Annotated in this window: 48 protein-coding genes and 5 tRNA genes (2 of these 53 running past the window's edge); 23 read left to right on the top strand and 30 right to left on the bottom strand. The window is 67.2% G+C overall.

What is annotated here, in order from left to right; translation table 11 throughout:
- The 4 genes from Q344_RS0106350 to Q344_RS0106365 form a co-directional block, all read left to right on the top strand.
- Nucleotides 1–160, top strand: partial view of a corrinoid protein gene (locus tag Q344_RS0106350; RefSeq protein ID WP_028285960.1) — the 3' end only. The gene continues 545 nt to the left of window position 1, outside the view; 160 of the gene's 705 nt are visible here — the last part of the coding sequence; its start codon lies off the left edge, out of view; its stop codon occupies nucleotides 158–160.
- A 111-nt stretch (nucleotides 161–271) separates the two neighbouring features.
- Entirely contained in the window at nucleotides 272–547 is a 276-nt protein-coding gene (locus Q344_RS0106355) for a hypothetical protein (protein WP_028285961.1), read from the top strand.
- A 206-nt stretch (nucleotides 548–753) separates the two neighbouring features.
- A complete protein-coding gene (locus Q344_RS0106360; RefSeq protein ID WP_028285962.1) occupies nucleotides 754–1,392 on the top strand; it encodes a DUF1638 domain-containing protein in 639 nt (212 codons plus the stop codon).
- Nucleotides 1,389–1,898, top strand: a complete 510-nt coding sequence (locus tag Q344_RS0106365) for a hypothetical protein (RefSeq protein ID WP_028285963.1) — start codon at nucleotides 1,389–1,391, stop codon at nucleotides 1,896–1,898. The genes Q344_RS0106360 and Q344_RS0106365 overlap by 4 nt, the downstream gene beginning before the upstream one ends.
- 86 nt (nucleotides 1,899–1,984) lie before the next feature.
- Here Q344_RS0106365 and Q344_RS0106370 read toward each other — a convergent pair whose 3' ends face one another.
- The 10 genes from Q344_RS0106370 to Q344_RS0106415 form a co-directional block, all read right to left on the bottom strand.
- Nucleotides 1,985–4,339 carry a TRAP transporter large permease gene (locus tag Q344_RS0106370; protein ID WP_028285964.1) on the bottom strand — a complete coding sequence of 785 codons (2,355 nt, stop codon included), beginning with the start codon at nucleotides 4,337–4,339 and terminating at the stop codon, nucleotides 1,985–1,987.
- Between the two features lie 14 nt (nucleotides 4,340–4,353).
- On the bottom strand, nucleotides 4,354–5,247 hold the full coding sequence (locus Q344_RS0106375) for a TRAP transporter small permease subunit (RefSeq protein ID WP_028285965.1): 894 nt from the start codon (nucleotides 5,245–5,247) through the stop codon (nucleotides 4,354–4,356).
- A 75-nt stretch (nucleotides 5,248–5,322) separates the two neighbouring features.
- Nucleotides 5,323–6,405: a TRAP transporter substrate-binding protein gene (locus Q344_RS0106380; protein WP_028285966.1), complete on the bottom strand. Its 1,083-nt coding sequence runs from the start codon at nucleotides 6,403–6,405 to the stop codon at nucleotides 5,323–5,325.
- Nucleotides 6,406–6,632: 227 nt separating this feature from the next.
- On the bottom strand, nucleotides 6,633–7,370 hold the full coding sequence (locus tag Q344_RS0106385) for a FadR/GntR family transcriptional regulator (RefSeq protein WP_036538394.1): 738 nt from the start codon (nucleotides 7,368–7,370) through the stop codon (nucleotides 6,633–6,635).
- 157 nt (nucleotides 7,371–7,527) lie between these two features.
- Nucleotides 7,528–8,520, bottom strand: a complete 993-nt coding sequence (locus tag Q344_RS0106390; RefSeq protein ID WP_028285968.1) for an ABC transporter substrate-binding protein — start codon at nucleotides 8,518–8,520, stop codon at nucleotides 7,528–7,530.
- A 28-nt stretch (nucleotides 8,521–8,548) separates the two neighbouring features.
- Nucleotides 8,549–9,394 carry an ABC transporter permease gene (locus Q344_RS0106395; RefSeq protein ID WP_028285969.1) on the bottom strand — a complete coding sequence of 282 codons (846 nt, stop codon included), beginning with the start codon at nucleotides 9,392–9,394 and terminating at the stop codon, nucleotides 8,549–8,551.
- Entirely contained in the window at nucleotides 9,391–10,308 is a 918-nt protein-coding gene (locus Q344_RS0106400) for an ABC transporter permease (RefSeq protein WP_028285970.1), read from the bottom strand. The genes Q344_RS0106395 and Q344_RS0106400 overlap by 4 nt, the downstream gene beginning before the upstream one ends.
- Before the next feature lie 27 nt (nucleotides 10,309–10,335).
- Nucleotides 10,336–11,118, bottom strand: a complete 783-nt coding sequence (locus Q344_RS0106405) for an ABC transporter ATP-binding protein (RefSeq protein WP_229669141.1) — start codon at nucleotides 11,116–11,118, stop codon at nucleotides 10,336–10,338.
- Between the two features lie 5 nt (nucleotides 11,119–11,123).
- Nucleotides 11,124–12,584, bottom strand: a complete 1,461-nt coding sequence (hydA, locus tag Q344_RS0106410) for a dihydropyrimidinase (protein ID WP_028285972.1) — start codon at nucleotides 12,582–12,584, stop codon at nucleotides 11,124–11,126.
- Between the two features lie 90 nt (nucleotides 12,585–12,674).
- Nucleotides 12,675–13,925: a Zn-dependent hydrolase gene (locus Q344_RS0106415; RefSeq protein WP_028285973.1), complete on the bottom strand. Its 1,251-nt coding sequence runs from the start codon at nucleotides 13,923–13,925 to the stop codon at nucleotides 12,675–12,677.
- Between the two features lie 219 nt (nucleotides 13,926–14,144).
- On the opposite strand from Q344_RS0106415, the gene Q344_RS0106420 reads away from it, so the two are divergent.
- A complete protein-coding gene (locus Q344_RS0106420) occupies nucleotides 14,145–14,762 on the top strand; it encodes a TetR family transcriptional regulator C-terminal domain-containing protein (protein WP_028285974.1) in 618 nt (205 codons plus the stop codon).
- 162 nt (nucleotides 14,763–14,924) lie between these two features.
- Here the strand turns inward: Q344_RS0106420 and preA are convergent, their stop codons facing one another.
- From preA to Q344_RS0106435, 3 genes are all read right to left on the bottom strand, one after another.
- On the bottom strand, nucleotides 14,925–16,229 hold the full coding sequence (preA, locus tag Q344_RS0106425) for an NAD-dependent dihydropyrimidine dehydrogenase subunit PreA (RefSeq protein WP_028285975.1): 1,305 nt from the start codon (nucleotides 16,227–16,229) through the stop codon (nucleotides 14,925–14,927).
- A 76-nt stretch (nucleotides 16,230–16,305) separates the two neighbouring features.
- Nucleotides 16,306–17,142, bottom strand: a complete 837-nt coding sequence (locus Q344_RS0106430; protein WP_028285976.1) for a class I SAM-dependent methyltransferase — start codon at nucleotides 17,140–17,142, stop codon at nucleotides 16,306–16,308.
- A gap of 95 nt (nucleotides 17,143–17,237) precedes the next feature.
- Nucleotides 17,238–18,575 (bottom strand): NAD(P)-dependent oxidoreductase, encoded by a 1,338-nt coding sequence (locus Q344_RS0106435; RefSeq protein WP_028285977.1) that lies wholly within the window; start codon nucleotides 18,573–18,575, stop codon nucleotides 17,238–17,240.
- A gap of 443 nt (nucleotides 18,576–19,018) precedes the next feature.
- On the opposite strand from Q344_RS0106435, the gene Q344_RS0106440 reads away from it, so the two are divergent.
- Nucleotides 19,019–20,773: an acetolactate synthase 3 large subunit gene (locus Q344_RS0106440; RefSeq protein WP_028285978.1), complete on the top strand. Its 1,755-nt coding sequence runs from the start codon at nucleotides 19,019–19,021 to the stop codon at nucleotides 20,771–20,773.
- 122 nt (nucleotides 20,774–20,895) lie between these two features.
- Nucleotides 20,896–21,459, top strand: a complete 564-nt coding sequence (ilvN, locus tag Q344_RS0106445) for an acetolactate synthase small subunit (RefSeq protein WP_028285979.1) — start codon at nucleotides 20,896–20,898, stop codon at nucleotides 21,457–21,459.
- A 12-nt stretch (nucleotides 21,460–21,471) separates the two neighbouring features.
- On the opposite strand, the gene Q344_RS25010 is transcribed toward ilvN, so the two are convergent.
- Entirely contained in the window at nucleotides 21,472–21,888 is a 417-nt protein-coding gene (locus tag Q344_RS25010) for a hypothetical protein (RefSeq protein ID WP_051630320.1), read from the bottom strand.
- A 234-nt stretch (nucleotides 21,889–22,122) separates the two neighbouring features.
- On the opposite strand from Q344_RS25010, the gene Q344_RS0106455 reads away from it, so the two are divergent.
- On the top strand, nucleotides 22,123–22,944 hold the full coding sequence (locus Q344_RS0106455) for a helix-turn-helix domain-containing protein (protein WP_051630322.1): 822 nt from the start codon (nucleotides 22,123–22,125) through the stop codon (nucleotides 22,942–22,944).
- 282 nt (nucleotides 22,945–23,226) lie between these two features.
- On the opposite strand, the gene Q344_RS0106460 is transcribed toward Q344_RS0106455, so the two are convergent.
- Nucleotides 23,227–24,384, bottom strand: a complete 1,158-nt coding sequence (locus tag Q344_RS0106460) for a pyridoxal phosphate-dependent aminotransferase (protein ID WP_028285981.1) — start codon at nucleotides 24,382–24,384, stop codon at nucleotides 23,227–23,229.
- 211 nt (nucleotides 24,385–24,595) lie between these two features.
- On the opposite strand from Q344_RS0106460, the gene Q344_RS0106465 reads away from it, so the two are divergent.
- Complete coding sequence (locus tag Q344_RS0106465) at nucleotides 24,596–25,354, top strand: DsbA family protein (RefSeq protein WP_028285982.1); 759 nt, start codon at nucleotides 24,596–24,598, stop codon at nucleotides 25,352–25,354.
- A gap of 55 nt (nucleotides 25,355–25,409) precedes the next feature.
- Nucleotides 25,410–25,784 carry a cupin domain-containing protein gene (locus Q344_RS0106470; RefSeq protein ID WP_028285983.1) on the top strand — a complete coding sequence of 125 codons (375 nt, stop codon included), beginning with the start codon at nucleotides 25,410–25,412 and terminating at the stop codon, nucleotides 25,782–25,784.
- Between the two features lie 134 nt (nucleotides 25,785–25,918).
- On the opposite strand, the gene ispG is transcribed toward Q344_RS0106470, so the two are convergent.
- From ispG to hemA, 3 genes are all read right to left on the bottom strand, one after another.
- Nucleotides 25,919–27,052, bottom strand: a complete 1,134-nt coding sequence (gene ispG / locus Q344_RS0106475) for a flavodoxin-dependent (E)-4-hydroxy-3-methylbut-2-enyl-diphosphate synthase (RefSeq protein WP_028285984.1) — start codon at nucleotides 27,050–27,052, stop codon at nucleotides 25,919–25,921.
- A 102-nt stretch (nucleotides 27,053–27,154) separates the two neighbouring features.
- A complete protein-coding gene (locus Q344_RS0106480; RefSeq protein ID WP_028285985.1) occupies nucleotides 27,155–28,420 on the bottom strand; it encodes a helix-turn-helix domain-containing protein in 1,266 nt (421 codons plus the stop codon).
- A gap of 116 nt (nucleotides 28,421–28,536) precedes the next feature.
- The gene (hemA, locus tag Q344_RS0106485) at nucleotides 28,537–29,760 is read right to left on the bottom strand and encodes a 5-aminolevulinate synthase (protein ID WP_028285986.1); all 1,224 of its coding nucleotides are present in this window, start codon (nucleotides 29,758–29,760) and stop codon (nucleotides 28,537–28,539) included.
- Nucleotides 29,761–30,117: 357 nt separating this feature from the next.
- On the opposite strand from hemA, the gene Q344_RS0106490 reads away from it, so the two are divergent.
- Nucleotides 30,118–31,494, top strand: a complete 1,377-nt coding sequence (locus tag Q344_RS0106490) for a M20/M25/M40 family metallo-hydrolase (protein WP_028285987.1) — start codon at nucleotides 30,118–30,120, stop codon at nucleotides 31,492–31,494.
- A 27-nt stretch (nucleotides 31,495–31,521) separates the two neighbouring features.
- Nucleotides 31,522–31,929 carry a hypothetical protein gene (locus tag Q344_RS0106495; protein WP_028285988.1) on the top strand — a complete coding sequence of 136 codons (408 nt, stop codon included), beginning with the start codon at nucleotides 31,522–31,524 and terminating at the stop codon, nucleotides 31,927–31,929.
- Between the two features lie 2 nt (nucleotides 31,930–31,931).
- Here the strand turns inward: Q344_RS0106495 and Q344_RS0106500 are convergent, their stop codons facing one another.
- Nucleotides 31,932–32,633, bottom strand: coding sequence for a hypothetical protein (locus Q344_RS0106500; protein WP_028285989.1), 702 nt, complete (start codon nucleotides 32,631–32,633; stop codon nucleotides 31,932–31,934).
- Nucleotides 32,630–33,508 (bottom strand): glycosyltransferase family 2 protein, encoded by an 879-nt coding sequence (locus Q344_RS0106505; protein ID WP_028285990.1) that lies wholly within the window; start codon nucleotides 33,506–33,508, stop codon nucleotides 32,630–32,632. Before Q344_RS0106505 ends, Q344_RS0106500 begins: the two co-directional genes overlap by 4 nt.
- 86 nt (nucleotides 33,509–33,594) lie before the next feature.
- On the opposite strand from Q344_RS0106505, the gene Q344_RS0106510 reads away from it, so the two are divergent.
- A complete protein-coding gene (locus Q344_RS0106510; protein ID WP_229669142.1) occupies nucleotides 33,595–34,389 on the top strand; it encodes a hypothetical protein in 795 nt (264 codons plus the stop codon).
- Between the two features lie 49 nt (nucleotides 34,390–34,438).
- Here the strand turns inward: Q344_RS0106510 and Q344_RS0106515 are convergent, their stop codons facing one another.
- The 5 genes from Q344_RS0106515 to Q344_RS0106535 form a co-directional block, all read right to left on the bottom strand.
- Entirely contained in the window at nucleotides 34,439–35,578 is a 1,140-nt protein-coding gene (locus Q344_RS0106515; protein WP_028285992.1) for a sensor histidine kinase, read from the bottom strand.
- Nucleotides 35,579–35,781: 203 nt separating this feature from the next.
- A tRNA-Asp gene (locus Q344_RS0106520) sits at nucleotides 35,782–35,858 on the bottom strand.
- A 30-nt stretch (nucleotides 35,859–35,888) separates the two neighbouring features.
- A tRNA-Asp gene (locus tag Q344_RS0106525) sits at nucleotides 35,889–35,965 on the bottom strand.
- A gap of 93 nt (nucleotides 35,966–36,058) precedes the next feature.
- Nucleotides 36,059–36,196: a hypothetical protein gene (locus tag Q344_RS26040; protein ID WP_156954632.1), complete on the bottom strand. Its 138-nt coding sequence runs from the start codon at nucleotides 36,194–36,196 to the stop codon at nucleotides 36,059–36,061.
- An 84-nt stretch (nucleotides 36,197–36,280) separates the two neighbouring features.
- The gene (locus tag Q344_RS0106535) at nucleotides 36,281–38,695 is read right to left on the bottom strand and encodes an ATP-dependent helicase (protein ID WP_028285993.1); all 2,415 of its coding nucleotides are present in this window, start codon (nucleotides 38,693–38,695) and stop codon (nucleotides 36,281–36,283) included.
- 108 nt (nucleotides 38,696–38,803) lie between these two features.
- Between Q344_RS0106535 and Q344_RS0106540 the strand changes: the two genes are divergently transcribed.
- From Q344_RS0106540 to Q344_RS23250, 8 genes are all read left to right on the top strand, one after another.
- Nucleotides 38,804–39,943 carry an alpha-hydroxy acid oxidase gene (locus Q344_RS0106540; protein WP_028285994.1) on the top strand — a complete coding sequence of 380 codons (1,140 nt, stop codon included), beginning with the start codon at nucleotides 38,804–38,806 and terminating at the stop codon, nucleotides 39,941–39,943.
- 264 nt (nucleotides 39,944–40,207) lie between these two features.
- Nucleotides 40,208–43,651 (top strand): pyruvate carboxylase, encoded by a 3,444-nt coding sequence (locus tag Q344_RS0106545; RefSeq protein ID WP_028285995.1) that lies wholly within the window; start codon nucleotides 40,208–40,210, stop codon nucleotides 43,649–43,651.
- A gap of 105 nt (nucleotides 43,652–43,756) precedes the next feature.
- Nucleotides 43,757–44,491 (top strand): TerC family protein, encoded by a 735-nt coding sequence (locus tag Q344_RS0106550; RefSeq protein WP_028285996.1) that lies wholly within the window; start codon nucleotides 43,757–43,759, stop codon nucleotides 44,489–44,491.
- A gap of 639 nt (nucleotides 44,492–45,130) precedes the next feature.
- A tRNA-Gly gene (locus Q344_RS0106555) sits at nucleotides 45,131–45,205 on the top strand.
- Nucleotides 45,206–45,243: 38 nt separating this feature from the next.
- A tRNA-Gly gene (locus tag Q344_RS0106560) sits at nucleotides 45,244–45,318 on the top strand.
- Between the two features lie 261 nt (nucleotides 45,319–45,579).
- The gene (locus Q344_RS25015) at nucleotides 45,580–46,686 is read left to right on the top strand and encodes a response regulator (RefSeq protein WP_084178316.1); all 1,107 of its coding nucleotides are present in this window, start codon (nucleotides 45,580–45,582) and stop codon (nucleotides 46,684–46,686) included.
- 25 nt (nucleotides 46,687–46,711) lie between these two features.
- Nucleotides 46,712–48,160, top strand: coding sequence for a sensor histidine kinase (locus tag Q344_RS23245; protein WP_051630324.1), 1,449 nt, complete (start codon nucleotides 46,712–46,714; stop codon nucleotides 48,158–48,160).
- 220 nt (nucleotides 48,161–48,380) lie between these two features.
- Nucleotides 48,381–49,127: an acyl-homoserine-lactone synthase gene (locus Q344_RS23250; protein ID WP_028285998.1), complete on the top strand. Its 747-nt coding sequence runs from the start codon at nucleotides 48,381–48,383 to the stop codon at nucleotides 49,125–49,127.
- 263 nt (nucleotides 49,128–49,390) lie between these two features.
- Here the strand turns inward: Q344_RS23250 and Q344_RS0106580 are convergent, their stop codons facing one another.
- From Q344_RS0106580 to Q344_RS0106590, 3 genes are all read right to left on the bottom strand, one after another.
- The gene (locus Q344_RS0106580; RefSeq protein WP_084178317.1) at nucleotides 49,391–50,083 is read right to left on the bottom strand and encodes an FkbM family methyltransferase; all 693 of its coding nucleotides are present in this window, start codon (nucleotides 50,081–50,083) and stop codon (nucleotides 49,391–49,393) included.
- Nucleotides 50,084–50,310: 227 nt separating this feature from the next.
- A tRNA-Thr gene (locus Q344_RS0106585) sits at nucleotides 50,311–50,386 on the bottom strand.
- Nucleotides 50,387–50,430: 44 nt separating this feature from the next.
- Nucleotides 50,431–52,104, bottom strand: coding sequence for an ABC transporter permease (locus tag Q344_RS0106590; RefSeq protein WP_036538402.1), 1,674 nt, complete (start codon nucleotides 52,102–52,104; stop codon nucleotides 50,431–50,433).
- Nucleotides 52,105–52,195: 91 nt separating this feature from the next.
- Here Q344_RS0106590 and Q344_RS0106595 point away from each other — a divergent pair, with 91 nt between their 5' ends.
- Both Q344_RS0106595 and Q344_RS0106600 read left to right on the top strand, forming a co-directional pair.
- Nucleotides 52,196–53,071 carry a hypothetical protein gene (locus Q344_RS0106595; RefSeq protein WP_028286001.1) on the top strand — a complete coding sequence of 292 codons (876 nt, stop codon included), beginning with the start codon at nucleotides 52,196–52,198 and terminating at the stop codon, nucleotides 53,069–53,071.
- Nucleotides 53,049–54,179, top strand: a complete 1,131-nt coding sequence (locus tag Q344_RS0106600) for a THUMP domain-containing class I SAM-dependent RNA methyltransferase (RefSeq protein WP_051630326.1) — start codon at nucleotides 53,049–53,051, stop codon at nucleotides 54,177–54,179. Before Q344_RS0106595 ends, Q344_RS0106600 begins: the two co-directional genes overlap by 23 nt.
- 137 nt (nucleotides 54,180–54,316) lie before the next feature.
- On the opposite strand, the gene Q344_RS0106605 is transcribed toward Q344_RS0106600, so the two are convergent.
- Together Q344_RS0106605 and Q344_RS0106610 are read right to left on the bottom strand one after the other, a co-directional pair.
- Complete coding sequence (locus Q344_RS0106605) at nucleotides 54,317–55,708, bottom strand: pyruvate dehydrogenase complex dihydrolipoamide acetyltransferase (protein WP_028286003.1); 1,392 nt, start codon at nucleotides 55,706–55,708, stop codon at nucleotides 54,317–54,319.
- Between the two features lie 12 nt (nucleotides 55,709–55,720).
- Nucleotides 55,721–56,605, bottom strand: partial view of a pyruvate dehydrogenase complex E1 component subunit beta gene (locus Q344_RS0106610; protein ID WP_028286004.1) — the 3' portion only. It continues 513 nt past the right edge of the window; only the last 885 of its 1,398 coding nucleotides appear in the window; the start codon falls outside the window, past its right edge; it ends in the stop codon at nucleotides 55,721–55,723.

Raw genomic sequence — 56,605 nt, forward strand, 5'->3', positions numbered from 1 at the left:
AATCCGCGACGATTACATCGTCCTTGTCGGCGGTGCCCCCCTGAACGAGGAATTCGGCCGCGCCATCGGCGCCGACGCCTATTGCCGCGACGCAGCCGTGGCGGTCGAGACGGCGAAGCAGTTCGTCGCCCGCAAGCACAACCAGGGCGTCGCCCGCTGAGACCCCGGGGCGCGGCGGGCCCCGGCCCCGCCGCGCCACCCCGGACTTTCGCGCGCCGCCCGGCTTTACGGACGGGCGCGCCGCCTTACGTCTGCGGGCAAGGAGATCGCCATGCCCCCGCAGGACCACACCCCGCACGACACCCGGAACAGCCCCACCACCGCCCCGGACCGGACCGAACCACCGGCCCGGCCGGACAGCGCGTCCCGCGTGCCGGGACCGAAGAAGAGCCACCGCGGCACCGTGATCCTGGCTGCGGTGCTGATCGGCGCCCTGGGTCTCTCCGCGCTCGCCGCGGGCGCGGCCCTGCTCGCGGTCGGCATCGGCGCCGTGGCGGTGGCCGCGCTTGCGATCTACCTCGTCTGGACCACACGCCGCGGGACCTGAGGCCGGAGCGATCCGGCAAGGCGCAGGAACCGCGGTGACAGCCGCCGCCGCACTCGACCGCGGCCAGCGCCCGCCCCATCGACAAGCCCGGGCGAGGCGCGCCTGACCGGGCTCGCCGATCACCGCCGTGCCCCCCGGCGCTCCGTGCCGCCCGGCCGCGCGACAGCCCCCTTGACCGGTTCCCCCGCGACTGTCACATCGCGGATATGGAGCTGCCGGACGACCATGCCCTGACGCGGGACGGGATGCCCGCCACCGGCCGGGGCCGTGTGCTCCTGCTCGCCTGCGGGGCGCTGGCGCGCGAGGTGCTGGCGCTGATCCGCCTGAACGGCTGGAGCCGGTTCGACCTCCAGTGCCTGCCCGCGATCCTGCACAACCACCCCGAGCGGATCACCGGCGCCGTCGAGGCGGCGGTCGCCCGCCATGGCGCCGACTACGAGAGGGTCTTCGTCCTCTATGCCGATTGCGGCACCGGGGGGAGCCTCGCCGCCGCCTGCGCGAGGCTCGGGATCGGCATGCTCGCAGGCCCCCATTGCTACAGCTTCTTCGAGGGCAACGCGGCCTTCGAGGCACGCGGCGAGGTCACCGCCTTCTACCTCACCGATTTCCTCACCCGGCAGTTCGACGCCTTCTGCTGGCGCCCCCTCGGCCTCGACCGCCATCCCGAGCTGCGCGAGATGTATTTCGGCAATTACGAACGCCTCGTCTACCTCGCCCAGACCGAGGATCCCGCGCTCACCGCACGGGCCGAGGAGGCCGCCGCCCGCCTCGGTCTGCCGTTCGAACGTCGCTTCACCGGCTACGGCGATCTCGCCGCGGAGCTCGAAGCGCTGGCGGCCGGATGAGCCGCCCTGCCCTCAGCGCCGATTGCAGCGCCTGCGCCGCGCTCTGCTGCCTCGCCCTCGCGCTCGACCGCGGCGAGAGCTTCGCCATCGACAAGCCGGCGGGCACCCCCTGCCCCAACCTCGCGGGCCACGCCTGCGCGATCCATGCCGATCTGGCGAAGAAGGGCTTCCCCGGCTGCACCCGCTACAGCTGCCACGGCGCCGGCCAGCGCGTGGTGCAGGAGGTCTTCGCGGGCCGCTCGTGGCAGGACGACCCGGCCCTCACCGGCCCGATGATCGCGGCCTTCGGCGACATGCGCGCGGTGCAGTCCCGGCTCGAGCTTCTCGTGGCGGCCGAGGCGCTGCCGCTGGCGAAGGGCGATGCGGCGCGCCGCGACGCGCTCGAACGCGCGCTCTGGCCCGAGGCGCTCGACACCGCCCGGCTCGACGGCTTCGCCACCTCCCCCCTTTCGCGCGAGATCGACACCTTCGTCGCCTCCCTCCGCCGCTACGTGCCCGCGCCTTGACCCGCCCCCGGCGGGGCAAGGCCATGAAAGAGGCAAAGCCGCGCCCGGAGGCGCGGCTTTTCCTTTGGATCAGGCCCCCTCCCCGGTCAGTTGGGCATCAGGTCCGGCACGATGGTCACGATGGAGGGCACGAACCACAGGAGCGCGAGGCCGAGGACCTGGATCAGCACGAAAGGAATGATCCCGCGGTAGATGTGCCCCGTCGTCACCGAGGGCGGCGCGACCCCGCGCAGATAGAAGAGCGCGAAGCCGAAGGGCGGCGTCAGGAACGAGGTCTGCAGGTTCACCGCGATCATGATCGTCACCCATTTCGGATCGAAGGTGCCGCCGTAGATGACCGGCCCGACGATCGGGATCACGATATAGATGATCTCGAGGAAATCGAGCACGAAGCCCAGGATGAAGAGCACCAGCATCACGATCAGGAAGACCTGGAACTCGCTGTCGAAGCTGCGCAGGAACTCCTGGATGTAATGCTCGCCCCCGAAGGAGATCACCACGAGGTTCAAGAGCTGCGATCCGATCAGGATGGTGAAGACCATCGAGGTGACCTTGGCCGTCTCCCGCACGATCGGCGTCAGCACGCCCACCCTGTAGAGCGCCCAGCCCGCCGCAACGAGCCCGAAGGCCGCGAAGAGGAAGGCGCCATAGGCCACGAAGAAGGCGATCCACGTCTGGAAGCCCACATTCTCCTGCGTGATCCTGAGGTCGAAATTCGCCCCCACGAGGATCATCACCACGACCGCGAGCGTCGCGTTGATGATGATCCAGCCGGAATGCCCCCGCTCGCGCAGCTTGCGATAGCCGGCCAGCATGATCGCCCCCGCCGCACCGAGCGCGGCGGCCGGCGTCGGGTTGGTGATCCCGCCGAGGATCGAGCCCAGCACCGCCACGATCAGCATCAGCGGCGGGAAGACCACGCGGATCAGCTCGTTCTCGGCCAGCCGCGCGGCGGCATGGCGCGAGGCCCAGAGCGCCACCAGCAGCGGCAGGGCGATGACCAGCAGCGTGACCAGCGGCGTGGTGGTCGGATGGATGAAGAACACGTCCGCCATCAGCATGGTCACGGCGCCGGCGGCCCCGATGATGAGGGGCTCGGCCCCGGCCGAGGGTTTCACCCCGCGCGCGATCGCGAAGAGCAGCAGCAGGAGCACGCCCATGGTGGCGATGCCCGATCCGATCGGCGCGGCCGCGGCGATCTTCAGGCCGCGCAGCTCCTCGATCTCTTCGGGCGAGAGCCGCACGCTGTCCTGCCCGCCGCCCGACTCCGCGATGGCCTCGGTCTGGCGGACGGCAAGGTCCCACATCGGCTGGCCGTGCAGCGCGATCATCGCCTCCCGGCACTCGGGGCTGACGTTCGTGCGCAGGATCGCCCCCTCGCTCGCCTCCGAGAAGGCATCGACGCCGGTGTCCTGCGATCCGATCAGCCCGGTCTCGACCATCGCGAAGGTGCCCGCCAGGATCAGCGCCGGCACGGCGAGGAACCAGGTCAGCCCCGTGCCGCGGGTGATCGTCTCCCTGCTGTCGCGCTCGACGTGGACAGAGGGCGCCTTGGACGGGCGGAAGAGCGCGAAGCCGAAGGCGTAGGCCGCGTAGAGGAAGGCCAAGAGGATCCCCGGCAGCATCGCCGCCTGAAAGAGCGTGCCGACCGAGACCACCGCCGGCCGGCCGAGCAGCGTCAGCGCGTCGGAGCAGCCGACCGCCTGCGCACGGCTCTCCTGCGCGGCCGAATAGAGATCGCCCGCCAGCGTGCCCAGCAGGACGATGACGATCGAGGGCGGGATGATCTGCCCCAGGGTCCCGCTCGCCGCGATCACCCCGGTGGAGAGCTCGGGCGAATAGCCGTTCCTGAGCATCGTGGGCAGCGACAGCAGGCCCATGGTCACCACGGTCGCGCCGACGATGCCGGTCGAGGCGGCAAGGAAGGCGCCCACCACGACGACCGAGACGGCCAGGCCGCCGGGCAGCGGACCGAAGATCCGCGCCATGGTGGTCAAGAGGTCGTTGGCGATCTTGGAGCGCTCGAGCGTGATGCCCATCATCACGAACATCAGCACCGCCAGCAGCGTCTCGATCGACTGGCCCGCGAAGACACGTTCGTTCATCCGGTTCACGATGAACGACAGGTTCCGGTCGACGGCGACCTCCCAGCCCCGGTCGAAGAGCGGCACGGCGACGGTCGGCAGATCCGGGTATCGGAAGGTCGATATCGTGTCGGGCTTCACCCCCGTGGCCAGCAGGTCCCGGAAGGCCTGTGTCGAGGTGTCGATCACGTTGTGTACGAGGATGCCCTGGGCATCGAGATAGGCGATGATCGCGAAGGCGAAGATCCCGGCGCCCGAGATCGCGAAGGCGACCGGGAAGCCCGAGAGGATCCCCGCGAAGAGACACAGGAAGACGATGATCAGCCCGATCTCGACGCCATCAAGTCCGAATAGCATGACCCATTAACCCCTTAATGCGTGCCTTCGTAGGCTTCTTCGCCCTCGCCGAGGGAATCCCGGTCGAGGTATTTGTCCGCGGAGGCCTCGCCCTCGACGAATTCGAGATAGGAGCGGTAGAAGAAGGCCACGGCCTGCAGCAGCACCATGGCCACGAAGCAGAGCATCAGTATCTTGAACAGGAAGTAGCCGTTGAACCCGTCGGGGCTGAACCCGATGGTTTCCACGTTCCACTTCACGATGGAGGATTTGCGCAGCATCAGCTCCAGCTGATCCGAGGCCGAGACCTTGGGGGTGATCAGGTGCCGCCAGAGGAAGAACCAGGCGTACATCCATGTCAGCACCATCGGCGGGATCATCAGGAAGAGCGCGCCGAACATGTCGACCGCGCGCTTGGCCCGGTGCCTGAGCGGCGCATAGATCAGGTCGACCCGCACGTGTCCGCCCTGCACGAAGGTGTAAGAGACGCAGAGCGCGATCACCACGGCGTTCCAGAACTTCAGCCCCTCGGACCACCAGCCGACCGATTGCGTGATGCCCAGGCCAAGCGGCGCGATGGTGAATTCGCCCAGGCGGAAGATCGACTGGAGGAAGACCACCAGCGTCTGCTGGGCGACCATGATCAGGCCCGCCCAGGCCGCGGTGCGCCCGACGGCGTTTGCAAAGCCCTCAAGCCCCCGCACGCAGGCCCACATGAAGGGCCGGAAGATCAGCCCGATCAGCGTGACGACCAGGAAGATGTCGAAGACGACGAAGAAGAATTCGACCGATGCGCCGTAATAGACGAAGCGCATCAGGGCTTCCTTGTCGGACCAGTCGAGCCAGAGGCTCGGATGGGTCACGGCGAAGAAGAGATTGTAGAACCCCAGACCGATCTGCGTCACGAGCCAGCTCAGAGCGTCGAGCATTGCCTGTCCCCCCGTATAGGCGGACTGCGCACCGGCCGGTGCGCAGTCCTGTCGTTCAATGGACCCGCAGGGGGATCAGCCGTTCACGCGGGAGCGCTGGCGCACGTAGGTCGCGTCGGAGACCGAGACCCAGCCCGCCGTGTTCGCCATCGAGGCTTCCATCGACTCGCGGGTTCTGGCGAAGATCTCGTCGTCCATGAAGCCGTCGAGCACCTTCTTGGAGGCTGCGCCGAAAGCGTCCCAGATGTCGTCCGAGAATTCCTCGACCTGGGTGCCGCCGTCGCGCAGGCGCTTCAGCGCCGGGCCGTTGTTGGCGATGAAGAGCGCGTAGTTGTGCTGGTGCGTCTCGGCCGCGGCATGGCGGATGATGGCCTGATGCTCGCTCGAGAGCCCGTCGAAGACCGAGAGGTTCACGCCGACCGAGAGGGCCGCGCCCGGCTCGTGGAAGCCGGCGGGGTAGTAGTACTTGCAGACCTCCTGCAGGCCCAGCTTCTCGTCCGACCAGGGCCCGATCCATTCGGTCGCGTCCAGCGCGCCGGTGGACAGCGCCTGGTAGATCTCGCCGCCGGGGATGTTCTGGACCGAGGCGCCGAGTTCCGCCAGCGCCTGGCCGCCGAGGCCGGGCATGCGGAACTTGAGGCCCTTGAAATCGTCGGCCGATTTGACCGGGTTCCGGAACCAGCCGCCGCCCTGCGCCGCGGTCTGCCCGGCGATGAACGGCTTGATGCCGAAGACTTCGCCCAGCTCGTGGTGCAGGTCCATGCCGTCCTGGGCATAGTACCAGACCATCATCTCGGGCGCCGTCATGCCGAAGGGCACGGCGGTGAAATAGGCCCATGCCGGGTGCTGCCCGACCCAGTAGTAATCCGCACCGTGGTAGATGTCGGCCTGCCCGGAGGTGACGGCGTCGAAGCTCTCCAGCGCTCCGACAAGCTCACCCGCGCCCTTGGCGTCGATGGTCAGCGTGCCGCCCGACATGTCGGCCACGTTGTTCACGAAGCGCTCGACCGAGTCCCAGACACCGGCCAGACCGCGCGGCCAGGTCGTGACCATGGTCAGCGTGGTGCCGCCCTGCGCGACGGCCGGAGCGGCCAGCGAGGTCGCCGCCGCCGCGCCGCCGCCGATTGCCGACGTCTTCAGAAAAGAACGACGATCCATATTATTTCCTCCCAGAATGTTATTGCGCGGCGGCCGTTACCTGCCGCCGCGCGGATCGTTGCGAGTGCCTGGAAAGGTATCGGCTAATTCCGACTGGCGAAACAAATTTATTGCATATGTAGGGCCCCGAGCGTGGAAATTTTCGGCACCGCGGCCGAAATTATGCTTTACGTTCCGATACTTCGTAGGGTTTCGTTACAATGCACACGCATAGGTAGAGGGCTTGACTAGGGGCTGAGGAATCGGTTCAGCACCCGGGCCTCCTGGCCCTCCATCAGGCTCGCGGCGGTGGCCATGTGGTCCGCCATCACCTGCCGCGCCCGCTCCGCGTCGCCGCCGCGCAGCGCCTCGATCAGCTGCATCTGGTAGGCCCGGCCCCGGGCCCAGAGCTCCACGTTGGGCGGCTCGTAGAGCTTCCGGTAGATCGTCAGGTCCGACAGGATCTGGGCCATGAAGCCGATCAGGAAACCCAGGAGCTCGTTCTCGGCGAATTCCGACAGCAGCTGGTGGAACCGAAGCGAGGCGACATGCTGGGCGCGCTCCTCCTCGACCGACGCCGCCGGGTGATCGTAGGTCGCCACCACCGCGTCGAGCCGCGCCAGCTGCTCCGCATCGAGCCGGCCGGCCAGCGACGCGGCCAGTTCCGGCTCCAGCAGGCGGCGCAGCTGGTAGATGTCGTGCAGGGTCAGGTCGCGGAAGTAGAAGTAGTTCCCCAGAAGCGCCCGCGCCCGCTCCGCCGAGACCTCGTGCACGAAGGACCCGCCCCCCGGGCCGGTGCGGGTCCGCACCAGACCCTGCGCCTCGAGGATGCGCATCGCCTCGCGGATGGTGCCCTTGGCCATGCCGAAGCGCGCCATGAGCTCCGCCTCGCCCGGCAGACGGTCGCCCTTGCGCAGGCCCTCCGTTACGACGAAGTCCTTGATCGCCTCGGCCACGCGCTGCGGGCGCGACCGTCGCGGGGTCATGGCGGGCGTCTCGTCGGTCAGGGCAACCTCCTCCGGTAGGGCCCGGTCCGGGGCCGAAGGTATTTTTCATGATGAATAGGCGCCGTGCAAGCCGGAGCCATGAAAAAGGCCGGGACGCAACCGCGCCCCGGCCTGAGATTCATTCGGGAAGCGATTGTTATTTCAGCGCTTCGTCGGTGATGTCATGGGTCCAGGCGCCTTCCGGCTCCTTGGTGATCGCCGGGTTCTCGGCCGAGACGGCGCTGAGCAGGGTCTTCACGGTCTGCTCGTAATCCGCCGGGTCGAGCGTGCCGTCGGAGCCCTCGGTGAGCTTGGCCACCTCGCCCATCATGTATTCCTGGTGCTCCAGCGTCTGCGCGCCGGTCTCGTCGTTGTCGAGCACGATCTGCGCGGCTTCGGCCGGATTCTCCTCGGCGTATTTCCAGCCCTTCATCGAGGCGCGCACGAAGCGGACCATCTTGTCCCTGAACTCCGGATCCTCGAGGTTCTCCTCGAGCACGTAGAGCCCGTCCTCGAGCATGCCGAAGCCCATCTCGAGGTAGTTGAATGTGACCAGCTCGTCCTCGGTGATGCCCGCATCCAGAACCTGGCCGTATTCGTTGTAGGTCATCGTCGAGATGCAATCCGCCTGCCCCTGGATCAGGGGATCGGCGCTGAAGGCCTGCTTGATGACGCTGACGCCGTTCTCGTCCGCGCCGTCCGTCTCGATCCCGAGCGAGGCCATCCAGGCGTAGAACGGGTATTCGTTGCCGTAGAACCAGACGCCCATGATGTGGCCCGGGAAGTCCTCGGGCGTCTCGATGCCCGCCGACTTGAGGCAGTTGACCTGAAGCCCGCCGGTCTTGAAGGGCTGGGCGATGTTCACCAGCGGCACGCCGCGTTCGCGCGCGGCAAGGCCCGCGGCCATCCACGTCGTGATGACGTCGGCGCCACCGGCCGCGATCACCTGCTCGGGCGCGATATCGGGGCCGCCCGGCTTGATCGTGACGTCGAGGTTCTCTTCCTCGTAGAAGCCCTTGTCCTTGGCCACGTAATAGCCCGCGAACTGGGCCTGCGTGACCCATTTCAGCTGCAGCGTCACCTCGTCCTGCGCCTGCGCGGCGCCGGCGAGCGAGAGGGCCGCGACGGCCCCTGCGATCCATGTCTTCATTCTCATTACTCCCTTGTTGGTCTTGTCGTTACCGCCTTTGCGACGGATGCCAGAACGTGAGCCGTCTTTCGATCAGGGCCACGACACCGTAGAAGGCGGACCCGGCCAGGGCGGCCACGACGATCTCGGCCCAGACCATGTCGAGCGCGAGCTGCCCCACGGATGTTGAGATGCGAAAGCCCATCCCGACAATGGGAGAGCCGAAGAATTCCGCCACGATCGCGCCGATCATCGCCAGCGTCGATGAAATTTTCAGCCCGTTGAAGATGAACGGCATCGCGGCCGGGAGGCGGAGCTTGAACAAGCCCTGCCAGTAACTTGCGGCATAGGTCTTCATCAGGTCCCGCTGCATCTGCGTCGTGTCCTGAAGCCCCGCCACGATGTTCACGAGCATCGGGAAGAAGACCATCAGGACGACCACCGCGGCCTTGGAATGCCAGTCGAACCCGTACCACATGACGAGGATCGGCGCGGTCCCCACGATGGGCAGCGCGGCGACGAAGGAGCCCACGGGCAGGAGCCCCCGGCGCAGGAAGTCCCAGCGGTCGACGAGGATCGCGGTCAGGAAGGCGGCGGTGCAGCCGATGGCATAGCCGCCGAGCGCGCCCTTCAGGAAGGTCTGCTTGAAATCGACCCAGAGCGTCGGGCCCGATCCCGCGACACGCTCCGCGATGACGCTGGGCGCGGGCAGGATGACGATGGGCAGCTCCAGCCCCCGCACGACGAGCTCCCACATGGCGAGCAGCGTCAGGCCGAAGAGCAGCGGCACCAGCAGCCTGACCGTGGAGGTCCCGGCGCTCTCGCCGTTGGCGAGGCGGACATTGACCGTCCACATGATCGCCCAGAGGGCCAGCGCGGCGATGATCAGGATCATGTCGCGAGCCCCATCCGTTTCAGCGTCGCCCGCTCGATCCCCGCGACGATCGCCACCAGCGCGGCCGCGAGGATGGCGGTTGCGAAGAGCGCCGACCAGATCTGCACGGTCTGGCCGTAATAGCTCCCCGTCAGCAGCCGCGCGCCGAGGCCGCGGCTCGCGCCCGTGGGCAGCTCGCCCACGATGGCGCCGACGAGCGAGGCGGCGATGCCCACCTTCAGCGAGGCGAAGAGATAGGGGGCCGAGGCCGGCAGGCGCAGTTTCCAGAAGGTCTCGGAACGGCTCGCGTTATAGGTCTTCAGCAGGTCGAACTGCATCGCGTCGGGGCTCCGCAGCCCCTTCACCATCCCCACGACCACCGGGAAGAACGACAGATACGCGCTGATGATCGCCTTCGGTATCAGCCCCTGCACGCCGATGGAGTTCAGCACCACGATGATCATCGGCGCGATGGCGAGGATCGGGATCGTCTGGCTCGCGATGGCCCAGGGCATGACGCTCATGTCCATCGCCCGGGAATGCACGATCCCGATGGCGAGCAGGATGCCGAGGCCCGTGCCGATCGCAAAGCCCACGACAGTCGCCGAGAGCGTCACCCAGCCGTGGTAGACGAGGCTCTGCTTGCTCGCCGGGTGCTGCAGCGCGGTCGTCCGCCAGAGCTCCGCCACCACCTGGTGCGGCACCGGCAACCGCGGCTTGGCCTGTGTCCAGCTGTCGGTCCATTGCGCGGGGTTCCTGGCGGCAAGCGCGATGGCCCCCATGTTCCGCCGCTCGGCCCCGCTCTCGGGGGTCACCTCGGCGCCCGCGCGCTGCGCGCTGGTGACGGCGAAATGGATGTTCATCGGGATCGCCGCGAGATACCAGAAGGCGACGATGGCGGCGACGACGACGGCGACGGGGAGGATCGTCCTCATCGCATCCCCTCATGGCCTGTGGCGCGTTCAGTCATAGGCATGCCCCGCCCTGAGCCCGTCGCGCACCCTGTGAGCGATTTCAAGGAATTCCGGCGTGTCCCTGATGTCGAGCGGGCGCTCCTGCGGCAGCGTGCTCTCGATCACGTCGGTGATCCGGCCCGGCCGCGGGGACATCACGACGATCTTGGTCGAGAGATAGACCGCCTCGGGGATCGAATGGGTCACGAAGCCGATGGTCTTGCCGGTCCGGGCCCAGAGCTTGAGAAGCTCCTCGTTCAGATGGTCGCGCACGATCTCGTCCAGCGCGCCGAAGGGTTCGTCCATCAGGAGGATGTCCGCATCGAAGCTCAGCGCCCGCGCGATCGAGGCCCGCTGCTGCATCCCGCCCGAGAGCTGCCAGGGGTATTTGCCGCCAAACCCGGCCAGGTCAACGAGCTCCAGCACGCGGTTCACCCGCTCCTCCTGTTCGGCGCGGGAGAACCCCATGATCTCGAGCGGCAGCCTGATGTTCTTCGCGATGGTCCGCCACGGGTAGAGCCCCGCCGCCTGGAAGACATAGCCATAGGCCCGCGCCTTCCGCGCCTCCTCGGGGGACATGCCGTTGACGGTCAGCGACCCGCCCGTGGGCTCCTCGAGCGCCGCCACGCAGCGCAGGAAGGTGGTCTTGCCGCAGCCCGAGGGGCCGATGAAGCTGACGAATTCGCCGGCGCCGATCTGAAGCGACACATCCTTCAGCGCCGCCACCGGCCCGTCCGCGGTCTCGAATGTCAGATCGAGGTTTTTCGACTCGATCACAGGCACTTGCGTCACGAAGCTCAGATCCCCGCCGGAATGTTCATCGGGTCCCGCTTCACGCTGCGGGGCGAGTTCAGCTCTTTCCACTTCGTCAGCGCTTTATGCGCCGAGGGGAAGGCCGGCCGCGGCACGAAGCGCCCGCGCCCGGGCTGAGGCTGGGAGTTCTGGCCCCAGGCCCAGATCGTCTCGCCGCGCGAGATCGTGTAGCGGGCCTGCGCGGTGACCTCCTTGCCCTCGAAGACGTTGTAATCGAGGATCGAATGGTGGTTCGAGGCGGAGATCGTCTTGGTGATCTTCGGATCCCAGACCACGATATCGGCATCGGCCCCGGGCACCAGCGCGCCCTTTTTCGGATAGATATTCAATATCTTGGCGATGTTCGTTGACGTGGCCGCGACAAATTCCTCGGGTGTCAGGCGCCCCGTCTCCACCCCGGTCGTCCAGAGCATCGCAAGACGTTCCTCCAACCCGTTGGTTCCGTTGGGGATCTTGGTGAAGTCGCCCACCCCCATCTTCTTCTGCTCGGAGGAGAACGCGGCGTGGTCCGTCGCCACCACCTGCAGCGACCCGGCGGCCAGCCCGGCCCAGAGCCCGTCCTGGTGCTCCTTGCCCCGGAACGGCGGCGACATGACGCGCTGCGCCGAATGCAGCCAGTCCTCGGAGAGGTATTCGTCCTCGTCGAGGCAGAGGAACTGCATCAGCGGCTCGCCATAGACCCGGATCCCCTTCTGCCGCGCGCGCCGGATCGCCTCGTGCGCCTGTTCGCAGGACACGTGCACGATGTAGAGCGGCACGCCCGCCGCGTCGGCAATGGTAATCGCCCGGTTCGCGGCCTCGCCCTCGAATTCCGGCGGCCGCGAGCGCGCGTGCCATTCCGGCCCGGTCTTGCCCTCGGCGAGAAACTTCCTCTGCATCAGGTCCACGAGGTCGCCGTTCTCGGCATGCACCATCGGCAACGCGCCCAGCTCCCTGCAGCGCGAGAAGGATGCGAACATCTCGTCATCCTCGACCATCAGCGCGCCCTTGTAGGCCATGAAGTGCTTGAAGGAGTTCACGCCCGCATCAACCGCGTCCTTCATCTCGTTGAAAACGCTCTCGTTCCATCCGGTGATCGCCATGTGATAGCCGATGTCGGAACAGATCTGCGGGGCCGATTTCCGGTGCCATTCCTGGATCGCGTTCTTGATCGAGCCGTCCTCGCCCGGCAGGCAGAAGTCGATCAGCATCGTCGTCCCGCCGCAGGCCGCGGCCCAGGTGCCGGTCTCGAAGGTCTCCGCCGCCGTGGTGCCCATGAAGGGCATCTCCAGGTGGGTATGCGGGTCGATCCCGCCGGGGATCACATAGGCCCCCTCCGCGTCGACATATTCGTCGCCCTTCAGGTCGGTCCCGATCTCCCTGATCGTCTCGCCCTCGATCAGGATGTCGCCTTCGAACTGACGGTCGGCGGTGACGATCGTCCCGCCCTTGATCACCTTGCTCATCTCTAGCTCCCTGTTGTCCTTGCCCCGGCCCGGCCTTCCTCTGGTCCATGTATCCCGGGGGTCCGGGGGCAGCGCCCCCGGGGTTATCCGCTATTCCACGATCTCCGCCGTCTCGAGCACGGCATGGAACAGCACGTCCGTGCCCGCCGCCGCCCAGTCTTTCGAGATCTCCTCGGCCTCGTTGTGGCTGAGCCCGTCGACGCAGGGGCACATGACCATCGCGGTCGGCGCCACCTGGTTGATCCAGCAGGCATCGTGCCCGGCGCCCGAGATGATGTCCCGATGCGAATAGCCGAGCCGCTCGGCCGCGGCCCGCAGCGCGCCCACGCATCCCGCGTCGAACTCCACCGGGTCGAAGCCGCCCACCTTCTCGAGCTCGACCTCCAAGCCCATGTCATCGCAGATCTTTCTGGCGCCCTCGTGGAGACGCTTCACCATGTCCTCGATCACGCTCAGATCCGGCGAGCGGAAGTCGACCGTGAAGACCGCCTTGCCGGGGATCACGTTCCGGGAGTTGGGATAGATGTCGATATGCCCCGCCGCGCCGACCGCATGGGGCGCGTGGCTCAAGGCGATCTCCTCGACCAGCTCCAGCACCCGGGCCATGCCGAGCCCCGCGTTCTTCCGCATCGGCATGGGTGTGGAGCCGGTATGCGCGTCCTTGCCGGTGATCGTCACCTGCGTCCAGGAGAGCCCCTGCCCGTGGGTGACGATGCCGATATCCTTGCCCTCGGCCTCGAGGATCGGCCCCTGTTCGATATGCAGCTCGAAGAAGGCGTGCATCTTGCGGGCGCCGACGGGCTCCTCGCCCTCCCAGCCGATCCGCTTCAGCTCGTCACCGAATTTCAGCCCCTTGGCATCGACGCGGTCCTTGGCCCATTCCTCGTCATGCACGCCCGCGAAGACGCCGGAGGACAGCATCGCGGGGGCGTAGCGGGTGCCCTCCTCGTTGGTCCAGTTGGTGACGACGATGGGATGTTTCGTCCGGATCCCGAGGTCGTTCAGGGAGCGCACGATCTCCAGCCCGCCGAGCACGCCGAGCACCCCGTCGTACTTCCCGCCCGTGGGCTGGGTGTCGAGGTGGGAGCCGACATAGACCGGCAGCGCCTCGGGGTCGGTCCCCTCGCGCCGCGCGAACATGTTGCCCATCGTGTCGAGCCCCATCTCGCAGCCCGCGTCTTCGCACCATTTCCGGAACAGCGCGCGCCCCTCGGCGTCTTCGTCGGTCAGGGTCTGGCGATTGTTGCCGCCCGCGACGCCGGGGCCGATCTTGGCCATCTCCATCAGGCTGTCCCACAGGCGGTCGCCGTTGATCTTGAGGTTCTCTCCTGGGGCGGGCATCGGCACTCCTTACGTCTTCGGGCTGGGACGAGCATTGTTTGACCAAAAGGTCAAAGCCACGCTATCACGGGTCTGCGACCAGTCAAGGAATACACCGGATCGCGTGTCCGGGGGTGGTAAAACCGACTTGGGTGATCAATTTTTCATCGCGACCGGACGCAGCAGGCCATCGAGGAAACCCCAGTTTCCAAAGGACTTTTGAGAAAGGTTCCTTCAGGGATGAACAAGGCCCAGGCAACGACCCGAATCCAGAAGCGCAATGTCGCGATCATCGCCGAGGCCGCTCTCGAGGTGTTTTCCTCGCACGGGTTCCGCGGCGCGACGGTCGATCAGATCGCGAAGGAAGCGGGGCTGTCGAAGCCGAACCTGCTCTATTACTTCCCCTCGAAGGAGGCGATCCACGGCCATCTTCTGGCCACGCTGATGGACACCTGGCTCGACCCGCTGCGCGATCTCGATCCCGAGGGAGAGCCGCTGGACGAGGTGCTCGCCTACGTGCACCGCAAGATCGAGATCAGCCGCAGCCAGCCGCGCGAGAGCCGGCTCTTCGCCAACGAGATCCTGCAGGGCGCGCCGCGCATCCTGCCGATGCTGAAGGGCGAGTTGAAGGATCTGGTGGACGAGAAGGCCGAGGTGATCCGCGGCTGGATGGCGGCCGGACGCCTTGCCCCGGCCGATCCGCATCACCTGATCTTCTCGATCTGGTCGCTCACCCAGCATTACGCCGATTTCGACGTGCAGGTCCGCGCCGTCCTGGGTCCCGGCGTGGCCGATCCCCTCATCGACGCCGAGAGCTACCTGGTGACGCTTTTCACGCGGATGCTCTCGCCCGGGTGACGTCTATCGCCCGCCGCACATAGGCTTCACGCGGCAGGTGCCGACATGGCGACGGTCCTCCGGCAAGGCGCCCTGCCCGGCGGTGCGATCCGCCCGGCCCGAGACTGCGAAACGCCGGCCCCGGGGGGCCGGCGTTTGCCTTTCCCGCCCCGGACGGAGCGCCTATTCCGCCGCGGTCCGGGACGCGGGGTTGTTCGGATGGGTGGTCCAGTTCGCGTAATCGCCCACCTCGCGCCCGGTCCGCGGATCGGTCTCGCCCTTGTCGAGCTCGACCATCGTGATGCAATCCTCGACCGGGCAGACGTTGACGCAGAGGTTGCAGGCCACGCATTCCTCGTCGATCACCTCGAAGACGCGGCCCGGGTTCATCGCGATGGCCTGGTGCGAGGTGTCCTCGCAGGCCGCATAGCAGCGGCCGCACTTGATGCAGGCGTCCTGATCGATGCGGGCCTTGGTCACGTAGTTGAGGTTCAGGTACTGCCAGTCGGTGACGTTCGGCACCGCCTTCCCGACGAAATCGGACGTGGAGGCATAGCCCTTCTCGTCCATCCATTGCGACAGGCCCGAGATCATCTCCTGCACCACCTTGAAGCCATAGGTCATGGCGGCGGTGCAGACCTGCACGTTGCCCGCGCCCAGCACCATGAACTCGGCCGCGTCGCGCCACGTGGTCACGCCGCCGATGCCGCTGATCGGCATGCCGCGCGTCTCGGGGCTGCGGGCGATCTCGGAGACCATGGACAGCGCGATCGGCTTGACCGCCGGGCCGCAATAGCCGCCATGGCTGCCCTTGCCGTCGATCGTGGGCTCGGGCGCCATCAGGTCCAGATCGACATGGGTGATCGAGTTGATCGTGTTGATGAGCGAGACCGCATCGGCCCCCCCGGCCTTGGCGGCGGCGGCGGGCTTGCGGATGTCGGTGATGTTCGGCGTGAGCTTCACGATGACGGGCTTCGAGTAGTATTTCTTGCACCACTCGGTGACCATCTGGATGTATTCCGGCACCTGCCCGACGGCCGAGCCCATGCCGCGTTCGCTCATCCCGTGAGGACAGCCGAAGTTCAGCTCGATCCCGTCGGCGCCGGTCTCTTCGACCAGCGGCAGGATGGCCTTCCAGCTCTCCTCCTCGCAGGGGACCATGATCGAGACGATGATCGCGCGGTCGGGGTAGTCCGCCTTCACGCGCCTGATCTCCTCGAGGTTCCGGTGAAGGTCGCGGTCGGTGATCAGCTCGATGTTGTTGAGCCCCAGAAGCCGCCGGTCGGCGCCCCAGATCGCGCCATAGCGGGGCCCGTTCACGTTGACGACCGGCGGGCCCTCCTCGCCCAGCGTCTTCCAGACCACGCCACCCCAGCCCGCCTCGAAGGCGCGGCGGACGTTGTATTCCTTGTCGGTCGGCGGCGCGGAGGCCAGCCAGAACGGGTTGGGGCTCTTGATGCCCAGGAAATCGCTCGTCAGATCAGCCACGTGGTGGACCTCCCCTAGGGTTTCTGGCGGCCGGGGCCGCGTCGGTTTGCGTCAGGACGGCGCATCGGGCGACCCATCACCCCGCCTTCCTGAAGATCATCTCGAAGGGCGCGATGGCCCCGGCTTCGACCGCCGCCACGTAATTGGCGAGCTTGGTCGTCGCGGTGTCCCGCATCAGCAGGTGGAGGCCGAGCGGCGGCATGCCGTGGGCCTCGATGGTGCGGAAGAGCCGCGAGAAGTACTCCAGCGCGAACTGGCTGCGTTCGCGTTCGCGGACCGCCTCGAAGCCGGCGGCGCGGGCGGCGTCGCGGTAGGTGCCCGGGGTCGCCACGAAGCTGAGGTCCTCGGTCTCGGCCCAGGGCACCGGGAAGGAGATCGCGGCGTCCTTCTCCAGGGCCATGACATCGAAGAGCGCGAAGATGCCGCCGGGTTCCAGCACGCGGTGGACCTCGGTCATCAGGCGCGCCTTGTCGGCGATGTTCATGCCGACGTGAAACATCGTGGCGAGGTCGAAACTGTCCGCCGTGAAGCGCAGGTCGAGCGCCGAGGAGTGGCGGAACGCGGTCCGCTGCGCCATGCCCGCCATCCTGGAAAGCGTCTGCGCGACCTCCACGAAGGCCTCGGTCAGGTCGACGCCGGTGACATGGGCGCCGCGGGTGCGCGCGATGTGGCGCGCGGTGCCGCCCAGCCCGGCCCCGATGTCGAGCACCAGCGTGTCCACCGAGATCTCGAGCTGGTCGAGCAGGGCATCCGTGGCGACGACGCCGCCGGTGTGGAACTCGTCCACCGGCTTGAGGTCCTCGGGCCGCGGCGCCGCCGGGTTCGCCCCGGCCGCCATGAGACCCGCCCTGATGCGGGTCATCAGGTCTTCCGTCGTGTAATGGGCCGAGACCCTGTCCTCGATCGCGGACATCCAGCGCCCTCCCGGCGTCACTTCAGGTGACGCAAGGTTAACATGACGCAGGGCCTCCGGGAACGGGTCCCCGTTATGCGCCGCGGGGCAGATCATCACCGGGCCATGAGCGTGGCGTGGATGTCCTCGGCGGCATCGCGCCCCTCGGCCACGGCGGTCACGGTCAGGTCCTCGCCGCCGCTGGCGCAATCGCCGCCCGCCCAGACACCTGCGACGCTGGTGCGCCCGGCCGTGTCCACCCGGATCTTGCCGCCGTCGAGCTCGAGCCCTTCCGGCGCGCCATGCAGCGTCTGGCCGATGGCGCGGAAGACCTGGTCGGCGGGGATGCGGAAGGATTCGCCCGTGCCCGCGAGGCGGCCGTCGGTTTCGACGGTGTATTCCAGCTCGATCTCGGTCGCCGCGCCGTTGCCGTGCACGGCGACCGGCATCACGCCCGTCAGGATGCGCACGCCCTTCGAGGTCGCGAGGTCCCGTTCGAACTGCGAGGCGCCCATCCGGTCCGCCGCGCGGCGGTAGGCGATGGTGACGTTTTCGGCCCCCAGAAGCTTCGACTGCACGGCGGCGTCCACCGCCGTCATGCCGCCGCCGATCACCACCACGTTCCGGCCGACGGGCAGCGTGCCCATGTCGGCCGCCTGCCGCAGGGCCGAGATGAAGTCGACGGCATCCTCGACGCCCGCGCGCTCCGACCCTTCGGCCCGGAGCGCGTTGACACCCGCCAAACCGATCCCGAGGAAGACCGCGTCGAAGTCATCCTGCAGCGCGGCAAGGTCGAGCCCGGCGCCGAGCGCCCGGCCCGTCTCGACCGTGATGCCGCCGATGCGGAGCAGCCAGTCGACCTCCTTCTGGGCGAAATCCGCGGTGCTCTTGTAGGCGGCGATGCCGTATTCGTTCAGACCGCCGGGCTTGGGCCGGGCGTCGTAGATCACGACGTCATGCCCCTTCATCGCCAGCCGGTGCGCGCAGGAAAGCCCCGCGGGCCCCGCCCCCACGACCGCGATCCGCTTTCCGGTCGGCGCGGCACGCTCGAACGGATGCTCGTTGCGGGCCATCAGCGTGTCGGTGGCGTGGCGCTGGAGCAGGCCGATCTCGACCGGCTTGCCCTCGGCCTCCATCCGCACGCAGGCTTCCTCGCAGAGCGTCTCGGTCGGGCAGACCCGGGCGCACATGCCGCCGAGGATGTTCTGCTCGAAGATCGTGCGGGCGGCGGCCTCGGGCGTGCCGGTCGAGATCTGCCGGATGAACAGCGGGATGTCGATCTCGGTCGGGCAGGCCTCCATGCAGGGGGCATCAAAGCAGAAATAGCACCGGTCCGCCGCGACGAGGGCCTCATGGGTGTCGAGGGGCGGATGGAGATCGCCGAAATTGCCGGCAATCTCGTGGGCCGGAAGACGGCCCGGGGCGATGCCCGGGGTGGTGGACGCGTTCGTCATCGCTGGATCCCTGTCGGTTCTGGCTTCTTTTGACCGAGCCTGACACGGTTTCATTTTTTATCAAACGGTAAATTTCTGGCGGTGCGGAAATTCGGCCCCTCGCCCGCCCGACTGCCGGTTTTTTCGTCACGGCGGATCGCGCATTACCAAAATGTCGCGTGCCACCGCGGTTCGCGCAACTTTCGGAAAGATTTTTAAGCTCTCGTGACATCTTTTTCACCCAAACGCCGGTTGACGCCCCGTCCTGCCCCGCCTAATGTCCGCCCGAACGAGACCCCCGACGGGAGAGCCGAAGTGGCCGCTCTAGTAATCATCGTAGGAGACAGGCGCATGGGCCGGTAAGCACCGGTAGCCCCGTGAGGACACCCCATGCGCCCCCGGATCGACCTCCGGGGGTTTTTTCGTTTCAGAGAGCTGGCACAGCGCAGGACGGAGTAGATCAGATGACACGCCAGATGACAGGCGCCAAGATGGTGGTTCAGGCCCTCAGGGATCAGGGCGTGGACACGGTATTCGGCTATCCGGGCGGCGCCGTCCTGCCGATCTATGACGAGATCTTCCAGCAGAACGACATCCGCCACATCCTCGTGCGGCACGAACAGGGCGCGGTCCACGCGGCCGAGGGCTATGCCCGCTCCACCGGCAAGCCGGGCGTCGCGCTTGTGACCTCGGGCCCCGGGGCGACCAACGCGGTCACCGGGCTGACGGACGCGCTGCTCGACTCGATCCCGATCGTCGTGCTCTCGGGGCAGGTCCCGACCTTCATGATCGGCACCGACGGCTTCCAGGAGGCCGACACCGTCGGCATCACCCGCCCCTGCACCAAGCACAACTGGCTGGTGAAGGACACCAACGCCCTGCCCGGCATCCTGCACCAGGCCTTCCACGTCGCGAAGACAGGCCGCCCGGGCCCCGTCCTGATCGACATCCCGAAGGACGTGCAGTTCGCCTCCGGCACCTATGCGGCGCCGCCGAAGGGTTCGACCTATCGCTACAACCCGCAGGTCAAGGGCGACATGGAAGAGATCACCGAGCTGGTCGCAGCCCTCGAGACCGCCAAGCGGCCGGTGTTCTATACCGGCGGCGGGGTCATCAACTCGGGCCCCGCGGCAAGCCAGCTGCTGCGCGAGCTCGTGGAGGCGACCGGCGCGCCGATCACCTCGACCCTCATGGGGCTGGGCGCCTACCCGGCGTCGGGCAAGAACTGGCTCGGCATGCTCGGGATGCACGGTCTCTACGAGGCCAACATGGCGATGCACGACTGCGACCTGATGATCAACATCGGCGCGCGGTTCGACGACCGGATCACCGGCCGGATCGACGCCTTCTCGCCCAATTCGAAGAAGGCGCATATCGACATCGACCCCTCCTCGATCAACAAGGTCATCCCCGTCGACATCCCGATCGTGGGCGACGTGGCCCATGTGCTCGAGGACATCCTCAAGGTCTGGAAGGCGCGCGGGCGCAAGACCAACCGCGAGGCGCTCTCCAAGTGGTGGGCGAAGATCGAGGAATGGAAGAAGGTCGACTGCCTGAGCTACAAGCGCTCCGAGGGCACGATCAAGCCGCAATACGCGATGGAGCGGCTCGAGGCGCTGACCAAGGACCGCGACCGCTACATCACGACCGAGGTCGGCCAGCACCAGATGTGGGCTGCGCAATACCTGGGCTTCGAGGCGCCGAACCGCTGGATGACCTCGGGCGGCCTCGGCACCATGGGCTACGGCTTCCCGGCCTCGATCGGCGTGCAGATGGCGCACCCGGACGCGCTGGTCATCAACGTCGCGGGCGAGGCCTCGTGGCTGATGAACATGCAGGAGATGGGCACCGCGGTGCAGTTCCGCCTGCCGGTCAAGCAGTTCATCCTGAACAACGAGCGGCTCGGCATGGTCCGCCAGTGGCAGGAGCTGCTGCACGGCGAGCGCTATTCCCATTCCTGGTCCGAGGCGCTGCCCGATTTCGTGAAGCTGGCCGAGGCCTTCGGCGCAAAGGGGATCCTCTGCAAGGACCCGGCGGATCTGGACGACGCGATCATGGAGATGATCAACCACGACGGCCCGGTGATCTTCGACTGCCTCGTCGAGAAGCACGAGAACTGCTTCCCGATGATCCCGTCGGGCGAGCCGCACAACAAGATGCTGCTCGGCGATGCGAGCACCAAGGACGCGATCAAGGAAGGAGGCGCGGTGCTGGTGTGAGGCCGGTTCGCGCGGGCGTGCCGGGCCGGGGCCCGGCCTGACCCCCGCCGAAGGACATCACGGGATGCAGGCCGGCCTTTGCCCGGCAGCGCCCGACACACCACCCGCCAGAGGACAGACAGATGAACGCACTCCAGATCAAGAAGGGCTCGACCAAGCATTCGGCCTACAACCTCCGCCCGCAATTCAGCGACGTGCAGGAGACCCACACCCTCGCGGTGCTGGTCGACAACGAGGCGGGGGTCCTGGCCCGGGTCATCGGGCTTTTTTCCGGCCGTGGCTACAACATCGACAGCCTGACCGTGGCCGAGGTGGATCACACCGGCCACCTCTCCCGCATCACCGTGGTCACCCGCGGCACGCCGCAGGTGATCGAGCAGATCAAGGCGCAGCTCGGCCGGATCATCCCGGTGCACGAGGTGCACGACCTCACGACCGAAGGTCCCTCGGTCGAACGGGAACTGGCGCTCCTGAAGGTGTCGGGCGATGGCGACAAGCGGGTCGAGGCGCTGCGGCTGGCGGATATCTTCCGCGCCAACGTGGTGGATTCGACCCTGTCGAGCTTCGTCTTCGAGATCACCGGCACGCCCGAGAAGATCGACGCCTTCGCCGACCTGATGCGCCCGCTCGGTCTGGTGGAGATGGCACGCACCGGCGTGGCCGCCCTGGCGCGCGGCATCGCCTGAGACGGTCCCGCGTCAGACCGTCAGGCGCTGATCGGTGGGCGGCAGCGCGCGGGCGCGACGGCGCTGCCCGCTGACGAAGGGAATGATGACCGCGCTGGCCGGCGTCGTTTTCCCGTCACGCGCTTTCACCGTGAGCGGTGCCGCCGGTGTCCCGGCGGCCCGCGCCGCGCGGTTTCCGGCAGGCGCCCGCCCCTTCAGATCCGAGGCCAGCGTCGGGAATTGCTGTTCCGCAACGAGGCACGGGTTCCGCACGAGGCGCATCCGCCCCGCCTGGCAGAGCTCGAACCGGACGAGGTCGCCCGGCTCCAGCGCCAGGTCGACCGCACCGGGATGCTCGACCGCATCGAAATAGGCCAGCTCACCGTGGTCTTCGCACCAGATGACCGCCTTTTGTGTCGCGCAATCGCTCCAGAGAACCACTCCGAACATCGCCTACCCCGCTCGCAAGAGACAGTTAAGTCCTTGAGCCCAATGTGGTTAGACCCGTGTTCCCTGGACATTCCCCATTATGAAACGTGCATTCGAATTTTGTGTCGCCACAGGCACGAAATGGCGCTATATAACATCATTAATGACGCTGAATAACGTCAATCATTACGAAGGTTGCGCGGAACCGTATCAGCGCGCGATCCGGACGGGAAATTCATCCAGGGGACGCTTGCCATGAACCGAGTCGTCATAAATCCCGCACGAGACATGACCGATCCGGTCGAGGTTCGCGGCATCTTCGGCGCCAACCTGCGCCAGCTCAGCGGCAGATACCCCTCGATCGCCGGGCTCTGTCGTGAGCTCGGGATCAACCGGACACAATACAACCGCTATCTTTCGGGCGAGAGCTTCCCGCGCCCCGACGTGCTGCAGCGGATCTGCACCTTCTTCGACACCGATGCCCGCATCCTGCTGGAACCGGTGGACGAGCTGACGCCGATCGCGTCGGATCTGCTCAACCATCCGGCCATCGCGCCCTACATGGGCAGCGATTCCACCTCCGTCCCCGAAGAGATCATGCCGGGCGGCATCTACCGTTTCTCGCGCCGCAGCTTCATCGACGCCGATCTGGCGCTGACCGGGCTGGTCTATGTCTTCCGCGCCGACGGCTACACCTTCGTGCGCGGGTACGAGGCGAAGGACGCCATGGCGCAGCAGGGGCTCGACGCGAGCGCCGGCACCCGCGAGTTCCGGGGCATCTTCCTCAAGCAGGAGGAGGGCGTCGCCGCGCTGATCTCGCGCAAGGGGGCGATCACCTGCACCTTCAACTTCCTCAGCCGGGTGCCCGCCTTCGAGAACAACTTCTGGGTCGGCTACGTCACCCGCACGGTGGCCGAGACCATCGCCGGCCACCGGGCGACGCGGATGGTCTATGAACACCTCGGCCACGATTTCGGCACCATCCTGAAGGTGGCGCGCGCCACGGGCTTCGTGAAGCCCGACAAGCTGCCGGCCTTCCACCAGCGGCTCCTGCGGCTGGCCGAACCCTTCAACTGACCTGCCGGTGACGGCACTGGTCCCGCTGCGACACGAGGTGCCGCAGCGGGATGAGCGCACACCGCGCCCTCGCCGTGGCGCGCGGGCTGCCGAAGGGCCATGGCACCGATCCGGCCCTGCACACGCCCGAACGCCGGCGGCTCTTCGTTCCGGTATCGCCCGCCGTTCCGGTTTCGGCCGCCCGCTGCCTCACGGCGGCGCGAACAGCCGCTTCCCCCTGCACCTCGCGTCGATGTCCCTGCCGTTCCGGGCCCGGTTCGTGGCGCCCGGGCGCGAGAGCGATCAGCCCGCTGCCCGGGCCCTGTCCGCCATGTAGGCGCCGAGCCGCCGCAGCCCCTCGCGGATGTCCTCGGTGCTGGCGGCATAGGAGAACCGCAGCGTCCCCTTGCCGCGCCGCGGGTCGAAATCCATACCCGGCGTGACCGCCACGCCCGCCTCCTCGAGGATCTCGCGCGCGAAGGCGAGGCTGTCGTCGGTCAGGTGCGACACATCGGCGTAGACGTAGAAGCCCCCGTCCGGCGGCGCGATCCGGTCGAAGCCCGCGCGCGGCAGCCCCTCCAGCATCAGCCGCCGGTTCTCGGCATAGGTGGCGAGGTTGCGGTCGAGCTCCGCCTCGCAATCGAGCGCGGCCAGCGCGGCCACCTGGCTGGGATGCGACGCGCAGATGAAGAGGTGCTGGGCGATGCGCTCGACCCGGCGGACGTGATCCTCGGGCACGACCATCCAGCCGACCCGCCAGCCGGTCATCGAGAAATACTTCGAGAAGGAATTGATCACGTAGGCGTCGTCTCCCACCTCGAGCGCCGAGACCGAGGGGCGGTCGTATTCCAGCCCGTGATAGATCTCGTCCGAGATGAAGGCGGTGCCCCGCGCCCGGCAGGCGTCCATCAGCGCGGAAAGCCCGTCGCGGTCCAGCATCGTGCCGGCCGGGTTCGAGGGCGAGGCCACGAGCAGCCCGTGGAGGTCATGCGCCGCCACGTCCTCCGGCACGGGCTGGTAGCGGTTCGCGACCGAGGTCTCGATCAGCACCGGCTCGAGGTTCATCACCTGGAGGATCTGGCGGTAGGACGGATAGCCCGGCATGCCGATGCCGACCCTCTCGCCCGCGTCGAACAGCGCCGCGAAGGCCAGGGAGAACCCGCCCGAGGACCCGGGGGTGACCACCACCCGCTCCGGGTTCAGCTCGACATCGTACCATTCGCCGTAGAGCCGCGCGATCCGCGCGCGCAGGGCCGTCAGGCCGAGCGAGACCGAATAGCCGAGCGCTTCGCCCTCCATCGCCTCCGCCAGCGCCGCGCGCGCCGCGGCGGGGGCCGCCGTGCCGGGCTGGCCCACCTCCATGTGGATGATCGAGCGCCCGCGGGCCTCTGCGGCCTGGGCCGCCTTGATGACGTCCATCACAATGAAGGGATCGACCTCGCCGCGCCTTGAAACCCGCATGACCCTCTCCGAAACTGTTTCCGATACCCCAGGGTCGCGGCCCGGCGTCCCGAAGGTCAATGGCCGCACCCCGCAGGACGTGCCCCACGCCATAAAGAACCCGCCCGTGCCGGGTCAATGGTCGCCCTGCCCGGTTCCGCGGCACCGCCACGACCATTGGCTTTCGCGCCGGAATATGGTCTGTCACCCGCAACCTGATCAGGAGTTTCCCATGTCCCGCCTCGCCCCCCTCGCTGCCGCGCTGACGCTCGGCCTCGCCCTTCCGGCCCAGGCCGAAACCGGTTTCGACCCGTCGAAGATGAGCGCCGAGGAACGCGAGGCCTTCCGGCAGGAAATCCGCGACTACCTGCTCGAGAATCCGCAGGTGATCTTCGAGGCGGTGGCGGTCTTCGAGAACCAGCAGGCGCAGGACAAGGCGGACCAGGACGTCTCCCTGGTGCAGGCCAATGCCGAGGCGATCTTCGACGACGGCTATTCCTGGGTCGGCGGCAATCCGGAGGGCGACGTGACCATGGTGGAATTCATGGATTACCGCTGCGGCTATTGCCGCAAGGCCTTCGACGAGGTGAACGAGCTGCTCGAGACCGACGGCAACATCCGCTTCGTGGTCAAGGAATTCCCGATCCTTGGCGAGGCCTCGGTGCTCTCCTCGCGCTTCGCCGTGGCGACCCGGCAGGTGGCGGGCGACGAGGCCTACCACGCGGTGCATGACGCGCTGATGACCTTCACCGGCCAGCCGGACGAGGCCGCGCTGACCCGGATCGCGGAGAGCCTCGGACTCGATCCCGCGCCGATCCTCGCCGCGATGGACAGCGACGCGGTGATCGGCGAACTGGAGGAGACCCGCGCGCTGGCGCAGCGTCTGCAGATCAACGGCACGCCGACCTTCGTGATCGGCGAGACCATGCTGCGCGGCTACGCGCCGCTCGACGCGATGCGCGGCCTCGTGGAGGAGGCCCGCGCCGAGTGAGCCGCGGTTGACCCACCCCGCCGCCGCGCCTAGCGTCGCGGCGGGAGGGACGCGGATGACCAAGGACAAGCTCACCTGGCGGGACTGGAGCCGCAAGCCCGAGGCCTGGCCCGAGGTATGGCGCGGTGCGGCCGAGGGCGAAGCGCTCGGCACCAACGTGACGGTGCTCTTCTACGAGGCGGCCGAGCCGGGCGTCGGGCCGACGCTCCACGTCCATCCCTATGACGAGGTCTTCGTGATCCGCGAGGGCCGCGCGCTCTTCACCGTCGGAGACAGGAAGATCGAGGCAGAGACCGGGGACGTCGTCCTCGGCCCCGCCAATGTCCCGCACAAGTTCCACAATCTCGGCCCCGGCAGGCTGGTGACGATCGACATTCACCAGAGCCCCCGCTGGATCCAGACCGATCTCGTGGACCCGGACCTCCCCTGAGCCGCCGAGCGTGCCGCAAGCCAGGCCGCACCCTTCCTCTGGTCCATGTATCCCCGCCGGAGGCAACCGCGATCTGGCCTCCGGCCAGATCGCAAGGCATCACGTGCGGCCTGCGCCCCGCAGGCCGCTCCGCCTTACTCCGCCGCCTCGACTTCGGCCGCGTCGCGCGCTTCGATCTCCGCGGCCTTCCTCTCGACCTGTTCGACGATGTGGTCAATCATCTGCTCGTTCGACATCCGGTGCGACTGCTTGCCGGCGAGGTAGACCATCCCGTTCCCGGCACCGCCGCCGGTGAAGCCGACATCCGTCATCAGCGCCTCGCCCGGCCCGTTCACCACGCAGCCGATGATCGACAGCGACATCGGCGTCTTCACATGCTCCAGCCGCTCCTCCAGCGCCTCGACCGTCTTGATCACGTCGAACCCCTGCCGCGCGCAGGACGGGCAGGAGATGATGTTCACGCCGCGGTGCCGAAGCCCGAGCGCCTTCAGGATCTCGAAGCCCGCCTTCACCTCCTCGATCGGGTCGGCCGAGAGGCTGACCCGCAGCGTGTCGCCGATCCCCATCCAGAGCAGGTTGCCGAGGCCGATCGCGCTCTTGATCGTGCCCGACATGAGCCCGCCGGCCTCGGTGATGCCGAGGTGGATGGGCGCGTCCGTCGCCTCGGCCAGCGACTGGTAGGCCGCGGCGGCGAGGAAGACGTCCGAGGCCTTCACCGAGATCTTGAACTCGTGGAAATCGTTGTCCTGAAGGATGCGGATATGGTCGAGCCCGCTCTCCACCATCGCCTCGGGGCACGGCTCGCCGTATTTCTCCAGGAGATGCCGCTCGAGGCTTCCCGCGTTCACCCCGATCCGGATCGAGCAGCCGTGATCCTTCGCGGCCCGGATGACCTCGCGCACGCGGTCGGCCGAGCCGATGTTGCCGGGGTTGATCCGCAGGCAGGCGGCGCCCGCCTCGGCCGCCTCGATGGCGCGCTTGTAGTGGAAGTGGATGTCCGCGACGATCGGCACGGGGCTTTCGCGCACGATCTCCTTCAGCGCGCGGGTCGAGCTTTCGTCGGGCGTCGAGACCCGCACGATATCGGCGCCCGCATCCGCCGCCCGCTGGATCTGCGCCACGGTGGCGGCCACGTCCGAGGTGTCGGTGTTGGTCATCGTCTGCACCGAGATCGGCGCGCCGTCGCCCACGGGGACGTTGCCCACCATGATGCGGCGGCTCTTGCGGCGGTCGATGTTGCGCCAGGGGCGGACGGGGTTGTGCGACATGGGATCGGACTCCGGTTGCCGGGCGTTTCGGGCTGTCAGGCGGAGAGATACAGGCGCAACGTGACAGGCGCAATGCGCCCGGCGGTCACGTTGTGCAGAGGATCAGTCCTGCTGGACCTGGACCGCGGGCGTCGGCTCGGCGACCTGCGCCTCGGCCACCACGCGGGCGGCTTCGGGGTCGGCGGTCAGATCGGCGACCTGGTACTTGCCGGTCAGGTCGGTGACCGACAGGGCCACGTCCCGGATCGTGCTGGTGCCCTGCCCGGCCGGACCGTAGAGTTCACCGTTGACCCGGAAGTAGAGCGAGCCGGCCATGCCCGCGCGCAGGACCGGCGCATCCTCGGTCTGCGGCAGGTCGTAGCTTTCGCCGGCGTCGAGGATCTTCTCGAAGATGATCGAGCCGTTCGCGGCCCGGATGCGGATCCAGGCCGGGCGCACCGCGAAGACCGACACGCCCGGGGCCGCGGCCTCGACCACGCGGGGCGTGAAGGGCGTCACCTCTTCGGTGCCGGTCTCGGTTTCCGCCACCGCGCGGCGCAGCGCATCGTCGACGAGCGAGTCGGAGGTCTCTCCGCCCGGGCGCAGGTCCGAGGCGTAGGTCCCGATGCGGGCCGGGTCGAGGGTCGAGATCGGGGCGTCGCGGGCAACCATGACGGGCACGTCGAGCGCCTGCGGACGATAGAGCCGGTCCAGCGCCTCGGCCGGGGGCGAGAAGACGCCGGAGGCCTCCGCATTGGCGACATCCTCGGGCTTGGGCCGGGTCGCGCCGTCCAGCGGATCGAGATCGGTCAGCACGTCGGGCGTGTTCTCGGACGGCGCCACCTGGACGCGCTGCACCTCGTTCAGGACGGACCAGGCGCCATAGCCGAGCCCGGCGATCAGCGCGAGCAGCACGAAGGCAGAGCCGATGGCCGAGGGTTCGATCCGGGCGAGGAAGCCGTCGCGTTCGGGCACGAAGGGCGTGCCGGGCCGCATGAACGGGTCCTTCTCGGCCGGCAGGGTGCGACCGATGATCGGGTCGTCCTTGCGGCGCGAGGACGCCTGCGCGGAGACACCGTGCGGCGTCGAGAAGCCGCTCTCGGCGCAGAAGGCCGCGAAGACCTCGTCCGGGTTCATGTTCAGGTAACGCGCGTAGGAGCGGACGTATCCCGCGATGAACCCGGGGGTGTCGAAGGCGTCGGGATCGCAGTTCTCGATCGCCGAGATGTAGGAGGCCTTGATCCGAAGCTCGCGCTGCACGTCCAGGAGGGACTTGCCCATGGTCGCACGTTCGCCGCGCATGACATCGCCGAGCTTCAACTCGAAATCGTCGAAACCCCGCGGCTGCGCCTCGCGCGTGTCGATGTCTGGCTGGTATCTACGCCGCATCGTCCGGAACTGCCCCATTCTATGGTTTGCGACCCGGATAATCCCCAAGATTCGAGTCGCGCCCTTATTGAGTTAAGGCTACCACACGACAAGTCAAAAGTAAGCCAACTCTGAGGCTATCCTGCGAGCTCGGCGCGATTCAGCGCACAATGCGACCACAATTCGTCCAGAGCCTTGACCAGCGCGTCCATCTCCCGCGGCCCGTGCACCGGCGACGGCGTGAAGCGCAGACGCTCGGTCCCGCGCGGGACGGTCGGGAAGTTGATCGGCTGCACGTAGATGCCGTAGCGATCGAGCAGCATGTCCGACATCATCTTCGTGTGCTTCGGATCGCCCACGATCAGCGGCACGATGTGGCTGCCGTGGTCGATGATCGGCAGGCCGAGGCCCTTGAGCCGCAGCTTGAGGATCTTCGCCTGGGTCTGGTGCCGTTCGCGCAGCGCCTGGTCGGTCTTCAGGTGCCGCACGCTGGCCGCGGCGCCCGCGGCCACGGTCGGCGGGATCGAGGTGGTGAAGATGAAGCCCGGTGCGTAAGACCTGATGGCGTCGACCATTTTCTCCGACGCGGCGATATAGCCGCCCATCACGCCATAGGCCTTGGCGAGGGTGCCGTTGATGATGTCGATCCGGTGTGCGAGGCGATCGCGCTCGGTCACGCCGCCGCCGCGGGGGCCGTACATGCCGACCGCGTGGACCTCGTCGATATAGGTCAGGGCGTTGAATTCGTCGGCGAGGTCGCAGATCGCCTCGATCGGCCCGAAATCGCCGTCCATCGAGTAGACGGATTCAAAGGCGATCAGCTTCGGCGCGGCCGGGTCGTCGGCCGCCAGCAGCTCGCGCAGATGCGCGACGTCGTTGTGGCGGAAGATGCGCTTCGCCCCGCCGTTGCGGCGCACGCCCTCGATCATGGAGGCGTGGTTGAGCGCGTCGGAATAGATGATCAGCCCCGGGAAGAGCCTGGGCAGGGTCGAGAGCGTCGCGTCGTTGGCGATGTAGGCCGAGGTGAAGACGAGCGCCGCCTCCTTGCCGTGCAGGTCCGCCAGCTCGTCCTCGAGCTCCTTGTGGTAGACCGTCGTGCCCGAGATGTTCCGGGTGCCGCCGGAGCCCGCGCCCGCCTCGTCCAGCGCCTCGTGCATGGCCGAGAGGACGACGGGGTGCTGCCCCATGCCGAGATAATCGTTGCCGCACCAGACGGTCACCGGCTGCGTCTCACCGTCCGGGCGATGCCAGGTCGCGTGGGGGAACGTGCCCTTGTGGCGAACGATGTCGATGAAGGTCCGGTAGCGGCCCTCTTCGTGCAGGTCGTTCAGCTTCTGATCCAGATGCGCCGAATAGTTCATCTCGGCTTGCCCTCCGTTGCTTGCGGCGCCTCAGCGCGGCTGGCCCTTCGTCGCATTCAGCGCGGCTCTGGCCGGGACGTGCCTGCAATATAACCGCGATGCAGGTTTCACAACAGTTTTAGCCGCGACAGAACGGCCCAGCGTTGATCCAAATCAACCGCCCCCGCGCCTTACTCAACGTAAATTTCCTAATCCGTTCATCAGCTTAGGCCCGGCCGGCTTCGGACTCGGATCGGAACACGCATTTTTCCGTCAATTTATCCGTGAAATCCCCGTCCGACGGGCCCTGCCGGGAGCCCACTGGACACGCCCCCTGCCCCTGCTAGGCTCCGCCGCGAAATCTGCAAGGAGTCTCCCATGTCGCTGGACGCCGTCCTCTCCCGTATCGATGCCGATCTGCCGAAGGCCACCGAGCGCCTGATGGAGCTCCTCCGGATCCCGTCGATCTCGACCGATCCCGAATACAAGGAAAACTGCAACCGGGCCGCGGAATGGCTGGTGGCCGATCTCCAGTCGCTCGGCATCCCCGCCGAGAAGCGCCCGACCCCCGGCCACCCGATGGTCGTGGGCCATATCGACGGCGACGGCCCGCACATCCTGTTCTACGGCCATTACGACGTGCAGCCGGTCGATCCGCTCGAGCTCTGGGACCGCGATCCCTTCGATCCGGAGATCCAGGACACCGACACGGGCAAGGTGATCCGCGGCCGCGGCGCCTCGGACGACAAGGGCCAGCTGATGACCTTCGTCGAGGCCTGCCGGGCGTGGAAGCACGAGAACGGCTCCCTGCCCTGCAAGATCACCTTCTTCTTCGAGGGCGAGGAAGAGAGCGGCTCCCCCTCGCTGGTGCCGTTCATGAAGGAGCATGCGGACGAGCTGAAGGCCGACCTCGCGCTGATCTGCGACACCGGACTTTTCGGAGAGGGGATGCCGGGCATCATCACCATGCTGCGCGGTCTTCTGGGCGAGGAGCTGACGATCACCGGCCCCGAGAAGGACCTGCATTCGGGCATGTACGGCGGGATCGCGATGAACCCGATCCGGGTGCTGTCGAAGATCATCGCCTCGCTGCATGACGAGACCGGGCGCTGCACCGTGCCGGGCTTCTACGACGGCGTGCCGGACCTGCCCGAGGACATGCTGAACCAGTGGAACAACCTCGGCTTCGACCCGAAGGAATTCCTCGGCGCGGTCGGCCTGTCCGAGCCCGCGGGCGAACAATCGCATACCCCGCTCGAGATGATCTGGTCGCGGCCGACCTGCGAGGTGAACGGCATCTGGGGCGGCTATACCGGCAGCGGCTTCAAGACCGTCCTGCCCTCGAAGGCCAGCGCCAAGATCTCCTTCCGGCTGGTCGGCCAGCAGGACCCGTTCAAGATCCGCGAAAGCTTCAGGGACTACGTCCAGTCGATGCTGCCCGCCGATTGCACCGTCGAGTTCAAGGGCCACGGCAACAGTCAGGCAAGCCAGATGGAGACCGACGATCCGGCCTTCGAGGCGGCCCGCGTTGCGCTGTCGGAGGAATGGCCCCAGCCCGCGGCCTATATCGGCTGCGGCGGCTCGATCCCGATCGCAGGGTATTTCAAGACGATCCTCGGCATGGATTCGATGCTGATCGGCTTCGGCAAGGACGACGACCAAATCCATTCGCCGAACGAGAAATACGATCTTAACTCATTTCATAAAGGAATCCGGTCCTGGGCCCGCGTGCTTGACGCTTTGACCAAGGCGTGAGTCGGCGCGGCCCCGTCAGGAGGCCGCATGGTTCTGGACATCGACGCAGAGATCCACGCCCGCATCGCCGCGATGGAGGCGGAGCCGCAGGCTTCGACCGACCCCGCTGCGGTGCGGCGCGAGATCCTCTTCATCAACGACACGGTGCACACGACGGGGGTGGCGGGGCACGATCCGCCCCGGCCGCTCGCCCAGATCGAGGTGGGCGGCATCTCCTCGCCCCACTCCACGGTGACGCGCGGGATCATCCGCTTCCGGCGGCGCGACGACCTCTGTCCGCCCTATTTCAAGGAAGCCGACCGCACGATCCGGCTCTGGGTCGACATCGCGCATATCGACCATGTGGCGATGCAGCTCTCGCACCGGAAACGCTGGCTCTGGATCGGCATCTGGCCGGACGGGTTCACCTATAGCGACCTGCACAGCCGCCCCTGAGCTCAGAGCGGCAGGCCCCGGATCGCGCGCGTCATGAGCTGCGGAAGCACGCCCCAGGGTCGGGCGACGGCGGGGCGTTCCAGCTCGGCGGCCGTCAGCCAGTGGCCGCAGCGCGACCGGGTGCGGATCGCCTCGGTCAGCCGGGCCGCGGCGTCGGGGTCGCTGCCCGGGCTGCCGGGCACGTCGGGCGGCGCGCTCTCGGCAAGCGCGCGGGCCATGCCGAGGATCATCAGCAGGTCGTCCTCGGTCCATTCCCCGCCCGGGGGCATGACGCGCGACAGGTCGATCAGCATGGCCCGCAGCGTCGCATCCGGCACGCGCCCGGGCCCCGCCACCATGCCGAGCGCGTCGAGCACCGCATCGAGCGGCGCGACGAAGCGCGCGCTGTCGGGCCGGATGTCCGCCGGGCTCACGTAGAGCGCGATGGCCATGAGGTCGACGGGCAGCGGCAGCGCCGCGACCGGCGCCTCCGCCACGCGCCGGAGCACCTCGGAACGCGGCAAGGCGAGGCGCATGGTCTCCCCGTCCGTCTCGATCACCCCGAGTGCGCCGAAACCATGCGCGGCGGCCGTCAGCACCACGTCGCCGGCCAGATCGACCTCCGGCCCCGCGGCGAAGACGAGATCGCAGAGAATCTCGGACAGTTCCGCCAGCAGGTCGCGCTGCTGCCCCTCGTCGAGCGTCAGGATGCGCGGGCGGCTCACAGCGCGCCCGTGAAGCGCTCGGGCAGACGGAAGCGCCGGTCGTCGTCGGGCCGGTCGAATTCCCAGAACCCGGTGTCGCCCCGCGGCCGCCAGCTGCGCTGCATCGCCTTTCGGACGGGGCGCATGTCGAAGCCCTCTTCCAGCGGCCGGGCCGCGAAGGCGTCGAAGACCGCGCGGTCCTCGCCGCGCGCCTCGGCAAACCAGTGCCGCCCGATGGATGCGTCCTTGTGGCTGTCCACGTTCACCGCCGCCGTCACCGCGTTGCGCCGGTCCATGACCGCGCGATACGCCTCGAAATCCACGTACTTCAGGTGGAACAGGTATAGCACATCCGGCGTGAAGAGCGTGTCGGACTGCGTGTAATGCCCGCCGCGGGCGATCTTGGTGCCGGTCGAGACGATGCAGGGCTTGGAATAATGCGGCGCGATGCGGACATGGCGCCGCGGGCCGATGACGCGCGCCCCGATCGGCTCGGGCTCGTCCGGGATCATCTGCACCACCTCCAGCCCGAGGGGCGTGTAGACCCGCCGCTGCGGCGCCCCGGCCAGCCAGTCGAGCAGGCCCATCCCCGCCGCGGGGTCGATCACCACCAGCTCGTCCACGTCACCCACGATGACATGGCCGTAATAGGCGTTCAGCCCCATCACGAGGTTGTTCAGGAGCCGCCAGCGCTTCATGTCGAAGTTCTTGTGCGGATCGCCCGGGATGCCGACGATGTTGCAGCCCTCGGCCATCGACAGCACCTCGGGATCGCGGTCATGGGCGACGATGTAGCAGTTCTCGCGCCCCAGAAGCCCGCCGTAATGGCGCAGCCAGATCTCGAGGAAGAAGAGATCGTCGCGCAGCATGGTGACGGCGCAGGCGGTGGATTGCATCGGATCGGCCCCCAAGGTCCCCGGCCCCGGTCCGGGCCCCGGCCGAGGATAGCGCGGTTGCGACGAAAGGAGAATCGTGGAAATCCATGTGCATCCGGGCCGTTGCGCCCGCGACGCATCGAGAGGACACCGCCCTGCTGCCCGAGGATTTCGCCCGGACCGGAAGGTTCTTCGCCCATCGGACGAACGCCCCCGTCACGCGGTTCCAGGTGATGGGGGAACGCTCCTCCGGCACCAATTTCGCCAAGCGCCTGCTCGGACGGAACACCGCCCTGTCGCCGACCGAGGCCCTGGGCTGGAAACACGGCTTTGCCCAGATGATCGCGGTGCCCTCCGACCTGGTGGTGGTCTGCATGGTGCGCGGCGCGGCCGAGTGGGTGCGCTCGATGCATGCCAAGCCCTGGCATTGCAGCGCCGCGATGCAGGCCCTGCCCCTGTCCGATTTCCTCCGCGCCGAATGGGACACGATCGTCGACCGCGACCGCTATTTCGACGAGGCCGCCCGGCTGGGCCTGCGGGGCGCGCCGCTCCAGCAGGACCGCGATCCGGTGACGGGTGCGCGCTTCGCGGACATCTTCGCCCTGCGGCGGGCGAAGCTCGCGGCGCTGACGGGCTATGCGCGACGGGACTGCAACCTCGCCTTCCTGCGGATGGAGGACATGATCGCCCGGCCCGAAGAGACGGTGGCCGCCTTCCGTGCGGCTTTCGCCCTGCCGGAGCCGCAGGCCTTCCGGGGCATCACGCGGCGGCTCGGATCGAAGTTCCGGCCCGCCATCGACGCGCGGCCCGAAACGCCGCCGCAGCTGAGCGCGGCCGATCTGGCCCGCCTCCGGGCGCGCGTGGATCCGGCGCAGGAGGCCATGCTGGGCTATCGGTACTGAAAGGGCCGCACCCCGCGGCGCGGCCCTTCCGTCATCCGTCCCGGAGGCGTCATTCCGCGGCGATCGCCACCGACGCGGCCTCGGGCGCCAGCGTCACGTGCAATCGCATGCCGTCGTCGCTGTGCGAGGCATCGAACCGCGCGTTCATCGCGTGGCAGAAGGTGCCGATCAGCGACAGGCGCAGGGTCGTCGGGGTGGCCGCGCCGCTGCCCGCCGCGTCGCTGGTGCCGCTCCGGAAGCCGGTCGAATCCTGCACCAGTCGTGGCGGCAGGTCCTCGAGCTGCAGTGCCGCCCCCTCCGCGATGACGGTCACCGCCGGGGCGCCCTCGTCCGCAAGCAGCAGGCGCACCCGCCCGCCCGAGGGCGTCCGCGCAATCGCGGCTTGCAGCATCGTGCCGACAAGGTCGCGCGCGGCGTTGCGGACCGTGTTGACGGGCAGGTTCCGCGGCGCCTCCATCACCACCTCGACGGCACGCCTGTCGGCATGGAAATGTTCCTGCCCGACCGCCTTGCGCGCCAGCGGGACGAGGTCCAGCGTCTCTCGCTCGGCTTCGTATTCGCGCTGCGCCTCGGCATCCGACAGGTCGAGCACGGATTGCAGCGTCTGCATCAGGTCCTGCCCGGAATTGCCGATGCTGGTGGCGAAATCGCGGTAGGCGGCGCCGCCGTAATCGCCGATCGACTGGGTCTTCATCAGGTCGGCAAAGCCCAGGATGACCGTCAGCGGCGTGCGGAAATCGTGTTTCATCCCGGCGAGCATGCGGAACTTCTCGCTCCGGTCCAGCTCGATCGCGTCGCGTTCGGCTTCGGCGAGGGTGAGCGAGGCATCGAGCCGGGTCACGCATTCCTGCACGCTCGCCATCAGCACCCCGGCCCCGTCGCCGTAGCGCGTCGGCAGGCGCGGCGTCTCGCGCGTGTCGAGGTAGGTCCGCGCCGCCTCGGAGGCGAGACGCACCGGCGCCAGAAGGGCCGCCATCGCGACCATGGTGGCCGCCGTCCCGACAAGCGTCGCGATCAGCATCGCGACCAGCACGTCGATCTGGTCCATCAACGGGGTCGGGTCGGCCACCAGGGCATAGGTGACCGCGCCGAACATGGGCACATGCACGCCGAGGAAGCTGACGAGAAGGATCTTCCCGGTGTAGGTGCGCGGCCAGTTCCGGCGGGCGAGGAATTCGTAGAGTCGCATGGGGTGCCCCTGATAGATTCGGCGGAATTGCCGGCATCGGGACGGTCTGGCGGCGAAATGGGGCCGAAAGGTGTAGATCGGATGTCTGAATGTGTCAGGCGGATGACCATTTTCCGCGACGCAGCGAACGCCGGAACGGCGCGCCACCAGAGCGTGCATCCTGCCGGATTCACGCGTCCCGATGTGGTCCAAAGGGGAGAAAGTGGCGCGGTTGACGGGGCTCGAACCCGCGACCCCCGGCGTGACAGGCCGGTACTCTAACCAACTGAGCTACAACCGCGCTTTCGTGCGGGGCTTCGGGACGGGGCAGTGGCGCGGTTGACGGGGCTCGAACCCGCGACCCCCGGCGTGACAGGCCGGTACTCTAACCAACTGAGCTACAACCGCTCGCTGCCCGTCCGGGTGCGCCCGAACGTGACGGGCGTTCTAGGGGCAAGGCAGGGGGGCGTCAAGCGACAAAAACCGGTTTCCGTTACGTGCTCAGGGCAGGCGCGCCGCGATGCGCTCCGGACCCTGCCCCGAGGGCACGCCGGAGCGCGTCCCTGCAGGCTGTTCGTGCGAGGGTGCGGTGGCGACAAGCGCCGAAAGGCAGACGATGAGGATCGCGAAACGGGACATGCAGGACGGGCCTTCTTCGTTCAGTGACGGCCAGCCTAGGCCCATCCCTGATCCCGGGTCAGCCCCTGGCGGCCCTGTCCCGCCTCAAAACGGGACGTCGTCGGCGCTCATGATGAATTTCGCGACGACTTTCTTCGGCCCGGCCTTCTCGAACGCGATGTCGAGCTTGTCGCCTTCGATTGCCGTGATGCAGCCATAGCCGAACTTCTGGTGGAAGACGCGCTCGCCCACCGTGTAGGCGCTGATGGCGGAGGCGTCGATCACCTGGTTCCGGACCTCCTGCGGCTGCGCCATGGGACGGTGCGTCTGCCGCTCCTGCATCCGCTTCCAGCCCGGCGAATTGTAGACATCCGCGCGGCTGGCCTTGTCGTGAAGCTGGCTCTGCATCCCCGCCGCGCCGTAGCCGCCGCCGTAGAGGCCCGGGGGCGTCAGCACCTCGACATGCTCCTCGGGCAGCTCGTCGATGAACCGCGAGGGCAGCGCGGATTGCCACTGGCCGAAGACCCGCCGGTTGCCCGCGAAGGAGATCGTGCAGACCTCCTCGGCCCGGGTGATACCGACGTAAGCGAGGCGGCGCTCCTCCTCGAGCCCCTTCAGCCCCGATTCGTCCATCGACCGCTGCGAGGGGAAGAGCCCATCCTCCCAGCCCGGCAGGAAGACCGCGGGGAACTCGAGCCCCTTGGCGGCATGGAGGGTCATGATCGAGACCTTCTCTTCGGAATTCTCGGTCTCGTTGTCCATGATCAGGCTTACGTGTTCGAGGAACCCCTGCAGGTTCTCGAAGCTTTCCAGTGCCTTGACCAGTTCCTTCAGGTTCTCGAGCCGCCCCGGCGCCTCGGGCGTCTTGTCGTTCTGCCACATCTCCGTGTAGCCGGATTCGTCCAGGATCACCTGCGCGAGCTCCACGTGGCTCACCAGCCCCTTGGGCGGCGTCGGCCCCTCCTCGATCACCGCGTCGGCATCCTCGGCCGGCGCGACACCGTGCCAGCGGGCGACCGCGTGCCAGCGGTCGATCCCCTCGACCAGCGCGCGGAGCTGGCCCGCGCCCTTGCCCGAGATCCCGCCCTCGGCCAGCAGGATCCGCGCGCCCTCCAGCAGGGAAACGCCGTGCTGGCGCGCCGTCACCTGGATGTTCTGCTGCGCCTTGTCGCCCAGCCCCCGTTTCGGCGTGTTCACGATCCGCTCGAAGGCGAGGTCGTCCTCGGGCGAGGTCACGACGCGGAAATAGGCCATGGCATCGCGGATCTCGAGCCGTTCGTAGAAGCGCGGGCCCCCGATCACGCGGTAGGGCAGGCCGATGGTCAGGAAGCGGTCCTCGAAGGCGCGCATCTGGTGCGAGGCGCGCACGAGGATCGCCATCGCGTCGAGCGACAGCGGCCGGATGCCCCGCGTCCCCCGTTGCAGCGCCTCGACCTCCTCGCCGACCCAGCGGGCCTCCTCGTCGCCGTCCCAATGGCCGATCAGGCGGACCTTCTCGCCCTCCTCCGCATCGGTCCAGAGCTCCTTGCCGAGCCGCCCCTCGTTGCCCCGGATCACCCCCGATGCGGCCGCGAGGATATGCGGCGTGGAGCGGTAGTTCTGTTCCAGCCGGACGACCTTGGCGCCCGGGAAATCCTTCTCGAACCGCAGGATGTTGCCCACCTCGGCCCCGCGCCAGCCATAGATCGACTGGTCATCGTCGCCCACGCAGCAGATGTTGCGGTGCCCGCCCGCAAGCAGCCGCAGCCAGAGGTACTGGGCCACGTTGGTGTCCTGGTACTCGTCCACCATGATGTAGCGGAACCAGCGCTGGTACTGGGCCAGCACATCCTCGTGCTTCTGGAAGATCGTGACCATGTGCAGCAGCAGGTCGCCGAAATCCGTCGCGTTCAGATCGCGCAGGCGGCGCTGGTACTGGTCGTAGATCTCCGTGCCCCGGTTGTTGTAGGCCGAGGCCTCCGAGGCGGGCACCTGTTCGGGCGTCCAGGCGCGGTTCTTCCAGCCGTCGATGATTCCCGCGATCATCCGGGCGGGCCAGCGCTTTTCGTCGATGTTGTTGGCGGCGATCAGCTGTTTCAGCAGCCGGATCTGGTCGTCGGTGTCCAGGATCGTGAAATTCGACTTGAGCCCGACCAGCTCCGCATGGCGCCGGAGCAGCTTCACGCAGATCGCGTGGAAGGTGCCGAGCCACGGCATGCCCTCGGCCGCATGGCCCAGCATCCGGCCCACCCGGTTCTTCATCTCGCGCGCGGCCTTGTTGGTGAAGGTCACCGCGAGGATCTCGTTGGGCTGCGCCTTGCCGGTGTTGAGCAGATGCACGATCCGGCTGGTCAGCGCCTTGGTTTTCCCGGTGCCCGCACCCGCCAGCATGAGGACGGGCCCCTCCAGCGCCTCGACCGCCTCGCGCTGCGCGGGGTTGAGATCGTCGAGATAGGGGGCGGGCCGGGCCGCCATCGCACGGGATGACAGCGAAGCGCGCGCGGCGCCTTCGAAGGCGTCGAATTCGTCGTGACTGCTCATGTGGCGATTGTAGCGCCGTTCAGGGCAGAGCGAAAGGGCATGTTCACCAGATGTTCACGCAAGATGCACCTTGCCTAACGAAAGGTTAATCAGCAATGTCGCGCGACCATGATGCTCGATCTCGACTACCCGACCCTCGCCGACCTGCGCGCCCGCGCCAAGCGTCGCCTTCCCCACTTCGCCTGGGAATACCTCGACAGCGGCACCGGCGACGACCGGGCGCTGCGCCGCTCGCGCGAGGCGCTGGACGAGGTCATCCTCGCGCCGCAGGTGCTCGCCGGCCGCCCGGTCCCGGATCTCTCGACCAGCTTCCTCGGGCGGCGCTATGCGAAACCCTTCGGCGTCTCTCCCGTCGGCATGACCGGGCTCTTCTGGCCCGGCGCCGAGGTGACGCTCGCGAAGAACGCGGTGAAGGACGGCCTGCCCTTCGGCCTCTCCACCGTCGCCGCGGCCTCGGTCGAGGATCTCGCCCCGCATGTCGGCGACAACGGCTGGTTCCAGCTCTATCCTCCGGCCGTGCCCGAACATTGCGAGGACCTGCTGAAGCGCGCGAAGGCCGCGGGCTTCCACACGCTGATCCTCACCGTCGACGTCCCCGGCCCCTCGCGGCGCGAACGCCAGCGCCGCGGCGGGCTGCGCACCCCGCCCTCGATCACGCCGCGGCTCTTCTTCCAGTCCGTCCTGCGCCCGCACTGGGCCCTTGCGGTGGCAAGGGCCGGCACCCCCACGGTCCGGGGTCTCGCCAAGTATCATTCCGACAACGAACCCGCCCGCCACGTCGGCCTCGCGCCCCATGCCGCGCCCGACTGGGACATGCTCAAACGCCTCCGTGACCTCTGGGACGGCCCCATCGTCGCCAAGGGCGTCCTCGTCCCCGCCGAGGCCAAGGCGCTGCAGGAGGCCGGGATCGACGCGATCTGGGTCTCGAACCACGGCGGCCGGCAGTTCGACGGCGGGCCCGGCGCGGCGACCGCCCTGCCCCTCGTGCGGGCCGCGGTCGGCCCCGATTTCCCGCTGATCTATGACGGCGCCACGGAATCGGGCCTCGACATCCTGCGCGCCATCGCGCTCGGCGCCGACATGGTGATGCTCGGCCGCGCCTGGCTCTGGGGCGTCGCCGCCTTCGGCGCCGAGGGCGCGGCGCATGTGACGCATATCCTGACCGAGGACATGACCTCCGGCATGATCCAGATGGGCGTCACCCGGCCCGCAGAGGTCCGCACCCGGCTCTGGGACAACCTCGTATAGACCCGGCCCTGCTTCCTCTTGCCGGAAGTATCCTCGGGGGGTGAATTGGCCGTCAGGCCAAGAGGGGGGCAGACAGCCCCCCTCGCCCGCCCGGCCCGGGGGCGCATCCCGGCTGGTCGCCGGTGCAAACTGCGACATCTTCCCCGTCTGCGAAGGTCGCTTTGCGAAACCCGATGATCGCAAACCGGCCTTGCGCCGCACCGCAGCGTCCTGTTTGCTGAGCGGAAATCGCGGCCTGCGCCGCCGCATGGGAAGGAGCCTCCGATGACCGACTTCAAGAAGATCCTCATCGCCAACCGTGGCGAGATCGCGATCCGCATCATGCGGGCCGCCAACGAGATGGGGAAGAAGACGGTCGCGGTCTTCGCCGAGGAGGACAAGCTGGGCCTGCACCGTTTCAAGGCGGACGAGGCCTATCGCATCGGCGCCGGGCTCGGCCCCGTCGCGGCCTATCTCTCGATCCCCGAGATCATCCGCGTCGCCAAGATGTCCGGCGCCGACGCGATCCACCCCGGGTATGGGCTACTGTCCGAGAACCCCGAATTCGTCGAGGCCTGCGACGCCGCCGGCATCACCTTCATCGGCCCCCGGGCCGAGACGATGCGCGCGCTCGGCGACAAGGCCTCGGCCCGCAAGGTCGCCATCGAGGCGGGCGTCCCGGTCATCCCCGCCACCGAGGTGCTGGGCGAGGACATGGACGCGATCCTGAAGGAGGCCGAGGAGATCGGCTATCCGCTGATGCTCAAGGCCTCCTGGGGCGGCGGCGGGCGCGGCATGCGTCCGATCGAGAACGCCAGGGAACTGCCCGAGAAGGTCCGCGAGGGCCGGCGCGAGGCCGAGGCCGCCTTCGGCAACGGCGAGGGCTATCTCGAGAAGATGATCACCCGCGCGCGGCACGTCGAGGTGCAGATCCTCGGCGACCGGCATGGCGAGATCTACCACCTCTGGGAACGCGACTGCTCGGTCCAGCGCCGCAACCAGAAGGTCGTCGAACGCGCCCCCGCCCCCTACCTCAGCCAAGCGCAGCGCGAGGAGCTCTGCGAGCTCGGCCGCAGGATCTGCGCCCATGTGAACTACGAATGCGCGGGCACCGTCGAGTTCCTGATGGATATGGAGACTGAGAACTTCTACTTCATCGAGGTGAACCCCCGCGTCCAGGTCGAGCACACCGTGACCGAGGAGGTCACCGGCATCGACATCGTGCAGGCGCAGATCCTGATCAGCGAGGGCAAGACGCTGGCCGAGGCCACCGGCAAGGCCGCGCAGTCCGAGATCCAGCTCAACGGCCACGCGCTCCAGACCCGGATCACCACCGAGGATCCGCAGAACAAGTTCATCCCCGATTACGGCCGGATCACCGCCTACCGGAGCGCCACCGGCATGGGCATCCGCCTCGACGGCGGCACGGCCTACGCGGGGGGCGTCATCACCCGCTTCTACGACTCGCTGCTGGTGAAGGTCACGGCCCATGCCCAGACCCCCGAGAAGGCCATCGCGCGCATGGACCGGGCGCTCAGGGAATTCCGGATCCGCGGCGTCAGCACGAACATCGCCTTTGTCGAGAACCTGCTGAAACACCCGACCTTCCTGAACAACGAATACACCACGACCTTCATCGACACGACGGACGAGCTCTTCGATTTCGCGCAGCGTCGGGACCGGGGGACCAAGGTCCTCACCTACATCGCCGACATCACCGTGAACGGGCATCCCGAGGTGCAGGGCCGTCCCAGGCCGCATCCCGACCTGAAACCGCCGCGGATGCCCGAACTTCGCGAGGAGCGGCTGCATCAGGGCACGCGCAACCTGCTCGACGACAAGGGCCCGAAGGCCGTCGCCGACTGGATGAAGGCGCAGCAGGAGCTTCTGTTCACCGACACCACGATGCGCGACGGCCACCAGTCGCTGCTGGCCACCCGGATGCGCAGCCTCGACATGATCAAGGTTGCGCCCGCCTACGCGGCGAACCTGCCGCAGCTCTTCTCGGTCGAATGCTGGGGCGGCGCGACCTTCGACGTGGCCTATCGTTTCCTGCAGGAATGCCCGTGGCAGCGCCTCCGCGACATCCGGGCGGCGATGCCGAACATCATGACCCAGATGCTGCTCCGCGCCTCGAACGGGGTGGGCTATACGAACTACCCCGACAACGTGGTGCAGAGCTTCGTCGCCCAGGCCGCGACCTCCGGCGTCGACGTCTTCCGCGTCTTCGACAGCCTGAACTGGGTCGAGAACATGCGCGTGGCGATGGACGCGGTGCTCGAGAGCGGCAAGGTGCTCGAAGGGACGATCTGCTACACCGGCGACGCGCTGGATCCGGCGCGGGCGAAATACGACATCGCCTATTACGTGAAGATGGCGAAGGAGATGGAGGCCGCGGGCGCCCATATCCTCGGGATCAAGGACATGGCGGGCGTGATGACGGCGGCGGTGGCGGACAAGCTCTTCCCGGCGCTCAAGGACGCGGTCGAGCTGCCGATCCACTTCCACACCCACGACACCTCCGGTGCGGCGATCTCCACGATCCTCGCCGCCGCCGCCAAGGGGGTCGATTGCGTGGACGTCGCGATGGATTCGCTCTCGGGCAACACCTCGCAGCCCACCTTCGGGTCGGTCCTGGAGGCGCTGAAGCACAATTCCCGCGCCTCCTCGATCGACATCGCCGCGGTGCGCGAGATCTCGAACTACTGGGAGGCGGTGCGCGGGCAATACGCGGCCTTCGAGAGCGGCATGCAGGCCCCGGCCTCCGAGGTCTACCTGCACGAGATGCCGGGCGGCCAGTTCACCAACCTCAAGGCGCAGGCGCGGTCCATGGGGCTCGAGGATCGCTGGCACGAGGTCGCGCAGACCTATGCCGACGTGAACAAGATGTTCGGCGACATCGTGAAGGTGACGCCTTCCTCCAAGGTCGTGGGGGACATGGCGCTGATGATGGTCTCCCAGGGGCTGACGCGGGCGGAGGTGGAGAACCCGGACAAGGACGTCTCCTTCCCCGACTCGGTCATCGACATGATGCGCGGCAATCTCGGCCAGCCGCCGGGGGGCTTCCCCGAGGCCATCGTGAAGAAGGCGCTCAAGGGCGAGAAACCTCTCACCGACCGGCCCGGCAAGCACCTCAAGCCCGTGGACCTCGAGGCGAAGCGCAAGGAGATCAGCGAGAAGCTGGACGGGGTCGAGATCGACGACGAGGATCTGAACGCCTACCTCATGTATCCCAAGGTCTTCGAGGAATATGCGCGGCGGCACGAGGTCTACGGTCCCGTCCGCTGCCTGCCGACGCGGACCTTCTTCTACGGCATGGAGCCCGAGGAGGAGATCACCGCCGAGATCGACCCCGGCAAGACGCTGGAGATCCGCCTCCAGACCGTCGGCACGGTGCAGGACGACGGCGAGGTGCGCGTCTTCTTCGAGCTGAACGGCCAGCCGCGGATCATCCGCGTCCCCGACCGCAAGGCGGGCGCCACGAGCGCCGCCCGGCCCAAGGCGGATCCGTCGAACCCCGCGCATGTGGCGGCGCCGATGCCGGGGGTGGTCGCCTCCGTCTCGGTCCAGGCCGGGGCCGAGGTGTCGGAGGGCGACCTGCTTCTCACCATCGAGGCGATGAAGATGGAGACCGGGCTGCACGCGGACCGCGACGGGGTGGTGAAGGCCGTCCACGTCTCGGCGGGCGGCCAGATCGACGCGAAGGACCTTCTGATCGAATACGAGTGAACAGCGGGGCCCTCGCGCCCCCTGTCCGTCCCCTCTTTGCGAAGGCGGTCCGGCGCACTACTTCTCTGCGCAATCCGCAATCGCTCAGGGGAGTCACCGGGCATCATGATGGAACTTCTGCAAGACCCGGCCGTCTGGGCCTCGTTCCTGACACTCACCGTGCTCGAGATCGTGCTCGGCGTCGACAACGTCATTTTCATCTCGATCACCGCGGCACGGCTGCCGCAGGAACAGCGCCGCTCGGCCCGGATGATCGGCCTCACCCTGGCGCTTCTGGTGCGGATCGCGCTGCTCTTCTCGATCGCCTGGATCATCGGGCTCACCGCGCCGGTCTTCACCATCGCCGAGCATCCCTTCTCGTGGCGCGACATCATCCTCTTCCTCGGCGGGCTCTTCCTGATCTGGAAGGCCGCGACCGAGATCTTCGCCGAGGTCGAGGGCGAGGCGCATGAGGAAGGCGTCGTGCAGGCCACCTTCGCCGCCGTGATCTTCCAGATCGTCATCCTCGATGTCGTCTTCTCGCTCGACAGCGTGATCACGGCGGTCGGGATTGCAGATCATATCGAGGTCATGGTCGCCGCGGTCATCCTCGCCATCGTCGTGATGATGATCGCCGCCGAACCGATCGCGGGCTTCGTGGAGGCGCATCCCTCCACCAAGATGCTCGCCCTCGCCTTCCTCGTGATGATCGGCATGTCGCTGGTCGCGGACGGCTTCGGCTATCACATCGAACGCGGTTTCATCTACGCGGCGATGGTCTTCGCGGGCGCGGTGGAGGGGCTGAACCTGCTGCGGGCCGCGCGGCGGCGGAAGGCCAAGACGCCGCCCGAGATGACCTGACGGCGCGCGATTCCAAGGCGAATTCCCGCCCGTCCGCGGGCGGTCCGCCGCCGGGCGATCGGCGCCGTTTCAGGCGCGACGGCGAAAAACCCAATGGCGCTTGCGGCTTGGCCGCAGGCGCCCCTCCCGGGCCCCTGCCGTGCCGGTTCACAAATCCGACAGCGCTCGATTCGTCCTCTTTCCGAAATTTGCCAATGGCCGCGAAGGCTTGCCCCGCGCGCCCCGGGCAAGGCGGCGTCAAGGCCTGTCATTTCGACAGCAATGCGGCGATCCTGTTCTGCAAGGCGCAGCCGCGAGGCTCTCGGGCGTTGAAGCAAGAGGCCGGAGACGGCCGGGATACCCTTCCGGCAGTCCACGCGTTTCCCTGGCCCACCGAGGGCCTTGTCGGCACGTGCGCCGCGCCTGGGCACGACGGAGGGGACGCACCAGGGATGCCGTCCGTCGTGCCCCGGACATCCGCGCCGCCCCGTCCGCGGGGTGACGCCCGGTCACGAGAACACATGGGTTCTTCGGTTCGGTTTACCCCCCAAGGGCCGGACCGGGGTCTCGCACCCGGAGACGCGAGAATCTCGCCTCCGGGTGCGTTTTTTCACTTGCAGGGCCAAGCCAGAGAAAATAGATGATCCCTCACTCAAGGAGGCGGGCGTAGCTCAGGGGTAGAGCATTACCTTGCCAAGGTAAGGGTCGTGAGTTCGAATCTCATCGCCCGCTCCATTGAGACCCTGGTTATCCAGGACACATGCAAGTGCGGCGCGGGCGTAGCTCAGGGGTAGAGCATTACCTTGCCAAGGTAAGGGTCGTGAGTTCGAATCTCATCGCCCGCTCCATTTTTCGGAATGGTCGCAAGCACTTGCATCGGGATGGCAGCCCAAGGCGCCCGTCCCGCCGTCCGCCGGGATCGCCACCTTCATCCGCTGCATACTTTGCCGCAAATGCCTGTGGAACGTAAACTTTTTGGTATTTGGGCGTTTTTTTGACAAATTTGCAGGCTAGCAAGTTGTCAAGAGGCCCCGAATGCGGGCCGTTTTCGCTGGGCCCGAAGAAGGTTCTCCGAAGGCGCCCGCGGGATAACGAGCGACGAGTGACACATGCGACTTCTTATCGTTGATGACGAACCGAGTATCCTGGAACTTCTGGGCGTGGCCCTGAAGGCTCTCGGCACCTACAAGGTCAAGACCGCCACATCCGCGAAGCAGGCGCTCCAGATGATCGAGGGCAAGCCGCGGGAATTCGACGCCTTCCTCCTCGACATCCAGATGCCCGAGATGAACGGCATCGACCTCTGCGCCGAAATACGCCGCAACGAGCTCTACAAGAACGCCCCGATCCTGATGCTCACCGCGATGTCGCAGATGAGCTACGTCGAGAAGGCCTTTGAGGCGGGCGCGACGGATTACGTGACCAAGCCCTTCAACTTCGAGGACCTCAAGCAGCGCCTGAACACCGCGCGCAAGCTGAAGTATTCGAAGGCGTCGGTCGGCGAGGCCGAAGACAACCCCTCGATGATGCGCTCCGTGCTCTACCACGAGAGCCAGGACTACGCCTCCGAGCTCGACTTCTCGAAGGTCGAACGCTTCATCGGCAAGGCCGAGTTCGAGAACTACGTCCGCCAGATGTCGCTGTCGAAAGCCTCGCAGACCTGCGCCTTCGCGCTGCGGGTCGGCAACGGCGCAGAGATCAACGTGCAGACCTCCTCGATGGACTTCTTCAAGACCATGATGAAGGTCGCGCAGGAGCTGGTCTACGGCACGCAATCGGCGGGCAGCCTGCTGACCTATGTCGGCAGCGGCGTCTTCGTCTGTGCCGAACATGGCAACCGCCTGACGGATACCGAGAAGCTGGAGCGCGCGATCGCCACGGCGCTCTCGACCGCGACCTTCACCGGCCCCTGCCCCGAGATCGCGGTCGGCGAGCATGCCGAGATGGAAACCTTCGACCCCGGTTCGGGTCCGAAGCTGATCGAGGACGCGATCGAGCGGGCGATGCAGCGCGACGTCTTCACGGTCGGACCGTCGACCCAGTCCAACGTGACGCATATCTCCTCGGCCCCCGTGGCCCGGCCGCAATCGGGATACGTGCAGCGGCCCCAGCGTCCGGCGCAATCCTCGCAATCCTCGGGCTCTTCCCCCTCCAAGGCGCGTCCGGACCGGCAGGCGTACGAGAAGATGCTTCTCGACTCGCTGCGGAACGGCTGAACCATCTGAACGGGGGCCCGTACCGATGAGCACCATCACACATTCCCCGGCGATGAAGAGCCTGCGCCGCATGTTCCTGAACCCGACGCGCAAGCAGATCGTCGATTACTGCGATTCGATCGGGATCCTGATGTGGCAACGGCACGGGATCTTCTTCGCCGCCACCCTGCTCGCCGCGGTCTACATCGACGCGACCAAGGCCTTCCTGCTCTACTCCGCCGTCCTGCTGACCGACCTGCTCGACATCCGCATGGCGCGCCGCGTCTCCAAGTGGACCGGCAAGGACCAGCGGACCGCGCGCCGCATCGGCATCCAGATCCTCATCAACACGGTGCTGAGCGCCCTCGCCATCACCACCTTCGTCGTGATGATCGCGCTCGAACAGAGGCTCGGCGGGCATTTCACCCCCCTCTTCTTCCTGTTCGCCGCGGCGCTCTTCTGCGCGATGAACAACCACCAGATCCTTGGTGCGCTGATCGTTCGGCTCTCGATCTATGCCGTCGGCTTCGTCTACATCGCGCTGATCGACGTGCTGCGGTTCATGCCGCCGATCACCTCCTACATCTGGCTGCAGTTCTTCACCGTCGCCTTCGTGATGTACTTCATCCTTGACGTGAGCCGGCTCTACCTCGGCATGTACCGGGCCAACCTCGCGCATCTCGAAAAGCTCGAGGCCGAGCACGAGAAGACCAAGATCGCCTACAAGGTGAAGTCCAACTTCGTCTCCACGGTCAGCCATGAGCTGCGCACGCCGCTGACCTCGATCAAGGGATCGCTCGACCTGATCCAGGCGGGCTCCATCGGGCCGGTGCCGGATCACCTGAAGCCGGTGCTCGACCTCGCGGGCCGCAACTGCGAACGCCTGTCCGACCTCATCAACGACATTCTCGACGTCCAGAGCCTCGAGGCCGGCCGCTTCGTCAGCGAGCTCAAGCCGATCGTCGCCGAGGACGTCGTCGAGGAAGCCGTGCAGGTGAACTACGGCTTCGCCGACAAGCATGGCGTCTACCTCGACTTCACCCGCCCCGAGACCACCACCTACATCAAGGGCGACCAGCGCCGTCTGATCCAGGTGTTGACCAACCTGATCTCGAACGCGGTCAAGTTCTCGGAACAGGGGGACGCGGTCACCGTCCGTTGCGAGATCGTGGACAACAAGATCGTCGTCTTCGTCGAGGACAACGGGATCGGCATCCCCGAGAATTCGCGCGACAAGGTCTTCGGCCAGTTCCACCAGATCGACAGCTCGGACCAGCGCGACTACGGCGGCACCGGGCTGGGGATGAACATCTCCAAGCAGATCGTCGAATTGCACAAAGGCGTCATCGACTACGTGTCCGAGCTGGGCGTGGGAACGACCTTCATGGTTGCGCTCGACATTGTCGAGAAGCCCGCCAACCAGCCGACCACGCCGGGCCCGACGGCCTGGGACGAGCGCGCGCCCAACAAGGTGCGCATCGCAGCCAATGGTTGAGTGACGCGCAAGCCGCCGCAGATTAATGAGAATTCCTCAGACCCCGGCCCAGGCCGGGGTCTTTGTGCTTAATGCTGCGCCAAATTTCGCTCAATATGTTGCAATTTCGCCCTACCCGCCCCGGGAAACTGAAATAAGGCGGAATCAAGGCAAAGTTGAGTTTGCAATGAACACACTCTTGCCCGATGGTTAACAAAAACCAACGAGGCAACGGTACACCATGCACCATCACCGTGGTCTGGCGCGTCCATCTCGCGCCGAGACGGTCTTTCCCGAGATCCTTCCGGGGGACACCGCCCCTCAGCGCGAAATACGTTTCCGCCCTTCGGCGACCGTAAATGCGGCCGACCAGATTCCCGAGCTGGAGAAGAACGGCTCGATCAAGATCACGACGATGTCGTTCCTCAACATGACGCAATACGGCGATCTCTTCGTCGAGTTCATGCGCGCCCGCCGCGAGGTCTTCATCGACCGGCTGCACTGGACCCTGCCCCAGGCCGACGGCATGGAATTCGACCAGTACGACACGCCGCAGGCCCGCTGGGTCGCCGTTCACGAATACGGCCAGGTTCTGGGCGGCATCCGCCTGATGCCGACCACCGCGCGCTGTGCGGCCTATTCCTACATGCTGCGCGATGCGCAGCTCGACCTGCTGGACAGCATTCCGAACGACGTGCTCTTCTTCGAGGCGCCGGTCGATCCCCGCATCTGGGAGGCCACGCGTCTCTTCATCGCCGAGGGCGTCGACGCCAAGCGCCGCCCCATCGTCCAGCGGCTCCTGCTGACCGCGATGCAGACCACCGCCGCCGAACACGGCGCCACCTCGGTGATCGGTATCGTCCCCGCCGTCTTCTCGCGCTGGCTGAAGCGCATCGGCATGAACGCGGCGCCCGTGGGACCGAAGTTCAACATCGACGGAACCTGGAGCCAGGCCGCGCTCTTCGGGCTGAAGGATCGGCTGCAGTAGAGGGGTTTGCGGCGCGGGGGCGTCCCGGCTTCGGTGTCACCGGTCAATTCCGGTGATCCCGGACAGCAACGTCATGCGTCGGGCAACGGCTCGCAAGCTACCGTCTCCGTAGCTCGAAACCGATATAAAGCGCAGGTCGAGAGATTGGGAACTGCGCGAAAAAGCGGAGAGACTTCGACCACTTTCGCGATGACACAGCGACTGAATGGACCAGGCAGCGCGGCGCAGCTGGACGTTGAAATCACGTGTGGCTCGTCCGGAAGTTAATCTCTCAAAAAGAAATGAGTGATGACGGTGCTTGCCACGTGGGTGTACCCGTTTTCCACTATCTTTCTGAAAACATCAGTTGAAGCCACCGCAGCGATCGACCTGCCGTGAATTTCGACGGCGATGCATCTCGGCTTGACCTTGTCAAAAGGAAATCCATTCAAGGCTGGCAGTTCGAAGCCTTCAAGGTCAATGTTCAGGAAGTCGATTTCCTTCACATCGTGCTCTTGTATGATCGTGCTCAAGCTCTTGGCTGGAATAGACCTCTTTTTGATCTTTCCTCTTCCACCATCCATGCGCAAAGCGAAGTCTTCGTCACAAGTGTTGGTGAGCGCAACATCTCCGAAAAAATAGCCTTCTATTTGTCCATCGTGTTCAGCAACCGCACAACAGATGGCGATGTCTCTCGGTCGATGCTGACGGAAGCCTTCGATTGAGGTTTCGGACATATCTACAACGATACCATCCCAACCCAAGTCATAGAGAAAGCGTGTGACTGACTCCTGTGTATGATGGTACCCACCACAGTCTATGTAGAAACCGCCCTCCGAGATGGTTTTCTTCATGTTCCGTCCCAGGAGGCGGCGCAACACGAGGTCTTCGCCCTGTTGAGCGTAGCAAATCTTCGCATCGGCGAAGGACTGCATACGCTTCAAAAAAGCAGCATCTTTTTCAAATTCGAAGCTCATTATCGTTGTAATCCATTTGCACTGTCGACTTTGCTCGCATGTACCGAGGTAGCAAGTCCTGGTGGCATTATCCCCAAGATTTGTCCAAAGTCGACAAAACAACTGACCCAAGCCCGATGTTCAGCCTGTCGCTCGGCGGAAGCCTTGGCGCAGTTCAACGGGCACAAACCCGGACTGAGTCCTGTAACGTCCAGCGAAGCGGGTGAAGAAAGTGTCCGGCCTTCCGGTGGTGCCCCCAGAGAGACTCGAACTCCCGACCCACTGATTACAAATCAGTTGCTCTACCAGCTGAGCTATAGGGGCAGCCGGGACCGTTTACGCGCTCCGGGGGCGCCGTTCAAGTCCGTTCATCGGTTGGCCCGGGCCAGCAGGGCGACGGCGGCGAGGCCCACGAGGATCACCAGAAGTGCGGCCGGGGCGGCGCCCGAGAGGTTCTCGAGGCTGGCCTGTTCGTGGGTCCGCGTGGCCAGCGTGTCGTAGTTGAACGGACGCAGGAGCAGGGTTGCCGGAAGCTCCTTCACGCAATCCACGAAGACCAGCAGCAGGGCCGAGGCAAGCGTGCCGCGGATGAGCGGGTAATAGACCGATCGCAACACCTGTCCGCGCCGGCGCCCCAGCGACCGCGCCGCCATCGGCAGCGAGGGCGAGACCCGGCCGAAGGCCGCATCCGCCGCGCCCTGCGCGATGGCGAAGAAGCGCACCGAATAGGCCAGGATCAGCGCGAAGGCCGATCCGGTCAGCAGCAGTCCGAAGCTGCGGCCGGTGAGGCCTTCGAGCGCATCGGCAAGGGCGTTGTCGAAACTGGCGAGCGGGATCAGGATCCCCACCCCCAGAACGGCCCCCGGCGCGGCATAGCCGATCGTGGTCAGCGGCAGCAGCATCCGCGGCAGCGCCCGCCCGCTCAGCCGCACCCCGTAGACGAGGAAGACCGCCGCCAGCACGGTCATGAGCGCCGCGGTGCCGCCGACCGAGAGCGTGTGCCAGAACGCCCGGACCAGGCCCGGGTCGGTGAAGGCGCCCGCCTCGTCCCAGGCATGGCCCAGGATAACGCCCGCGGGCAGCACGAAGCCCATGAGCAGCGGCAGGATGCAGAGCAGCGTCGCGGTCCAGGCCTTCCAGCCGGTCAGCGCCTGCTTGACCACGGGGCGCATCCCGCGGGCGGTGGTGTAGAATTTCGACCGCCGGCGCGAGGCCTTCTCGAGCAGGACCAGCATGACCACCAGCACCAGGATCACGCAGGCGATCTGCGCTGCGCCCGCGGCATTGTTGCTCTCGAGCCAGGTCGAGAAGATGCCCGTCGTCAGCGTCTGCACGGCGAAGTAATCGACCGTGCCGAAATCGTTCACCGTCTCCATCATCGCGACCGCCACGCCCGCGGCGATGGCTGGCCGCGCGAGCGGCAGGCCGACCCGCCGGAACCGGCCGAAGGCGCCGACGCCGAGCGACATCGCCACCTCTTCGCCGGCGCCCGCCTGTTCGCGGAACGCGGCGCGCGCCAGGAGGTAGACGTAGGGATAGAGTGCCGCCGAAAGCACCAGCACCGCGGCGGGCAGCGAGCGGATCTCGGGGAACCAGTAATCCCGCGCCGATTGCCAGCCGAAGAGGTCGCGCAGCGCGGTCTGCACCGGCCCGGCATATTCGAGGAAATCGACCAGCGCATAGGCCCCGACATAGGCCGGGATTGCCAGCGGCAGCAGAAGCAGGTAATCGAGCAGGCGGTCCAGCGGGAAGCGGTAGCGCGCGACGATCCAGGCCGCGCCCGTCCCGATCGAGGCGGTCAGCACCCCCACCCCGGCCATCAGCCAGAGCGTGTTGCGCAGGTAACGCGGCAGCGTGGTCGAAACGAGATGCGGCCAGATGTTCTCGCCTCCCGTGAAGACGGGCGCGAGCGCGATCAGCACCACGGACAGGATCGGCGCCACGACGACGGCCGCGATCACCACCGCGCCGACCGACCAGCCAGAGGGCCAGCCTGCGGGAAGATGCGGCCCGCGGCCGCGCTGTGTCGAGACATCCACCATGCAGGGTGCCATGCCGCAAAGCGCTTTTACTGTCCAGCCGCTGCAGGATATAGACCCGGGGAGTTGGGGCAGAGATGAGGACAGGCGGACCATGGACATCGTCCTGCACGCGGGCGCGCATTGCACAGACGAGGACCGTCTCGTGAAATGCCTGCTGAAGAACAAGGACCTCTTCCTGCAGCGCGGCGTGGCCGTGCCCGGCCCCTCGCGCTATCGCCGCCTGCTCCGGGACGCGGTGCAGGCGCTCGGCAAGGGCGAACCGGCCGAGGGCGCGCGGGAGATCCTGCTCGACAGCATCCTCGAACATGACGGCGTTCAGCGGCTGCTGCTGTCGAACGAGAACGTCTTCGGCGTTCCGAAGATCGCGGTCAGCGACGGCGTGCTCTATCCGCAGGCGGCCCAGCGGATCGCCGACCTCGGGCGGCTCTTTCCCGGCGACCGGCTGGTGCTTGCCCTCGGGATCCGCAACCCCGCGACCTTCCTGCCCGCGCTGTTCGCGCAAAGCCCGCAGGAGGATTTCCTGACCTTCCTCGACGGCACCGATCCCGCCACCCTGCGCTGGTCCGAACTGGTGGAGCGCATCCGCGCGGCCCATCCCGATCTGCCGCTCGTGCTCTGGTGCAACGAGGACACCCCGCTCATCTGGGGCTCGGTCCTGCGCGCCGTCGCGGGGCTGGAGGAAGGCACCAAGATCGGCGGCGCCTTCGACCTCCTGTCCGAGATCATGTCGCGCGAGGGGATGCAGCGGTTCCGCGCCTACCTGAGCGATCACCCGGTGATGACGGAGCCGCAGAAACGGCGCGTCATGGGCGCCTTCCTCGACAAATACGCGCTGGAGGACGAGATCGAGGAAGAGCTCGACCTGCCCGGCTGGGACGAAGGCTATGTCGAGATGCTGACGCAGCGCTACGAGGCCGATGTCGCCGCGATCGAGGAGCGGGGCGATGTCCATTTCATCGCCGCCTGAAACCGGCCCCCTGGGCCTTTTCCTGACCGCGCCCCCGGGGCTCGAGGAGGTGCTGCGCGCTGAGGCCGAGGGGCTGGGCTTTGCCGCCCCCCGCTCCGTGCCCGGCGGGGTCGAGACCAGCGGCGGATGGCCCGAGGTCTGGCGGGCGAACCTGATGCTGCGCGGCGCCACGCGGGTGCTGGTGCGGATCGCGGAATTCCGGGCGATGCACCTTGCCCAGCTCGACAAGCGCGCGCGGAAGGTCGACTGGGGATCGGTGCTGAAACCGGGCACGCCGGTGAAGGTCGAGGCGACCTGCCGCAAGTCGAAGATCTATCACGACCGTGCCGCGGCGCAGCGGGTCGAAACCGCCCTGGCCGAGACGGCGGGCGCCGTGCCCGACAAGGCGGCCGCGCTGACGATCCGGGTGCGGATCGAGGACGACCTCGTCACGCTCTCCGTCGACAGCTCCGGCGAGGCACTGCACAAGCGCGGTCACAAGCAGGCGGTCGGCAAGGCCCCGATCCGCGAGACGATGGCCGCGCTCTTCCTGCGGCAATGCGGCTATGACGGGACCGAGCCGGTGATCGATCCGATGTGCGGCTCCGGCACCTTCGTGATCGAGGCGGCCGAGATCGCCATGGGCCTCCTGCCCGGCCGGTCGCGCGGCTTCGCCTTCGAGGATCTGGCGAGTTTCGACGCCGCCGCCTTTGCGGCCCTGAAGGAGGTGCCGGCAAAGGCGCCCCCCGCCCTGACCTTCCGCGGCAGTGACCGGGACCAGGGCGCGGTGGCCTCGGCCACGCAGAATGCCGAACGCGCGGGCGTTGCGGCGGTGACCGCCTTCGCCTGCCATCCGGCGGGTGCCCTGGAGCGGCCCGAGGGGCCAGCGGGCCTCGTCATGGTGAACCCGCCCTACGGCGGGCGGATCGGCAACCGGAAGCTGCTTTTCGCGCTTTACGGCGGGCTCGGGCAGGTGCTGCGCGAGCGGTTCAGCGGCTGGCGGCTCGGGATGGTGACGAACGACGGGGGGCTCGCCAAGGCCACGGGGTTCGACTTCGCGGAGGTCGGACCGCCGATTCCGCATGGCGGGCTCTCGGTGAAGCTCTACCGGACCGGGGTGATCCGGTGAGCCTGCGCGCGTCCTGAAACGACGCAAGCCGGGCACAGGCCCGGCCTGCATCTGGTGCCGTCTGTCGCCTGGACAACCGGAACGACGCCGCTCAGGCGGTGCAGGCCGGGCCTGAGCCCGGCCCCGCGCCCTTCGCTTCAGGCGAGCATCACCATCGGCGTCTCGAGGTTCTCGACGATCGCCTGCAGCAGCTCGGCCCCGAGCGCCCCGTCGATCACCCGGTGATCCACGCTCAGCGTCACCGACATCACCGTGGCGACCGAGACCGCGCCGTCCGCGTCCACGACGGGCTTCTTCACGCCCGCACCCACGGCAAGGATCGCGCCGTGCGGCGGGTTGATGACCGCGTCGAAATTGTCGATCCCGAACATCCCGAGGTTCGACACCGCGAAGCTGCCGCCCTGGTATTCATGCGGCGCGAGCTTGCGGTCGCGCGCACGGGCGGCAAGGTCCTTCATCTCGGACGAAAGTTTCGAGAGCGATTTCGACTCCGCGTCCTTCAGCACCGGCGTGAAGAGCCCGCCCTCGATGGCCACGGCGACCGCGACGTCCGAGGGCTTCAGCTCGAGCACCCTGTCGCCGGCCCAGACGGCGTTCGCCTTCGGCACGGACTGGAGCGCCAGCGCACAGGCCTTGATGATGAAGTCGTTGACCGAAAGCTTCACCCCCCGCCCTTCGAGCTGCCTGTTCAGCTCGGCGCGGAACTTCAGCAGGGCGTCGATGCGGATGTCCCGGCGCAGGTAGAAATGCGGGATCGTCTGCTTCGCCTCGGTGAGCCGCGCCGCGATCGTCTTGCGCATCCCGTCGAGCTTCACCTCGGTGAACTCCCGGTCGGCATACATCTTGAGCACCGCGTCCGAGGAGAGCCCCGCCGGCGCCATCGCCGGCTTGCCGCCCTGGGGCTGAGCCGGTGCCTCCGTCTTCGCGGGGGCCTGTGCCTTCGCCGCGCCGCTCTCGGCCGCGCCCAGCACGTCGGCCTTCACGATGCGGCCCTTGGGACCGGACCCCTCGATCGTCGTCAGATCGAGCCCCTTGTCCTTGGCGATCCGGCGCGCGAGCGGCGAGGCGAAGATGCGCTGGCCCTCGGCATCCTTCGGCGCGGCGGGCGCCCTGGTGTCGCTCTTGCCGGCGGCGCCATCCACCGGCCCCGGCTGCGCCTCGCGCGGGACGGGCGCCTTGCCGGCCTTCTCGCCGGCGCTGTCGTCCGCCTCGGCGCCTTCGTCCTTGGCCTCGGGCTTGGCTTCGGCGTTCGGAGCCGCGGTCTCGCCGATGTCGTCGGCGCTCTCGCCCTCTTCCAGCAGCACGGCGATCGGCTGGTTCACCTTCACGCCCTCGGTGCCCTCGGCCACGAGGATCTTCCCGATGACGCCCTCGTCGACGGCCTCGAATTCCATCGTCGCCTTGTCGGTCTCGATCTCGGCCAGCAGGTCGCCGGAGGAGACGGTGTCGCCCTCCTTGACCAGCCATTTCGCCAGCGTGCCCTCCTCCATCGTGGGGGACAGCGCGGGCATCAGGATCTCGGTCGGCATCTGTCGCTCTCCTTACCTGTAGGTGACCTGGCGGGCGGCCTCGACCACCTCGTCGGTGGTGACAAGCGCCAGCTTCTCGAGGTTCGCCGCGTAGGGCATCGGCACATCCTTGCCCGTGCAGTTGATCACCGGCGCGTCGAGATAGTCGAAGGCGCGCTGCATGATCGTGGCCGAGATGTGGTTGCCGATGGCGCCCACCGGGAAGCCCTCCTCGACCGTGACGCAGCGGTTCGTCTTCATGACCGAGGCGAGCACGGTGTCATAGTCGATGGGCCGCAGGGTGCGAAGGTCGATCACCTCGGCCTCGATCCCGTCTTCTGCAAGCCTGTCAGCGGCTTGCAGGGCATATTGCATCCCGATCCCGAAGCTCACGAGGGTCACGTCGGACCCTTCGCGCCAGATCTTCGCCTTGCCGAAGGGCACGGTGAAATCGTCCAGCACGGGGACCTCGAAGGTCCGCCCGTAAAGGATTTCGTTTTCAAGGAAAATCACCGGGTTCGGGTCTCGGATCGCGGACTTCAGCAGGCCCTTCGCATCCGCCGCCGAATAGGGCTGCACCACTTTCAGGCCGGGGATATGCGCGTACCATGCCGCATAATCCTGGCTGTGCTGGGCCCCGACCCGCGCCGCGGCGCCGTTCGGGCCACGGAAGACGATGGGACAGCCCATCTGGCCGCCCGACATGTAGAGCGTCTTGGCCGCGGAATTGATAATCTGGTCAATGGCCTGCATGGCGAAGTTGAAGGTCATGAACTCGACGATGGGCCGCAGCCCGCCGAAGGCCGCACCGACGCCGATACCGGCAAAGCCGTGCTCGGTGATCGGCGTGTCGATCACCCGCTTGGCGCCGAATTCGTCCAGCAGGCCCTGCGTGACCTTGTAGGCGCCCTGGTACTC

This window comes from Pseudooceanicola nanhaiensis DSM 18065, from assembly GCF_000688295.1.
GTDB classification, from domain to species: domain Bacteria; phylum Pseudomonadota; class Alphaproteobacteria; order Rhodobacterales; family Rhodobacteraceae; genus Pseudooceanicola; species Pseudooceanicola nanhaiensis.

Bases quoted from the DNA above. Each gene is read 5' to 3' on its own strand.
- Q344_RS0106495 (WP_028285988.1), top strand. From the start codon at position 31,522: ATGGTTCTGGACATCGACGCAGAGATCCACGCCCGCATCGCCGCGATG.
- Q344_RS0106375 (WP_028285965.1), bottom strand. From the start codon at position 5,247: ATGCTCGACGCTCTGAGCTGGCTCGTGACGCAGATCGGTCTGGGGTTC.
- Q344_RS0106515 (WP_028285992.1), bottom strand. From the start codon at position 35,578: ATGCGACTCTACGAATTCCTCGCCCGCCGGAACTGGCCGCGCACCTAC.
- Q344_RS25015 (WP_084178316.1), top strand. From the start codon at position 45,580: ATGCGACTTCTTATCGTTGATGACGAACCGAGTATCCTGGAACTTCTG.
- Q344_RS0106605 (WP_028286003.1), bottom strand. From the start codon at position 55,708: ATGCCGACCGAGATCCTGATGCCCGCGCTGTCCCCCACGATGGAGGAG.
- Q344_RS0106460 (WP_028285981.1), bottom strand. From the start codon at position 24,384: ATGCGGGTTTCAAGGCGCGGCGAGGTCGATCCCTTCATTGTGATGGAC.
- Q344_RS26040 (WP_156954632.1), bottom strand. From the start codon at position 36,196: ATGTCCCGTTTCGCGATCCTCATCGTCTGCCTTTCGGCGCTTGTCGCC.
- Q344_RS0106595 (WP_028286001.1), top strand. From the start codon at position 52,196: ATGGACATCGTCCTGCACGCGGGCGCGCATTGCACAGACGAGGACCGT.
- Q344_RS0106510 (WP_229669142.1), top strand. From the start codon at position 33,595: ATGTGCATCCGGGCCGTTGCGCCCGCGACGCATCGAGAGGACACCGCC.
- Q344_RS0106420 (WP_028285974.1), top strand. From the start codon at position 14,145: ATGAACAAGGCCCAGGCAACGACCCGAATCCAGAAGCGCAATGTCGCG.
- hydA (WP_028285972.1), bottom strand. From the start codon at position 12,584: ATGAGCAAGGTGATCAAGGGCGGGACGATCGTCACCGCCGACCGTCAG.
- Q344_RS0106355 (WP_028285961.1), top strand. From the start codon at position 272: ATGCCCCCGCAGGACCACACCCCGCACGACACCCGGAACAGCCCCACC.
- Q344_RS0106365 (WP_028285963.1), top strand. From the start codon at position 1,389: ATGAGCCGCCCTGCCCTCAGCGCCGATTGCAGCGCCTGCGCCGCGCTC.
- Q344_RS0106540 (WP_028285994.1), top strand. From the start codon at position 38,804: ATGATGCTCGATCTCGACTACCCGACCCTCGCCGACCTGCGCGCCCGC.
- Q344_RS0106415 (WP_028285973.1), bottom strand. From the start codon at position 13,925: ATGCCCGCCCCAGGAGAGAACCTCAAGATCAACGGCGACCGCCTGTGG.
- ilvN (WP_028285979.1), top strand. From the start codon at position 20,896: ATGAACGCACTCCAGATCAAGAAGGGCTCGACCAAGCATTCGGCCTAC.
- Q344_RS0106600 (WP_051630326.1), top strand. From the start codon at position 53,049: ATGTCCATTTCATCGCCGCCTGAAACCGGCCCCCTGGGCCTTTTCCTG.
- Q344_RS0106535 (WP_028285993.1), bottom strand. From the start codon at position 38,695: ATGAGCAGTCACGACGAATTCGACGCCTTCGAAGGCGCCGCGCGCGCT.
- Q344_RS0106360 (WP_028285962.1), top strand. From the start codon at position 754: ATGGAGCTGCCGGACGACCATGCCCTGACGCGGGACGGGATGCCCGCC.
- Q344_RS25010 (WP_051630320.1), bottom strand. From the start codon at position 21,888: ATGTTCGGAGTGGTTCTCTGGAGCGATTGCGCGACACAAAAGGCGGTC.
- Q344_RS0106590 (WP_036538402.1), bottom strand. From the start codon at position 52,104: ATGGTGGATGTCTCGACACAGCGCGGCCGCGGGCCGCATCTTCCCGCA.
- Q344_RS0106395 (WP_028285969.1), bottom strand. From the start codon at position 9,394: ATGATCCTGATCATCGCCGCGCTGGCCCTCTGGGCGATCATGTGGACG.
- Q344_RS0106370 (WP_028285964.1), bottom strand. From the start codon at position 4,339: ATGCTATTCGGACTTGATGGCGTCGAGATCGGGCTGATCATCGTCTTC.
- Q344_RS0106505 (WP_028285990.1), bottom strand. From the start codon at position 33,508: ATGCAATCCACCGCCTGCGCCGTCACCATGCTGCGCGACGATCTCTTC.
- Q344_RS0106470 (WP_028285983.1), top strand. From the start codon at position 25,410: ATGACCAAGGACAAGCTCACCTGGCGGGACTGGAGCCGCAAGCCCGAG.
- Q344_RS0106545 (WP_028285995.1), top strand. From the start codon at position 40,208: ATGACCGACTTCAAGAAGATCCTCATCGCCAACCGTGGCGAGATCGCG.
- Q344_RS0106390 (WP_028285968.1), bottom strand. From the start codon at position 8,520: ATGAAGACATGGATCGCAGGGGCCGTCGCGGCCCTCTCGCTCGCCGGC.
- Q344_RS0106435 (WP_028285977.1), bottom strand. From the start codon at position 18,575: ATGACGAACGCGTCCACCACCCCGGGCATCGCCCCGGGCCGTCTTCCG.
- Q344_RS0106550 (WP_028285996.1), top strand. From the start codon at position 43,757: ATGATGGAACTTCTGCAAGACCCGGCCGTCTGGGCCTCGTTCCTGACA.
- Q344_RS0106490 (WP_028285987.1), top strand. From the start codon at position 30,118: ATGTCGCTGGACGCCGTCCTCTCCCGTATCGATGCCGATCTGCCGAAG.
- Q344_RS23250 (WP_028285998.1), top strand. From the start codon at position 48,381: ATGCACCATCACCGTGGTCTGGCGCGTCCATCTCGCGCCGAGACGGTC.
- Q344_RS0106465 (WP_028285982.1), top strand. From the start codon at position 24,596: ATGTCCCGCCTCGCCCCCCTCGCTGCCGCGCTGACGCTCGGCCTCGCC.
- Q344_RS23245 (WP_051630324.1), top strand. From the start codon at position 46,712: ATGAGCACCATCACACATTCCCCGGCGATGAAGAGCCTGCGCCGCATG.
- Q344_RS0106440 (WP_028285978.1), top strand. From the start codon at position 19,019: ATGACACGCCAGATGACAGGCGCCAAGATGGTGGTTCAGGCCCTCAGG.
- Q344_RS0106580 (WP_084178317.1), bottom strand. From the start codon at position 50,083: ATGAGCTTCGAATTTGAAAAAGATGCTGCTTTTTTGAAGCGTATGCAG.
- hemA (WP_028285986.1), bottom strand. From the start codon at position 29,760: ATGAACTATTCGGCGCATCTGGATCAGAAGCTGAACGACCTGCACGAA.
- Q344_RS0106455 (WP_051630322.1), top strand. From the start codon at position 22,123: ATGAACCGAGTCGTCATAAATCCCGCACGAGACATGACCGATCCGGTC.
- Q344_RS0106430 (WP_028285976.1), bottom strand. From the start codon at position 17,142: ATGTCCGCGATCGAGGACAGGGTCTCGGCCCATTACACGACGGAAGAC.
- Q344_RS0106480 (WP_028285985.1), bottom strand. From the start codon at position 28,420: ATGCGGCGTAGATACCAGCCAGACATCGACACGCGCGAGGCGCAGCCG.
- Q344_RS0106385 (WP_036538394.1), bottom strand. From the start codon at position 7,370: ATGACCCCGCGACGGTCGCGCCCGCAGCGCGTGGCCGAGGCGATCAAG.
- Q344_RS0106380 (WP_028285966.1), bottom strand. From the start codon at position 6,405: ATGGATCGTCGTTCTTTTCTGAAGACGTCGGCAATCGGCGGCGGCGCG.
- Q344_RS0106400 (WP_028285970.1), bottom strand. From the start codon at position 10,308: ATGAGGACGATCCTCCCCGTCGCCGTCGTCGTCGCCGCCATCGTCGCC.
- ispG (WP_028285984.1), bottom strand. From the start codon at position 27,052: ATGTCGCACAACCCCGTCCGCCCCTGGCGCAACATCGACCGCCGCAAG.